Source organism: Paraglaciecola sp. 20A4 (genome assembly GCF_011378905.1).
In the GTDB taxonomy this organism is placed as follows: domain Bacteria; phylum Pseudomonadota; class Gammaproteobacteria; order Enterobacterales; family Alteromonadaceae; genus Paraglaciecola.
The window spans coordinates 1-57,671 of sequence record NZ_WTPY01000024.1 but is presented as its reverse complement, the minus strand read 5'-3'; the positions used below and the strand labels follow the sequence as shown (position 1 = coordinate 57,671).

Here is a 57,671-nt window from a genome sequence, read left to right as displayed (position 1 = left end):
CGTGGGGGCCAGATTCTGCTGGTAGCAATGTTAGATATAGATAATTTTAAACACATTAACGATTCATACGGGCACGAAGTTGGTGACAATGTACTGGTTAAATTGGCAGAGTCTTTTGCTATCTTTTTCAGAAAAGAAGATATTTACGGTCGTTTTGGCGGTGAAGAATTTGTATTTTGCCTACTCCTGCAAGACAACAAACAATCCGCTGATATTTGTGAACGTTTACGTAAGAATATCGCCGAATTGGAGTTTCATTCCAGTCCAACTAAGTGCTTTAGTATTACCGTCAGCATAGGCGCTTCTGTCTCCGCTGTCTGTGCTGAGACAACGCTGGACGCAGAGCTTAATGAAGCGGACGCTGCACTGTATAAAGCCAAACGGCAAGGACGAAATCAAGTCGTTAGTGTATCGAAACCCAATCCCTAAATGGCGAATTAAGTGAATTAGCAGCATCAGAGTCGCTGATGATAATTTAGTCCGCCGAATGCCACACGCTCTACGATGCCCCGTGTATACGTATCCAATTTTAGCTTTATCAGTACCTAAATTTGACCACTTTCTAGTCAAGGTTTATTGCAATATACAATCGTAACTTTCGTTCTGTAAGGCTTGTTTTTGTTAGTTATTACAATAAGTTGGGTCAGAGTAAACTTTTCAGTGTATTTACCTCACAAGGTCTTCGGATGTATCGCTTTTTAATACGGCTGCAATAGTCATTCCGGTAATCAGCAAGATCTTGCTAGGCCCACTGAGTTTACGAGTAAAAAAACCCACCTACACAAAGCAATATTGTATGTTAAAATCGGGCATGTAAAAAGGCAAATATATGCGTGTGCGGGTTGATTTTGATCGATTCTAAATACTCAGATTAGTGATTTTTATAGGATATTATTTAATGGAAGGTATTTTAAGTAGTTTTGGGCTCGCAGGGGTCATGGTGTATGTGGCATTCATTATATTGTGGCTTTTGGTGCCGGTATTTATTTTTGTTATTTCAAGGCGAGTTAAAGAGATGCGGGACTTGGCTCGTGACTCACAAATGGAAATAATGGAACTCAATACGAACATTAAATATTTAAAACAAAAATTTGCTGAGAAAAGCGAGCCGCAGGTTTAATCAACAGACGTGCTTACAACCACGCCGACAAATCCGTCGTTACTTAACCGCTTAAATAGCGGCTAAGTATACAAGCAGATAGATACCCTACATTTCTTTTATTTTCGCTACTATGGCTGCGTCTAGCGCTTTTTCATGTGTTTTATATTCACTTGGGCCAGTTGCTTCGGGGCTATTGCCGTGTTTAGCAATAACAAGACCGAGTTCGGGGTAAACGGCGATTGCTTGGCCGAAGATACCCGATGCACGAAATCTATTGCTGTCACTTTCCAGCCACCACTGATAGCCGTAGTTGGGGTAAGTGTCTGATGGGGTAACTGAGTCTGTTAGCCAGTTTTTTGCGAGTGGGGAATTTTCCGGTGACGGGAGTTGTTCATAGGCGAATTGGCCTACTTTTGCGAAATCACGCAGGCTTGCTAACAAACAACAACCGCCTGTTTCGACGCCATTCGGCCTATCTAATACCCATAATGCATCGTTTTCCATGGCGTAGGGCTGCCATATTTTATCTTGTAAGTAAGTCGCGGCGTTATTGCCTATGGCTGAGCGTAAAAGCTCGCCAATTAGATTTGATTCAGCGGTGTTGTAGTTAAAGACGGTGCCTGGCTTATGTGCTCTTGGCAGCGATTTTACATAGTTAATTAGCGTAATGCCGTTTGATGCACCCGCTTGTGATACATCTGAATTCGGGTCGCTGTAGTCTTCGTTCCACTTGACACCTGAGTTCATGTGCAACACATTTTTGATACTCGCTCCGTCGTAAGCTGAGCCTTTTAATTGCGGTAAGTAATCTACGACTTGATCATCGATGCTTGCGATATAACCATCTTTAACGGCAGCGCCAATCAATAAGGAAGAGACTGATTTAGTGACAGAAAATGATATCCAACGGGTGTTTTTATCATTGCCATCGGTATAGTTCTCGTATACTAGGTCGCCGTCTTTTAGTATCACAATACCGATTGCACTTTTCAGTTTGATGAAATCCTCGATGTGGTATTTTTTACCCTCCACTTCGTATGTGATTTCACTTAACCCGATGTCATTCATTACCATAGGTATGGCAGTGTTAGATTTGGCGACCACTCTTGTAGGCCACATTCTGCCGATGCTTTTAAAACCAATCGCCCGTTCTTCTTGGGTCCAAAATAAAATTTCTGTGCTGCGCTCCACTAACTTATGCTGTTTAATAAAAGCGTCGTCTGCTAACTCGTTTGCGTATGCATTGCCGAGAAAGAGTGTGATGACGACCAATGAAAGTCGCCAAAAACGAATAGTATTAGTCCTTAACTGGGTAACCTTTTTTTTATGCTGCATTTACCATTTTCCTTAACCCTGACTACACGAATAAAAGTGCGGTGTTACTGTAACCATCTAGTTAACGCACTGATAATAGGAACCTAATTTCATGCGGTAAGATATAACATGTTATTAACATGGGCAAATATTGCTAAATCACCCGTGCTATTTAATCAGGAAAGCTTATTTTGCCCATGGTGATATCAGGGATCCCTTGGGCTATATTGCCAAAAGGTTGCTGCCCACCTACCAAACATTCATTGGCTAAAATCGCAAACAACACGGCCTCTTTAGCATCTGGGTTTATACCGAGTTTATTGGTATCTTCAATAGTGGAAATTCTTGGGCATAAGCTAAGAATATGTTTCATTAACAATGGATTATGAATACCGCCACCGCTGGCATAGACACTAAAATCACCTAAGTTGGCTGCGCAGTCGTTGATTGCTTGCGCAATCACGTACGCCGAAAAGAAATTAAGGGTTGCCATCACGTCTTGAGGGGCTAAGTCTTGGGTATTGCTTCGGAGTTGTGCATCCATTAAATAGCGTAAATTAAACACTTCTGGCCCGGTGGTTTTAGGGAAGTTTAACGCAAAAAATTCGTGCTGCTTTAGAGCCTCTAGTAACGCTTGATGTATCTTACCCTGACCTGCGATTGCACTGTCTTTATCATAATGCAGCGGGGCAAAGTGTTTTTGCACGTAAGCGTCCATAATGGTATTACCTGGGCCTATATCAGAACTAAAAACCGTACTTGAGTCAGCGGTGAGGGGTAAATAGGTTAAGTTAGCAATGCCGCCCATATTCAATAAAATACGATTTTCTTGACCACTGGTAAAAAACAAATAATCACCATAGACCGCCAATGGCGCACCCTCGCCTCCCCCAGCGATATGTTTTTGACGAAAGTCAGCTATGGTTAAAATGCCTGTTGTCACCGCTAAGTGGTCAGCATCGCCAATTTGTAAGGTGCCGTTACCAAATTCCTTTTGCCCATGCTGACGCAAAGGACAGTGATATATGGTTTGCCCATGGCTAGCAATGGCATCGATATCCGTTGCTTTTATGCCCCATTTGGCCAAGCATTGATTGACCATTTTACCATGCAATACCCCTATCCAGGGATTCAACAAGGTCACTTGCTGTAAATCTACTTGGCGCTGGGCAAAAACACTTTTTATATGTTGTTTGTAATCGTCGTCGTAATCTACCGTGCAAAACTCTACTAGCTCAATTTGGGTATCAGTGCCGTGACCTTCGATTCGACACAATGCCACGTCTAATCCATCTAAGGACGTGCCGCTCATTAAACCGATAATAACGCGCGAGCGTTTTTTAGCACTGCGGTAAAGTTGCTCTATATGCGTATTCATTATTAGTTTTGACTCGACTTTATAGTTCAATGACATGTTGGTAAGAATAATTTATCAATAATTTTTTTATTTACAAGAAACTTTTATTGCAATTTTTATTTTCCTAGAGTGATAATGACCATGCTGTACAAAATAAAATCAATCATGGCATATTTTTTTTAACGGATATCGACACGGGATAGAAAACACATGAAACATCGAACTTACTCTACCAAGCTGCAACGACTCGCGCTAACGCCTGTCACCCTAGCAGTCACGGCGGCCCTTTTCAGTGCGGCGCCTATGGCGCAAGAAGAAGGTCCAAAGCAAGATAAAACCGAGGTCATTTCTATCACGGGCTCGAGAATTCAACGTACAGAGCTAGTATCGAGCAGCGCTGTGGCCAGTGTCGATGAAGTGCAAATCAAGTTGGACCGCGCCGTCAACGTTGAAGATATTACCAGTAAATTGCCCCAAGCGGCAGCGGGAGCGAACAGCACAGGCTCTACCGTGGGCGATTCATTTGGTTCATCAACAATTGATCTTCGAGGCTTAGGACAAAACCGCACTTTGGTGTTAATTGACGGTACCCGGGCTGTGCCGTTTAGTTTCCGCAACTCAGTAGACGTTAATATGATCCCCACGGGATTAATTAAGCGTGTTGATGTACTGACAGGCGGTGCTGCCGCTATTTATGGCGCCGATGCGGTATCTGGCGTGGTTAACTTTATTTTGAACGATGATTTTAACGGGGCGGAATTTTCTAGCAGCTATGAAACCGCTGACGGTGGCAACGAAAAAATCAATTTCGAAGGTATTTTTGGTGGTGATATTGCCGATGGTTCAGGCCATATCACCGGATATGTAGGTTACTCTGAACGTAAAGAGTTGCTGGCTGGTGAGCGTGATTACGCCATGAAAAATGCTAATTCAATTATTAACACAGGCGGTTATTATACTGACGTTGCCACTGGTAATGCATTTGCTATCAACGCTGGCGGGAGCGTGGTCGATGAGCGCCAAACTACTAGCTCTACCGCTGATCTTTACCTGACACAACCCATGAAGCGTTTGTCTACCGGCTTACTGTTTGATTTTGATTTAACAGACAACGCCACAGCCTATGGCCGCGCCATGTACTCCAAAGTAACGGTTGAAGGCGCTGGCGCAAGTGGCCAAGCACCTATTTCGGTTAATCAACAGGTTACACTGAATGCTGATAATGCCTTTTTAAGCGACGATATTCGAAATAGATTAACATTTGACAGCGATGGCAACGCACAAGTAAATGTTGAACGAAACCTTGGGCTTGGTGTTCAGCACACTGAAGCGGTCCGTGACTCCCTTCAACTGCAATTGGGCGTGAAAGGCGATATCAATGATTATTTGCGTTATGACGTGTATGGTCAGTACGGTCGCACCGATGAAACAGCAACCATTTATAATAATGGCTATAAAGTCGATGGCTCCGGTAACAATCGGTTTGCTGCGCTGGCCAATAGCGTCGATATATTTGACCCTAATCTCGATTTATCCAGCTTCAGTGATCCATTAATTTATACCACCCGAGAACGGACTCAAAGTGTGTTAGCGGCTACGCTATCAGGTGATTCGTCAGCGGTTTTTGAATTACCTGATGGCCCTATCAATTTTGCCATCGGTTATGAATATCGTAAAGAAACGGGCAAACAGACTCCAGGTGATGCTTTTAGAAATGGTACCAGTTTCGCGTCAGTCAGCGCTTTTGATATGGATGCGGGCTTTGATAGTGAAGAATTTTACGCAGAAATACTGGTACCCGTGGTATCAGACGTCGCTTTTGCCAAAGAAATTAGTCTCGAAGGGGCGTACCGTATTTCGGATTATTCTAATACAGAAGCAGAAGACACGTATAAAATCGGTCTTAACTGGGCCATCAACGATGATATTCGCCTGCGTGCAAATAAGTTAACGGCTTTTAGAGCCCCCAATCTTGGCGAGTTTGCCAGCCCAATTAGCGGTTTGTCACTTGCCTTGTTTGACCAAACGAGCGATCAATTTGTGGCGCGATTTGCCGGACGTTATAACGGCGATCCTTGTTTACTAGGCACTGGCGATACAGCACAATGCGAACGCTATGGTGCCCCCGCTGTTGATACTCCATACGATTCGAGCACCGCGCAATATACCTATGGTGGTAACCCTGATATCAAGCCTGAACAAGCTGAATCTGAAACCGTAGGCGTAGTATACACTCCTGAGTACATTGAAGGTTTTGATGTTTCCTTCGATTATTATCACATTGAAATATCTGATGCGGTAAGTCAAATTCAGCCGGGGGCAGCCTTACAAAGCTGTTATATTGATAATCCTGATGCGAACAATCCATTGTGTGGCGCCGTATTGCGTGACCCAACGACAGGCTTTATCACCACTGCCATTGTCAACGACTTTAACCTAGCGTCAATCGAGCAAAGCGGTATTGATATAGCTACCAATTATATGATGGATGCACCCGAGGCTCTGGGCGGTACGCTTAAGTTGAGTTACCAAGGTAATCTGGTTACCAAGCAAACTCGCCAAAGTAATGCCACCGTCGCCGCGATTGATTGTAAAGGCACTTATGGCAGCGCGTGTTCAGGAGATTTCGCCAGTGTGTTACAAGCAGATTATAAACACAGAGCAACCATTGATTGGAACCTAGATGCGATGAATTTTCAACTGGGCTGGCGACGTATTGGCGATGTGGATTACGCGTCTGATCGCTCAACCAGTATATCAGCGCAAGATTATTTTGACTTTGCCGCTTCTTGGCAAGCAACAGAGCAAGTGGTATTGAATTTCGGTATCGACAATCTTTTTGATAAACAACCACCCATTCCACAAGCAGGTGCGAATCACTTCAATACCGTTAGTGATTACGATGTTATCGGCAGAACCGTAGGATTGGCAATACGATACTCCCCGAGCTTTTAATGTTTATTAAACGCTCGAGTTGTTAAACCAGGCCCTGTAAACACAGGGCTTTTTTGTGTATGAGTTAATCGCTATTCAATAAAAAATGAGATTGTATGCAACTAACCGCATTAAAAAAGCGTTGCTGGGTTTTGATTAATAATACCCATATAGTGGCTGCCTAATTGATCGATGCAATGCCAGTAAGGATTGTCGCCCGCTTAAGTGTTTTCATAAACCCCCTTAAGCATGTGAACTTTTTGATTACAAAACGGTTTAATTAACCAGCGACTCAATCGTCGTTACGCATTATCATTCCACGTAAGTAGTCGATAAATTCTTACCTTGATTTAAATAGAGAGCAGTATGACGTCATCAGAAAATGGCCTTAAAGCTATTGCAGTCTTAGAGGGCTTTAAAGGTTTGCTTGCTCTTATGGTTGCCGTCGGTATCCATATTCTAGCCGGACGAAATTTACAGCAGGTGGCGGAGTCAATTGTCAGTCACGCTCACTTGAATCCAGCGAGTCATTTACCCAGCATCTTTATTCATGCCGTCGGCAACGTCTCAGCTAGCAATATGAGTCTAATTGCTATCGGCGCACTGGCTTATACTGTGATCAGGTTTATTGAAGCTTATGGGTTATGGAAAGGACTCGTATGGACGGAGTGGTTTGCCTTAGTCAGCGGCGCTATCTATATCCCTTTTGAAGTGTATGAAATCCTATTCCATACCAGTATCGTAGGTGTTGGTGTGTTTGTAATAAATGTCATCGTCGTGTGGTATATGGCAAACTTACTTCTACGGCAAAGAAAAAACCGAACGCTTGCGGAAGATTTATACAGTTAGATAGCAGGACAGTGACGATTAGGGCAAAGTGCAAAGTGCAAAGTGTCCAAATCATCGTTTGCACTGAGAATTACCCACAACACCCGTTAAACACCAACAACAAATAAGTAAAGTTCATTTTTAGTTACATTGACAAAGTGTTTTTATCGCGTCGTTAACGGCACAATAGCCGTTATTACGCCACTATTTTATGCATGTTCATACAGGTTTTATAACTAAGCCTAGTTTTCTGACAATAGGATATTTCTTTATGCTTCAGGCTGTTGTTTTGGGCGGAGTAGAATTTAGCCCTCTGGTGGTATATTTCCCTATTGCTTTTATCTTAACCGCTGTGACGCGTTTTATTTTGCATCGCTTAGGCTGGCACGACAAAATTTGGAAAGTGTCGTGGTTCGAGGTGTCAATATTTGTATGCTATTTGGCCCTAACCGTATATTTACTTAGTGGAAGATAAGTTCGATGACAAAATATATACGTATTATTCTGACAATACTGGTGGTTATAGCAGCGCTATTCGCTGGGCGTTGGGTGTGGAATGATTATATGCATACCCCATGGACCCGTGACGGTCGCATTCGCTCTGACATCGTCACCATTGCACCAGATGTATCTGGCTGGGTGACGCACTTAAATGTAAAAGATGGGCAAAGTGTAAAAAAAGGCGAACTGCTTTTTAGTGTTGATAATAAACGTTATCAAGCCACGTTAGAAAAAAGCCAAGCAAATACAGAAAATGCATTGTATTCCTGGCAACTGGCGAAGCATAAATATGCCCGTCGTGTTGAATTAAAGAGTCAAAAAGCGATTAGCGAAGAAGATTTAGAAGCAACGCGCATCAGTACCAAAATAGCGGAAGCCAACTACCAATTGGCTAAAGCTGAACAAACGCTGGCGCAGTTAAATTTAGACAGAACGCACATTACTGCGCCGGTCTCTGGTCAAGTCATCAACCTAAATTTGCGCCAAGGAAACTACGTAGGACAAGGTGTATCAGTATTTGCCATTGTGCAAGCTGACTCGTTTTACGTTACCGGTTATTTCGAAGAAACAAAAATTCCGCTAATTTATCCTAATCAAAAAGCGAAAATAGCGTTACTTAGCGCAGGCGAACCGTTAACGGGTCATGTGGTTAGCGTGGGCAAAGCCATTGCTAATACCAATACTCAAAGCAATGGTCAGCTTTTACCCCAGGTACAGCAAACGTTTAACTGGGTTCGTTTATCCCAACGAATACCCGTTGATATTAAGTTAGACCCATTGCCAGACAACACCCAGCTTAGTGCTGGCATGACCGCCACAATACACCTCGCTACGCAATAAGGAGAATACCTTGAATGTCGTGTGGCGAAATCTGTTTTTTCCCAAGAAGCAGGCTGTAATTTTTGCCCTCAAAGGTGTTATTGCCATGGCAATGGCCCTGACTGTCGCTATGTTGCTTAATCTTGACCGGCCTTATTGGGCGTTAGTTTCGGCAATATTTTTACAGTTGCGTCCTGAGAGCGGATTAGTGATTGAAAAAGCAATATGCCAAATAATAGGCACCGTCATAGGGGGGCTATTTGGCATATTACTGTTAACCCAACTGATGCCCTACCCTTATTTAGCGCTAGGTACATTAGCAATTTGGCTAGGATTAAACTCTGCACTATCGGCCATGGTACGCCAAGCAAACTTTGTTTACGCCTTTGCAATGGCAGCAGTTACTGCCGAAATTATTGTACTGTTAGTGATGGCTAACCCATCGGCGGTTAGTAGCTTAGCTGTATTTGATATTGCTCAGGCCCGCGTCAGCGAAATAGTGGTTGGTTCTATTTGTGCCGGTCTTGTGAGTCATTTATTTTGGCCCGTACAAATAAAGGATTCATTACAAAACCAAGCACGCTCGGTCATAAATCAAACCTTAAATTACTTGGTTACCGAACTCGATCACAATGGCTCGCATGACAAACGTCACCAACAAATTGATGGGATCATGACCACGTTAGGCGTTATAAACGAAGATTCTAGCGCAGTGCGCTATGAAGGCCCCAAAGGCCCTGGTCGCTCTAGAGCGGCAAATCAACTGGCACAAAAAGTCCTTTCTTTATTAGCGTTAATTCAAATTTTTGGTCGTTTGCAGCGTAACCATGCACAACTAATAAGCCCTGCACTAGCGCAATTACTGAATAGCTTACAAGTGGTGTTTGCGCGCATCACTGAGTCTAACGATTATGAATATTGTGCCGAGCAAATTAAAGCCCTTCGTAAAGCATTAACAGAAGAGCGAACCAATAATGTGTGTGAAACCCCCTTTGATTCTCATATGTTTAATGTTGGCCTTGATATAGCCGCAGATCTCACCATATTGCTGCGCGCTTATCGGGCACTAGAAGAGCGTGATAAAACCTTACTAAATGCCCCTAGCATGTTGACTTACCGCGATCCTTTGGCGGGCATAATAGTAGGATTTAGAACAACGTTAGTATTTTTAATTGGCGCATTTATTTGGATAAGTACCGGCTCTTCGGCTGCCTTGATGATCATGATTTTACCCGTGATCTTCTCGATTATGTTAGCCCGAATACCTTTGGCTATCTTACGCGTGGTAATAAAACGCCTTTTAATGGGTGTGGTAGCAGCCTGTATTGTCACTATCTTTTATGCATTGAATTTACTGGCACAAAGTGGCGGACAATTAGAAATATTATTATTAGTGTTAGCTGGCCCTTATTTTTTAGGATTACTGCTACTCGCCGATCGTGAAACATTGCCTTATGGTTTAGGCTTTTGCATTCCATTTTCGATATTAGTTAGGCCAAGCACCGATATGAGTTTGGCATTTTCAATCGATTATACGCTTAGCGCTGGTATGGCTATTTTCGCCGGTGTAAGCATTCTATTTTGGATTTTTCACCTCTTTACCGGTCCGAGTGTTCGATTATTGGTGCATCGTGTTTTTAAAGCGACCTATGAAGATTTACGCGAGATTGGTGAACATGAAACCCCAGCTATTTGGTATAACCGTCGAATGTCAGACCGACTATTGCGTTTAGTCAACTACGATCAGGGTTCTCATTCTCGGGCTATTACCGATCTTGCTTTAACGGCCTTGAATCTGGGACATGCCACGGTGCGCTTGCGTTCAATCTGTGAAAACGTTGCAGGTAAGGATTTAAAGTACTTAAAACAATGGCAACTTTCATTGGCCGATGCGTTTCTATTGGCCAGTAAAGGTAAGACCGATGATAAATTAAAGCGCAACTCAGATTTACTCTATCAAGAGCTAGAATCTAAAGTTAACGAGTCAACACAGGTTGAGGCTATACAAGGAATGTTTATACGCATTAACCTTACATTAGAAAGAAGTGCTGATCAGATAAGTAACCAGAGCACAGGTTAAGAGCCCATCCGCCACTCACTACGTTAACCTTGTAAAGACTCAAATTTCAAAATAAATTCTGTTATTCTGCTTAAGGTATACACGGCGCGTCTACCGTTATGTTAATGGTGATAGACCTCATTTAGTCAAGACTATCAGCATTAACAAATGAGCAAGCTACAATGCGCGTAGACCTATAAATTCAAGCTAAAAAATATGCGAGAAAAATGAAACCTAAAGTATCCCCACAAGTTGAAGCACAAGCGATGAAAATGGCTAAAGGAAGGCAAAAAACGGGGCAAACGAAAGAGCAAACCAAGTTGATTGCCCAAGGTATTCAAAAGGGCATTACTGAGTATAAAAAACAGCAAGGCATAAAATTACGTGAAATAGATAAGCTGCGTAAACAGAAGGCCAAACAACCTGAAAATAAAAATACTGAAACTCCGGACGAGATCACGCATTCTACCCCGATGACATCTCTACCGTGGGTATTGCTGACGTCAAGCTGGATAGGCTTTGTCGCTTATATTGTTTGGCAGCACGTTTAGTATTCTTGACAGTTTACGTATTTTGGGACGTGTTTTTTAACGAAAATAAACCGCTAACTCTAGCAAAAAATGTAATGCCGAGCGTCTGTTAAAGCCATATGAGTAGTATCAGCAGCGCTATTGTCCAAAAACAATCTCTTTAGACCTCATTCGATTAGCCACATTCGCTGCTATACGCATCTGCATTTTTGTAGCCTTCGTCTTACATTTATCGTCACATTGCCCATTTTTTTTGCACTTAAGCTTATACGGTTTCTATTTTAGACAGTAGGAGGACGCTGAAAATAGCTTCAAAGAGAAAATCAGTTTACACGCCCAGCCCCTCGACACGCAATCATAAAATAAGCAATGTATTTACCGCCATCCATTGGGCAAATTTGACCGTTGTAGACTATAAATAAAAGAGAAACGTCAGTTTTTGTTGATTACGACTCAAAATTATTAGCTCGATGATTTTCACGGTAAATCGACATTTTCGCCATCACTTAAACATCATAAAAAGGAAAGATTGATGTCTAATATCGCCGGTAAATCCTATGCTATGAATGTGATAACGCCAATCACAGGCTGGGTATATTATGTAAATAGAATTAAATTCGCAGCCGTTCAATTTTCCGTATCAAGAAAACTAGGCACCACTGGTTTTTGGGGAAATTTAGTACCATTGAAACTGACTAACCTAATATACGCGCGGTTAAACGGATTATTAACGTTGTCACTTATTCATTACGCTCGATGGACCATCATCAAAAAATTCCCACATATTGATGCGTCACAACCTAAAGAAGAGCTTAAATATCACTACATGTTATTTTTTAGCAACTTTAATGGAAGTTGGAAGCAGTATGTTGATTCCTTTCATATGGCCATTCCTAGTGGACTAGATTTACTCTGGTATAAGAATATTAATTATCCAAATTCAGTCCCGTTACAACCCTTTCATAACTACATTACATACAATCAAATTTGGACAAACCACTATTACAATGCTTATCCCCTTGCTGCATCAAATGATATTAAAGGTGCACAAGAATTGAAGGAAGCGCTGGGTAAATTTATTAATGAAAGCGACTTAGACAATGATCCTGAATTATTTCAACACCGTTTCGAAATGCTATTGGATAGCCAGCAACGAAATTTAGGGTTAATGGCTCCGACGCCAATCATCAGCTTATCAGCCAAAGCCGTAATGGAAAGGGAGTGTTAAATCATGGGTAACCGATATGGCAATGCTTATGGTCTTACCGTGCTGATCCCCGTCAAACCTGGTATGGAGAACAATAGATCCTACGACAAAATTATTCGCGATCAGATACAACAATGGCCTAAAGATAGTCGCTCCCCATTGGCGCTGGTACCCAACACCTATCTAGCAAGAGTATTTTTATTACAGGATGTCTTTTATGAAGGAGCGCCGGCTGTTGAAGAGCACCTGAAAAATAAATACTTGGTCTTTACGAGCAATTTTCATGGCGAATTAGACGCCTATTTATATGGTATGTGGGAAGAAATTAACGTTGTTCTCAAAGCGTTACTCAAACATTGTTTTGCCTTTGAAAATGTAACGTCCGGCACCGATTTTGTTCGTTATATCAAAAAATGTAAAATTAATAACAGCCTATATTTTAATGGCTCAAATGACAAACCTTTGCCTGAACAACTCAAGGCACTATATGTCAAGCAAGCGTTTATACACTTCGCATATTTAACCCAACATTTTCGTTATCAAGGTGAAACCGGTGCTATTAATTTGCAGCAGTCTTTCAAAAAATTTATTGCCTTAATTGATATTGAAAATCTTAACGGTAACAGTTGGCCGATTGCCGCAAACCAAGTGCCAATAGAAATTGAAAGAGATGTAAAAGCAACTGTCGTTGCTCACCAGGAGGCGAGCAAATGAATATTAATGAAGCAATTTTAGATCTGCATGATATTCAGGGAAATATAGTATATGGCTATGGTCGATGGGGGTATCCGCTGTCACGATATTTGTTTTTCAAAATAAAAGATAAACAACAAGGAATGGAATTTGTTAAAGGTTTGGTTCCGCTAGTCACTAGTTCCGCTCCATTAGACAAACAGAATGATGGCATACCCCCGCTCGCAACAACCAATCTGGCTTTTACCTACGCAGGTTTGCGAGAATTAGGCTTGCCGGATGAATCAATGCGAAGTTTCCCAGAAGACTTTCGAATGGGCATGAAGGCACGCAAAGATATTTTAGGCGATGATGGCCCTAGCGATCCTGAAAATTGGGATCCAATTTGGCAAAATAATTACGACGTACATATGTTTTTAAGTATCAACGCGACCTCAGAAGGCGATTTAATTCAACGGTTTGATCAAGTATTAGCACTCGTTAATAGAACAGAAAATGGCGTAGAGTTACTTGACGGACACAGAGATGGCGACGGTAAAACCTTAAGCAAATATCAATCTGGTAACGCTATAGTAATTGATGGTAAACCTACCGCAAATGAACATTTTCACTACGTTGATGGCATCACCAATCCAGTGTTCAAAGGTCAAGGTAGGAATCAAGCGGATACTGTCGGAGCAGGAAAACCCACTAGAGCATCAGCTAACACCGAAGATGGATGGCAGCCTCTCGAGACAGGCGAATTTGTACTGGGGCACAAGGATGAAAGCGCTGAATATCCTAAGGCTCCGATCCCAAGATTGCTCTCCTACAACGGCAGTTTTATGGTGTATCGCAAACTTCATCAAAATGTCGGTAAATTCACCTCTTATTTGAAAGAAAAAAGTGAGCACTTTGGTGATGACAAATTATCTGATGATGAAAAACAGGAAACCTTAAAGGCTAAGTTTGCAGGACGGTGGTCTAATGGCGCCCCCTTAGCGTCTTACCCCGACTACGCTTCGGCAATTAAATTTGGTGAGCAGTGGCAAAGTGCCACTGATACCCTATTTTACCAATCTGACGCTACCAGCGAACAAAAAAAGCAAGCTCGGCTAATTTATCAAGATTTGAAAAGCAAACGAAGTGGCTTTAACTATGCGAATGACACTCAAGGTGCGAGATGTCCTTTAGGTGCGCATACTCGGCGCACTAATCCCAGAGGATCACTCGAATTCGATACGGATGGCGCATTCGACACCCCTGGCGCAATGGTTAATAGACGACGAATTTTAAGGCGGGGATTACCTTACGGTGACTCGACTGACCGCACTGATAATGAACGTGAACACGGCACTATTTTTATGGTAATCAATGCCAGTATTGAGCGGCAATTTGAATTCGTGCAACAGCAATGGATAAACTACGGAAACGATTTCAAACTCAGCAATGAAAAAGATGTTTTGCTGGGTAATCACGACATCACTCAAGATGGCGCGCCAAATGGCAGAACGCTGATCAATGCAAACAAATCGTTGGGGCAACCAACGTTTATGTGCTCTGGTATACCCCGTTTTGTGGAAACGAGAGGAGGTGATTACTTCTTTATACCAAGCTTAACGGCGCTGCGTATGATTGCAGAGGGGATTATTGACCCAACTTAAGCGAACCATGCTTATAGGCGCAAGCAAGACTATTTCGCAAAGGTCGTTATGGCGCTATCAGTGGCTATTCTGCTTGTTAGTGGACGTCGCAATTTGTGCATTGGTTAATAGCAGTTAAAAAAATTAGTCTCCATGGGGATTTTCACCCCCTCGATAGGCATTATTAAAATTGAAAACTTCTATTATGTTGATGACATAATAGAAGTTTGAATTTGTCTGCTTTGGGCTGCCCACTGACTTTCTTTACTTTACAGTACGGCCATTATCTTCGGCGCTCTTATGCTCTGAGTCCAAGGAATAGTCCCTAAGTTCAGGCGGGTAAGTATCTCTTAATATTTCGAGTACGGGGGAATGAAAATCCCGGATATACAAAATGCACGTTACCCAAATAGTCGCCACAATAAAGGCTGCGGGATGTAAGAACCAAGTTGAGGCTGCAATCCCGTAATAATAGGAGCGGATACCTCGATTAAACTCATTACCTGCACAAGAGTTTACGCGAGCCATTCTTTTGGCTGTTTTGAGTCGATATTCTTCTGAGGGCATGTTCTCTCGATAAGGACTGCCGCCAATCAAAATACACAAAAAATTAAACTGCCTTAAGGACCAAGTAAATTTAAAATAGGCGTTAACAAATATAAATATCAGTAAAATCAGTTTTAATTCAATCAAACCGCTGGAAACCGCTTGAGCAAAAGGTATGTCTTCAGAAAAACTAAGTAAGCGTTCTACCGAGCCAACTAAAGCGAATAAGCCAGCAATAATATAAATAGTCGTTGATGCATAGAATGAGACACTGGCCATGAGGTTACTTGTAAGACCTGCACACGCAACGGGGATCTCCCTTGAAGCTGACTCCATAGCCCACTGTAAACGATATTCATGGGTAATCCCTATCAAGCCTTTTCGGCCCTTCTCTCCTCGCTCTAAAATAAAGCGGTAACCCATCCAACAGCTAAAAAATAATGCTACGCCGAAATAATCTACCCAAGATAAAAGCAAAAATATATTTTTAAGATCGTCCATATTATTTTTATAATCCTTCTATGGCTGTGTTCTTTGTTGGGTTAGTGATAGCGCGTTACACACATTTTATCATTAGATGATAGCAAAACTAACTTATTGAGTTTGCTTTAATTTTTCATATATATAGGGCATGCAGCTTCAGTTCCTTAACCCCCATTCCCATAGCATTTAATTAAACGAATTATTCGCTGTTTAGGTTAGTTAAACGGAAACCCATGGAAATGTAATGCTAGGATTATTATTTTAGTGGTGTAATGAACCTAGATATAAATTTAAGCGCAATGTGACAGTGATAGGAATAAAAATACGCGTTAGTAATGAAATTATTATTACTAGCCATGTTAGTCCATATTCTAACATTTCTTGTTCTGATAGCAGATATAGACAAATACGCATTAAATAAAATGTAAATTGAACTCATTAGTAGCGTCCGAATGAGAAAATTATGGGTATTTTAGGCTTTTATAAACTTTAATTTTAAATTTTATATGCCTGCATCCCATATTTTACGGCAGATGCGCAATTAAATATTAAATAATTGGGATTGAGGTATTGTTATTGACATAATGTGTGTAAGATACACCGCATAAGTTTTTGGGTATGCGGATTGGTGAGTTCGGGTACTAAATAAACAAAATTTCACCTAATTAAATGAGTAAATATAAATGAGTAAAGGTACAGTTAAGTGGTTCAACGCAGATAAAGGTTTTGGCTTTATTACTCCTGAAGATGGCGGAAAAGATCTTTTCGTTCACCATTCTGAAATTCAAGCAGGTGGCCAATTTGCGTCTTTAAATGACGGCCAAGAAGTTGAATTTGAAGTTGGACAAGGTCAAAAAGGTCCTTGCGCTAACAAAGTAGTAGCAATCTAATCTGATTTTCAAGCTGCCGTAATGGCAATTTGGAAACAAATAGTAATGTAAACCTGGTTTGCATTACTAATACGATTGAATATAGAAGGTGCTTGTTTGGTTATACCGCTTACGTAATGTAAAGGTATAGTTGCCACAGCACCTTTTTTGTTGCCAAAAATTAAATAATTATAATATTAGATTTTGCTCAATATAGCAGTCCTAAACTAAGCCCAATATAGCCTTTCAATACTCTTAACGTCCCTGATTCTACTGGTAGACCTTTCCTCCTTAACAATTACAAGTGCTGCAATTAAGAAGGAAGAAATACCTAATTAAGAAATACGATCCCTGCTGTTATAACGATCCCTTGGATACAAGTCGCTTTTGGTTTAGTGCTAATGTTAAGCGTTTTTAAATGCTTTAACACCTGCAAAATGCGATACGCTTCCTAATTCATTTTCAATTCGCATAAGTTGGTTGAATTTTTCAATTCGTTCTCCCCTGCATCCGCTGCCCGTTTTTAAATGCCCAGCGTTAATACCAACGGTTAAATCTGCAATAAAGCTATCTATCGTTTCACCACTTCGATGTGAAACAAAGCAGTTGTAAGAATTACTATTAGCCAGAGCGACAGTTTCAAGCGTTTCAGTTACGGTGCCAATTTGGTTTAACTTAATCAAAATGGAATTAGCGACGCCTTTATTAATCCCTTCTTCTAAAATAGTTTTATTCGTACAGAACAAATCATCACCCACAATTTCGACTTTATTGCCGAGAGTGTCTGTCATATTTTTCCAGCCTTCCCAGTCATTTTCGGCTAGACCATCTTCGAGCAGCACGATAGGATATTGGCTCACCCAACTTTCCCATAATTTAATCATGTCATCACTTGATATTAATTTCTGTGAGCTTTTAAAAAACTTGTATTTACCGTCTTCCCACATTTCACTTGTGGCGGGATCAAGACAGATACTGATATCTTTGCCGGGTTTATAACCTGCTTTGTTAATGGCTTCTAAGATTATTTCAACGGCCTGCTCATTCGACTTTAAATCAGGTGCAAACCCACCTTCATCACCAACCCCAGTGCTGAGTCCTTTAGCTTTTAATACTGCTTTCAAAGTATGGAAAACTTCCGCTCCCATTCTAATGGCCTCTTTGAATGTCGTGGCATTGTGGGGAGCAATCATAAATTCTTGAAAATCTATCGTGTTATCGGCATGTCGTCCGCCATTAATCACATTCATGCAGGGAACTGGCATTATGTGGGCATTACTACCGCCTAAATATTGATATAATGGAATACGTGAGCTTAATGCCTTGGCCCGCGCAAATGCCATAGAAACGCCCAGTATTGCATTCGCGCCCAAGTTCGCTTTATTATTTGTGCCATCCAAGTCTATCAAACCGTAATCGAGTTCTCGTTGACTGGTAAAACATTTGTTCTCGATTTCTTTCGCTATAATCGTATTTACGTTATTAACTGCCTTTAGTACACCTTTGCCGGCATATCGTTTTTTATCACCGTCTCTTAACTCTGTCGCTTCGCGTTCACCGGTTGATGCACCACTGGGTACCATGGCACGGGAAATCGTTCCGTCTTCTAGTTGCAAATTCACTTCGACTGTTGGGTTCCCCCTTGAATCTAGAATTTCGATTGCTTCAACTTTTTGGATTTTCATAGCGTAAGTCCTCTGAATGACGTTTATTAACTAACCTAAGGTTAGCGAAAATGTAAGTGCAGTTTTGTCTTATATGTTTATTATCGGTCGCAAATTATAAACTCCCGCCACGTCCTACGATCACTAAAAAATCGCTATCAAAAAATCGATAAACAGGAAAATTTTTAAAAATCGCGATTATGTATATCATTGTTAATTAGTTAGTTTACTGCTCTTTTTGTCAGAGAGCATCGCTCCTCAACAGACCTAATATCAATAATATAAATCAACCAAAAAGCCCATAAAAAGTCACTCAAGACAACAAACACCACGCATGGGAAATGCACTCATCGAGTATTTTTCCACGTGAAATTCAAATTAATCTTTTTTGACCCAATTCATGTTGTTCTGCACCCCATAACGAGCTGAGAAGATGACTCCGACGAGCGTTTTAATCCACACTATAATATTGATAATTATTGTCAATATGACCTAAATCAGATAAAGCATGATTAATGATACAGAACAAGAAGACACGCGTTTTATGTGCAAAGAAAGGTATTTGTACACATTCAAAGGTAACGAAATATAGAATTTCAAATCTATTTTAGGGCCGTTAGAAAACTGAATAGCCATCAATAAAGAGGGTTTTAATGCAATTCGTTTTACATTACTTAATGCATCAAGCGGTGGCAATAAAATGAATTACTTAATCTAGTTTGAGCTCCGTATTACTCGAAAAGTATCGTTTCTGGTTCGTTATGGGGTCGGTAAATTCTTGCTGCTGAGCCAAGAGCTGTAAAGGTTTACTGTAGTCATCAGGCTTACTGGCTTGCAACACAGGATAGTAGTTATCGTGTAATAGGGGCCAACCAATGCTTTGCATATGTAGCCGCAGTTGATGGGTTTTGCCTGTTACAGGCTTAAGTTCAAATAATGCTTTGTCTGCAGAGCGCTTTACGCAACGAATATGCGAATGCGTGTTGGCCTGTCCTTCAACAGTATGCATCAAAAACCGTGGTTCACTTTTTTCTAACCTATTTTTTATTTCCCATTGCTGATTGGTCAACGGCATTTTGTCACTTGTGCTGGCAATAGCTTGATATGTTTTATCGATTTGATGTGTTTCAAACAGGCGGTGGTACTTGGCGCGTGTATTGGGGTCGACTGAAAATAACACCAAACCTGCTGTGGCTTTATCGATACGATGCACCGCCTGCAAATGTTGGTTACCGGTTTTGGTACGCAATCGATTTTGTAGGCATTCTTCTACATATCCACCGCCTGGCATGACGGGTAAGAAATGAGGTTTGTAAGCCACCAAAATCAATTCGTCCTGAAAAATGATTTTCTCAGCAAAAGGGATAACCGGTTCACTTTTTACTTCACGGTAATAGTAAACGCGTTGTTGTGCCTTAAATGGCGTTTGTACATTGATTAATCGGCCATCATGCCAATGAACCTTGCCATCAGCCATACGTTGCTGCCAAACCTCAGCAGATATGGCTGGAAATTTGATAATAAGAAACTCAAGAACTGTCGTTACGCCGGGATTGTGCTGAGGTAGACTGAGTTTAGATGGGGTAATCGCGATGGCCATAATTATACTCGTTGATGACATGATAAGGGGCTTTCATGTCGATATTAACGCCGCGAGTATATAACGTTTTACTGGTACATGGGGTTATAGATGGTGTCATTGTTTTAAATTTTTTATATAGTAGTTTTAAGGGTAAAAAAACAACCTAAACCAGTTGAATTCATTTGCACGATGGTTCGCTAGCACTCTTCAGTTCTTTTTAGTATTTTTCAGTCCTCTGCGTGAGAATTCAAACAATACGTACACTGGCAATGCGAACCGTCCGTTTCAGGTGCAGCGAGTCTATCTTGAAAAAATAAAATCTGCTTTTTATCGCAGCGACGACGACGCGGTGTTGAATATGGCACAGCATAACTACGTCTTTAAAATAGTAAAAATCCGCTTTGATACATGCTTTCCTGTGCTTACTAAGTAAGTATTAACACGATTTAAAATATTGTTTATAAAACCTTTTTCATTTATATCGAGTAACTGTAGTCTTATTCATCTACTCTTAATCGGAATACCACACTGGAGTACCAATTTTGATTTCAAATGTGATAAAAAAGGGGTTGTCTATTCGTGTGCGATATATTCTGGCCTTATCACTTATTGCGGCGACCGTTTCTGGTTCAGCCTTAACGCTAAAATATATATTCAGTGTACAAGAAAATGACGCTTATATAATTAATATGGCCGGGCAACAACGTATGTTATCCCAACGTATTGCGCTATTTGTAACAAGATTATCTCAGTGCCCAACCGACAAAGAAACGATTGAAAAGTTTGAAAGTTCACTGCAAATCGCCATAAAAAAATTTGATACAAACCGGATTGAATTAAAGAACCTATCTAATCTGCCCGCTTCCGTTAACGACTCTTACTTCGGCAAGAGCGCTTTAGATGCCAGAACCATGGCATATGTCAAAGATGCAAAAGGTTATCTTGATAGCCACAACCGTTGCGATTCGTCACCAGCAAGTTTTAATGCCACCAATTCTGATGTCTTATTATTTGATTTAACACAAGTTGTACAAGCCTTTGAGGCTGCTGCTCATGCTCGCGTTCAGTTAGTGGAAAAAATAGAAATGTTTTTATGGCTCTTCACTTTGATTTTACTGATTAGTGAAGTGATATTTATTTTTCGTCCTATGGAAAACCAGATCAGCAAAAGCCTTACATCGTTGAAGTCCGCTTTGCTCAAAGCGAGAACCGCAGAACAACAGGCGATAGACGCCAGTAAAGCAAAATCTGAGTTTCTGGCTAGTATGAGCCACGAATTACGAACACCGATGAATGGTTTGTTCGGCATGATGGAGCTGGCAATCGATAACCCTCAGAAAAGTGGCGAATATCTGAAAAAAGCTAAAAGAGCTGGTAAGCAATTATTAGTGTTGATAAATGATGTTTTGGACTTATCAAAAATAGAGGCGGGTAAACTGCGTATCGAGCGCACTTCATTAGACTTATTACAACTGCTTGATGATGTTACCTCTGTGCAATCGGCAAATTGTCGTCTAAAAAAGCTGAGATTTAGTTACCAAAAAAATACGACACTACCTGCACACATATTTGGCGATCCTACGCGGATCGGACAAATCATGCATAACCTACTCAGTAACGCGATTAAGTTTACCCACGAAGGTTCGGTAAACTTAGATGTAGGGGTTTACGTAAAAGATAAACGTTTTTGGCTTTCAGCAAAAGTCCGAGATACAGGGGTGGGAATCGCTCCTGAAAAAATAGAAACTATTTTTAATAAATTTGAACAAGCAGATCAAACCACTACACGTTTATTTGGTGGGACCGGCCTTGGATTATCAATAGCAAAAAAATTAACCCATTTAATGGAGGGAACATTAACAGTTCAGAGTACTGTCAACGAAGGAAGTTGCTTTGAACTATCGCTTCCTATCGAAATCGATCACAAGCAAATAGAAGATATCCGCCCTCTGATTCAGCTACGTTGTGCCATAGTCGACGATCTGCAAACCAGTAGAGATTATTTGCAACATATAGTGAAATCTCAAGGCTTTGAATCTACAGTTTTTGAGCATGCGGCAGAATTTTTAGCCAGTGATATCAGTCAATTTGAGGTACTGTTGCTCGACTTGTCGATGCCCGAGATCAACGGTATCGATGTTATCCAAACCTTACGTGAGCGTAATCTTAAAAAGCTCCCTTACATCATTCTAATATCAGCCGTTATCGAGCATCTTGAATGCCACGACGACCTGCGCAACCTTATTTGGCGAACCCACGCCAAACCAGTTATGAGGCAAGAGCTAGAGACTGATTTACGCGAATTACATAACATTCAACGTCAACCCGAGCCGGATATAGCAGCATCGATTAATGAACAGCATATTTTGGTGGTAGAAGATAATGAAATTAATGCAGAAGTCGTCAAAGTTATGCTTGAGGGCGCCGGCTATCAAGTTACAATCGCTACTGATGGTGAAAAAGCTATTCAAGCATGTATTTTTGAGCAATACGATCTGATTTTAATGGATATGCATATGCCCGTTATGGACGGTATTACAGCTACCATAAGGCTTAGACAGAAAATGAATTTCGTTAACCCTATTATTGCCCTTTCAGCGAACGCATTTATCGAAGACCGAGAACGCTGTATTGCAGCTGGAATGAACGATTTTCTCTCTAAACCGGTAGACAAAACAGTCCTATTGGCAACCATTAAAAGACGCTTGAGCTAAAGTTGGCTAGGATAAATACTTTCTCATATGAATATATGTAAAAAATTGTAAGTTATACGATTTCTGTGAAACCATTTTGCTTGAAGATGTTCAAAATTAATCTATTTAACTTTTGATGTCTTTGGAGCTAATATGAAATACGTTTTGATACTGGTATTAACACTACTCACCCTTAGCGGCTGTGCAACCAACCGTTTATCTGATCCAGAAAAGTCAGTCATTATTGAAAAATTTATTACCAATGAGAATCTAGAATCACGTAACACTATCAGCGCATTTGATATGGATAGCTGGACTTCATTAAGCGACCAATATTTGATCTTACGTACTTCCCCTTTTCGATCTTATCTGGTCAAACTTACAACGCGCTGTGATGACTTAGACTTTTCACCTAGTTTATTGGTGTATTCTCGTATTCCCAATACATTGAGCGCGGGTTTCGACAGTGTTTTCACCCCCGACAATCATAGATTTAGATGTAATATCAGCCGCATCTATCCACTAAATAAACAACAAAACAAAGCGCTGATAGCCGTCGTTAATCCTAAGGCAACAGACAAACCAGTAGAAAAATCTGACGATGAAACAGGCAATACACAAGTAGAGGGTGAAGAAGAAAATGCGCAGAGGAATATAGTTGATGAGCCACCAGCACGGACAATCTATGGTGAGTAAACATATAACGCGGTAACCGGCTAAATTTTTAGTATGCCATTGTGCGTACAAAGCCCCTATTAAGCATAAAACGGTAAACCTTTAAATTAAGATTACCGCTTGTTATTTGAAAAGATGTAAACGGTTTGCCAGACAGTCGGGGCTTATTAGCAACGCAAAATATCTCTCGACGTTTTCAGCAACATAATATTAGCCAGTGCACCGCTAAAATGCTGCCAGTCAATCGGATGTGTCAAATAAGAACTTTTAACACAATATATGGCACGAGATTGAAGATGAATATAAGCAACTTAAAGTGTGCCAAATAATTTATATAAAGGATTTTTAATTCATTGGGGTCTACGTCAAATAACCTACCATGAATGGCAGTGATTTTATCTTTCATCCAGATAAACGCTAACGATGCTGCACACAACAGGCCGATATTAATGAGTGACATCCAACCGAAAATCTCACTTAACTGAATAACATTGTTCATATCGCTAACTCCACTTAGTTTAAAATAAAAACTTACCCTCTAAGTGTGCTATTGCTTAACCCAATCCCAAGCATCTTGCAGCTCATCAGAGGTAAAATATTTCTCGTCAATACCCACTAGTTTGGCAAAGGGACTGTCAATCGCCACTAACCATTTAAGAACTCGGCTAGAAGAGACAAATGCCAGCTTATTCATATTACTCATGTGATCCATAGTCCATTTTAAATCTTCATACGCTACGTCGATGCCTATATCGATTTTGCCATTCAGTAAGACTAAAACATTAATCGTTTGATGTTCCTTGATCAGTTTATCAAAAATGACTATCCACTTTTCTTCTTCCGCTTTATCAATTCGACCGTTGACTTGAATACCAATAGTGGCGCCTTCACTTTGAGGTAATAATGTAATCATTGGCTTTTCCTTATTTTCAGCTACTTAAAAGTATATATAGGCTGTAATACCCATTCCAATAAATAATTGCTGGGTGGTTAATTATTTACTGGCGTTGGTAAGAACACACCTTATCAACTTTGTGCTTGCATGATTGATTTGTCCATTGCTGTTTAATACCTGCAACATGAACCTAAGCGAAAGCTAAATACGCTAGGATGCAGTAAGGCCATCAATCTGCGCTGTGACTCAAGGTTATCAATATAGATTGATAATGAACTCGTGCAGAACGTAATGAAGATTGAGCTTATGAAAAATAATGAATAAAAAGGAAGAAATACACTGGGAGTGTGTAACGGGAGGTATATTCCCAATGGCTTAGTATTGAAACTTAGCGGCAATCAAAAAGTCTAAATATAAATTAAGGTCGTAAGCTACTGCCTACGACCTAACAAGGCGGACCTATTTTTTCTTCGGTCTTGCTTTGGCACGCCCCTGATTCACTTTGTGCTTTTGCACAGAGCGGCGCATGCGACTTAGACGCACATGGTCAAGTTTAGTTTGTTTGTCTTCAATCATCGACTCTTGTTCTAGATCCAACTGTACGCTTTTACGCAACGTATTAAGGTCGGTAAGCGGCAGCTCAATCCAGCCACCTTGAGGTAAGCGATTTTGCAAGTCTAGTGTACCGTAACGAACACGGATCAAGCGGCTAACTTGTAACCCTTGAGATTCCCATAGTCGGCGGACTTCGCGATTTTTACCTTCAGATAGCGTCACGTTATACCAGCTATTAAGACTTTCATCGTCACCTGGACGTTTGCGTATCTCGGTAAATTTAGAGACACCGTCTTCAAGTTCAACGCCTTTTTTAAGACGCTTGATAATATCTTGATCGACGTCACCAAATACACGAACCGCGTACTCTCGTTCAATTTCATGTTTAGGGTGCATCAAACGATTCGCTAGCTCACCGTCGTTAGTAAACAATAGTAAACCACTGGTATTGATATCTAAACGGCCGACAGCAATCCAGCGACCATTTAGAATTTTCGGCAAACGATCAAAAACAGTAGGACGCCCCTGAGGATCTTTACGGCTACACAATTCTCCCTCAGGTTTGTTGTACATAAGTACACGGCAAATTGTCGTTTTCGCGGCAGCACTGATTAAGTTGCCGTCTACACGTAATTGATCCAATGGTTCAACACGATCGCCTAACGTGGCGACTTTTCCATTAACCGAAATACGGGCTTGGGCTATCCACTTTTCCATCTCACGACGGGAGCCCACACCAGCATTGGCTAGGACTTTTTGTAATTTTTCACTCATTAGTGTAACTGCTCTCTTTGATTAGGGTTGTCAGTATCATCAAGCTTAGTCTCTGTAGCTTGTTCTGACGGTATTTGTTCAGCCGATGTTTGTGCATTTACAGCATTTTGCTCTGTTACCTCGTGCTCTGAGGATTTTTGCTCGACAGAGACCGGTTCAGCACTTTCATTCGGCGGCGTTAAAATCTTGCGTTCATCCTGACTATTACTCGTATCAAAGGCATCTTGACTAGGAAGGTCCTTCAAGCTTTTAAGCGAAAAATAGTTTAAAAATCCTTTTGTTGTAGCATATAAGGCTGGGCGCCCTGGCACTTCTTTATGCCCGACGACTTTCACCCAATCTCTTTCTATTAAGGTTTTCATGATGTTGCTACTAACCGCTACACCACGTACATCTTCAATTTCACCTCGCGTTATCGGCTGACGATAGGCCACCATCGACAAGGTTTCTAACAAGGCCCGAGAGTATTTAGGCGCTTGCTCTTGCCATAATTTACTTAGCCAAGGCCCTAAGCTATCCATTGATTGAAATCGATAACCACTCGCAACTTCAACCAATTGCACGCCGCGAGACTGATATTCTAATTGCAACTCATCAATCGCTTGATTCAGTGATTTTTTACTTACCTTAAGACCGCTTAATACGGTTTGTTGTAAATGCTCTTGGTCAATCGGTGCGTCAGATACAAACACAGCTGCCTCAACCAATTGCTTCAACTGCATCAAGGATAATTTTGCCATTTATTGTGGCTCTTCTGCTTTAAGCTTAACGTGAATATTAGCCAACGGTTCACTTTGTACCAGCTCTATAAGCTGTTCCTTACACAACTCAAGTATAGCTAAAAAGGTTACAACCACACCTGCTCGGCCTTCACTTGTTTTATATAAGCAGTCAAAACCGCTAAAATTCACACTGTTAAGTTTCTCTAGAATCAATGCCATTCGCTCTCGGGTAGATAACGCCTCGGGAGCAATATGATGATGCTCAAAGGCACTCGCCCGCTGCATCACATTTTGAAAACTCACCACTAATTCCTGCAAATTAATTTTGGGCATAATCTTAATCGGCGCCACAGAATCACTGGTTTGCGCCGCTGCACTAAATACATCTCGCTCCATGCGTGGAATATTATCAAGCTCATGAGCAGCTGTTTTTACCAATTCATATTCCTGCAATCGCCTGATAAGCTCGGCTCTTGGATCATCTTCATCCTCTTCAGCATCCGGCCTTTTGGGGAGCAGTAAACGCGATTTTATCTCAGCCAGTATCGCCGCCATTAATAAATACTCAGCGGCAAGCTCAAGCTTTAAGTCTTTCATCATATCGACGTATAACATGTACTGTTTCGTTACTTCATAAACAGGCAAGTTAACTAAGTCGAATTTTTGTTTGCGGATCAAATACAGTAATAAATCTAATGGTCCTTCAAATGCATCTAAAATCAATTCCAATGCATCCGGCGGAATATACAAATCTTCAGGTTGATCGGTAAATGCTTGACCATTAATAAATGCTAGTGGCAAAGGCTGCTGGACCGGTTGCCCGTGCAGCATTGCCTCCTGCTCAAGGGGCGACTTGATAGGCGCTTTATCAACCGTCATAGCAGAATAGTTTCGATGTTAACTAAATGGACTAGCGTCGCCGCTGCCCTGCCTAATGATGACGGGCTCACCTTCCGATAAATCCACTACGGTGGTCGGTTGTTCACCCAAGAAACCACCATGAATAATCAGCCCAACCTGCTTTTCAAGTTTGTCACGTATTTCGTCAGGATCAGATTCAGCCACTATGGCATTAGGTAAAATCAACGTGGTCGACATCATCGGTTCGCCTAACTCTTCAAGTAAAGCGAGCGCAATAGGATTATTCGGTACGCGAATACCAATAGTTCGGCGCTTAGGATTCTGTAATCGCTTAGGTACTTCTTTGGTCGCCTTTAAGATAAAGGTATACGGCCCAGGTGTATTGTTTTTAATCATACGAAACGCGGTGTTATCCACCCGCGCGTATTCTGACAACTCCGACATATCTCGGCACATCAAGGTGAAGTTGTGGTCTTTACCGATTTGGCGAATACGACAGATTTGCTCTAACGCGTTTTTGTCGTCCATATGGCAACCAATGGAATATCCGGAGTCAGTTGGATAGACCACCACTTCGCCACTGTGAATAAGCTCGCAAGCCTGTTTAATTAAACGAGCTTGCGGGTTATCAGGATGAATATAAAAAAATTGGCTCATAATCGTTACTTCCCAGTAAGTTACACGCTGTTTTACGTGTTAGATGCATCAACTGGCTGGTCGATAAACGGCCAGTCATGCCAAATAGGGGTAAGGTGCTCTGGTAATCCCAGATTTTTACCCAGTTCAGTCCAACGGCTGACAAAATGAAAATCAGAACCCGCTGAAGCCTGTAAATTATGCTCCATAGCTAATTCAACAATCAACTTGCGTTTTTCAGGGTTAATCCGCGCATGAGTCGTTTCTATGCCGTCGCCCCCTGATTGTTTGAATTCCGCTACCAGCTTGCGTAACCATTTAGTTGTCATATCATAATGCGCCGGATGAGCTAGCACGGCTTTACCTCCGGCATCGTGGATCCACTCAATGGCTTCTTCAATAGTGATCCACTGGGGTTTGACATGAGCGCGTTTGCCCTTACCCAAATATTTTTTAAAGGCGCTTTCAAAATCACGTACTTCTTTGCGATCTACCAACACTCGGGCAAAGTGCGCTCGCGTCAATTGCCCTTCCCCAGCTAATAACTTGGCATCTCGCAATACATTTTCAATCCCTGCTTTGGCCAATTTATCTGACATTTTTTGTGCCCGAGCATCTCGCTCATCTTTTTGTGCGACTAAACGTTCACAAAACAAGAGATCATCTTTGTTGACGTTCAAACCTAGAATATGAATATCAAAATTATGCCACGACGTTGACAGCTCAATACCATTGATTATATGCATTGCACGCTTTTGTTTTGCTTGATGAGCAAGCGCTTCATCTAGTCCTTGTACTGTGTCGTGATCGGTAATCGCCAACACATCAACTTGCATATTGTGCGCCCGATCCACCAGCTCTACAGGAGAAAGTTGACCGTCAGAATAGTAAGTATGGCAATGCAAATCGATTTTCATAAAGCGTTAAATATGACCTATTATTAAGTACTCGCAGAATACTTTTTCAAAATTGACTGTTGACAGAGACGCAAAATTGTTTTCTTCTATACGCCTGAAGTGCGTATTATACGCATTTAGTCATGAATAGCAGACAAAACCTGAAAAAAGGACAATGTTTGTTTGCAGGTGATAGTTTTGTCACTGAATACTGAAGAGATTATATACCCATGAATACTGTTTTACGCGTTACAACTAACCTAATTTGGTGGTGGCACATCCCTAACTAGCGGGCTGTGAGCGTATGTATTTGTGCGATTGAACAAGAAAAGCCCGTATAATACGGGCTTTTTTTATGCCCGATTAAAAATTACGACCCTTTTATCATCCTTGCCTAAGACAGGTTACAAACAAGGTTATCGAGAAAAATCATGAGTTTAGCGCAGTTAACAGAACAAGCAGGCAAAGTAGAAACCTTACTACTATCGGCCGATTATGTGGCAGATCCACTCCAAGCTTATCAATACCTTTGTCAGGGTAAACCTCATAATTTGCTACTTGAGTCAGCGGAAATTGACAGTAAAGATGATCTGAAAAGCTTATTGCTGGTCGACGCAGCAATAAAATTGCAATGCGATGGGCCAATTGTCACGTGCCAAGCATTAACTGACAACGGCGCTGCAGTCTTGCCCCTGTTTGTCGAATATTGTCCCGCTGGTGTTGAACATGTATTTAACCAGCAAACGCGCACCGTCACCCTAACATTTACCTTCGCACACCAAGAGCTAGATGAAGATAGTCGTTTAAAAGCGCCTGCGGTTTTTGATGCTCTGCGCCTACTAATTAACCGCGTGGTGGCCATTCGGTCGCACCCTGAAGCGTTATTTCTAGGTGGGGCTTTTGCGTACGACTTACTGGCTACCTTTGAACAACTACCACAGGTTAATGATAGTGATAACACCTGCCCTGACTTTGTTTTTTATCTTGCTGAAACCCTGTTGTTGATTGATCACCAAGCGAAAAAAACCGAAGTAATTGGCAGTGTTTTCAGTGGTAAAAACGTCGGTAACAACTATTTCTCAATCAGTCAGCGCCTTGAACAAATTAAACATAAGTTGCGAAACGTAAAACCTGTCCCTGAAATTGAATCGCGCCACGTAAATCCTGACGAATTAAAAATTAGTAAGTCGGATCAAGAATTTATTCAAGACGTCGAAAACCTTAAACAGCATATTTTGGCCGGTGATATTTTTCAGGTCGTTCCATCACGGACCTTTAGCTTACCCTGCCCTGACCCACACAAAGCTTATAAAGCATTGAAAGTGCAAAATCCCAGTCCGTATATGTTTTTTATGCAAGACATTGATTTTTGCATGTTTGGCGCGTCACCTGAATCAGCGCTTAAATATCTTAAAGATACTAATCAGGTTGAGATTTATCCTATTGCTGGCACACGACCAAGGGGTAAACACGCAGATGGATCGATTAACTTAGATTTAGATAGTCGTATTGAATTGAATTTACGCGAAGATGAAAAAGAAAAATCAGAGCACTTAATGCTAGTTGATTTAGCGCGAAATGATGTGGCTAAAGTGTCTAAACCCGGCACTCGCCATTTAAAAGAATTACTAAAAGTAGACCGCTATTCACATGTCATGCACTTAGTATCTAAGGTAGTGGGGCAATTACGGGATGATTTGGATGCGCTACATGCGTACCAAGCCTGTATGAACATGGGCACCTTAGTAGGTGCCCCAAAAGTCAGCGCAGCAGGTCTTATCCGCGAAGTAGAAAAGCAGCGTAGAGGCAGTTACGGTGGTGCCGTTGGCTACATAAACGGCCATGGTGATATGGATACTTGTATCGTTATTCGCTCGGCATTTATTAAAAATCAAACCGCCCATATTCAAGCCGGTGCCGGTGTGGTCTTCGATTCGGATCCTCAGTCAGAAGCAGACGAAACCCGCGGCAAAGCACAAGCTGTTATTCGCGCCATTCTTACGTCCCATCAAGCACCGGAGGCAAAATAATGCGCTTAGCTAATACTGTAACCAACCCACAGCCCCATGTCTTTTTAGTGGATAATTTCGATTCATTTACCTACAACCTAGTGGATGAATTACGTACCATGGGGTTAGCACTAACGGTCTACCGTAATTCAGTTTCACCCGAAGCCATTTTTGATAAAATGCAACAACAAGCTAAAGACAGCCAAGTGATTTTACTGCTATCCCCAGGGCCTGGTACGCCGGCCGATGCCGGCTGCATGCCAGCACTTATCAATTTAGTAAAAGGGGTATTTCCAGTACTCGGTATTTGTTTGGGCCACCAAGCGATTGTTGAGTCTTATGGTGGTGACATTATACGCGCCAACGTGGTTATGCACGGTAAATCATCTTTGATCACGCATCAGGGAGATAAAATGTTTGCCAATCTGCCTCAGCCCTTACCAGTGGCTCGCTACCATTCTTTAATGGCTAGCAATATGCCTGCTGAATTAACCGTTTTAGCCAATTTTGATGACGTACCCATGGCAGTTTGTCATGAGAAAGATAGAATGCTGGGCTTTCAGTTTCACCCGGAATCAATTTTAACCGCCTTTGGTAGTCAATTATTAATGCAAAGCATTGATTATTTAACCCAAAACCAAGCCAACAATTAAAGGACCGTCATGCTATTTCCATTACTTGAAAAGCTCTACCAGGGTCAGGCCCTTAGTCAAAACGAAGCCACTGATGCATTCAATCAGATCGTGACCGGCCAGGTAGATAACATTGTGTTGTCTTCGCTGTTGACCGCCCTAAAAATTAAAGGTGAAACACCAGAAGAAATTGCTGGAGCTGCGCAGGCTATGATCCAAAACGCAAGCCCCATCGAACGACCCGTATATGACTTTGCAGATATTGTTGGTACAGGTGGAGACGGCCATAACACTATCAATATTTCATCCGCGGCGGCGATTGTTGCAGCCAGTTGTGGTGTAAAAGTAGCTAAGCATGGTAATCGCAGCGTCTCAAGTAAATCTGGCTCAGCTGATTTATTCAATGCCTTTGGCATGAAACTAGATATGTCGGCAGAAATAGCACGGGATTGTTTAGACCAGTCGAATCTATGTTTCTTGTTTGCACCTGTTTATCATGCTGGTATAAAACACGCCATGCCCGTGCGCACGACGCTTAAAACTCGCACTATTTTTAACTTACTTGGTCCCCTTGTTAATCCCGCTCAACCGAGTCATATGATGATAGGTGTATATGCACCTGAACTAGTTATGCCATTTGCACGTACATTGCAGTTACTCGGTTACAAAAAAGCACTTGTCGTGCACGGTAGCGGATTAGATGAGCTTGCTGTTCATGGTCCATCTATTGTTGTAGAAATAAACGATGATACGTTAACCCAGTACACGTTATCTCCAAGCGACTTTGGCCTTGAAGAATATCCATTAAGCGCCATTGAAGGTGGGGTGCCTGATGAAAACAAACAATTGATTCAAGATGTACTCACCGGCTGTGGTCAAGCAGCACACCAAGCCGCTGTTGCGATGAATGCCGGCGCGCTGATAAAGCTGTGTGGCAAGGCTGACACTTATAAGCAAGGCGCACAAATGGCGCTAGACGCTATGCATGAAAAACGTCCCATGCAGGTAATCGAAAACGCGTCGGCAATTAGTCGCAGCCACGACATAATTTAAAGGAAGCATTAATGGCAAATGTATTAGAGAAAATCGTAGCGGATAAACGTCAAGAAATTGCCCAGCGCAAAATTGACTTGCCACTTGCACAGTTTATGGATGGTCTAACACCATCATCTCGCAGCTTCTACGATGCTCTGAACCGACCAAATGCGGGGTATATTCTAGAATGTAAGAAAGCATCACCCTCAAAAGGTTTAATCAGACAAGATTTCAATTTGGACGAAATTATCGCTGCATACTTGCCTTACGCAGCGTGTATTTCTGTTTTGACCGATGAAAAGTATTTTCAGGGTAAATTTGAATATCTTGAATATGTGCGTCAGCGCGTCACCCAGCCAGTCATCAACAAGGACTTTTTTGTAGAGCCCTATCAAGTTTATTTAGCTCGTTACCATAATGCTGACGCAATATTGTTGATGTTATCGGTGTTGTCAGATGAGGAATATAACGAATTAGCCACAATCGCAAAAACGTTAAGCCTTGATGTCCTTACCGAAGTCAGCAATGAAGAGGAAGCACATCGCGCTCTAGCTCTAAAGGCAAATATTATCGGTATAAATAACCGTAACTTGCGTGATTTGAGTACCGATTTGGCAACGACTGAAAAACTGGTACCTATCATAGCTAAAGCGCAGCACGAGCATGTCATTATCTCTGAGTCAGGCATTTATACTCATCAAGATGTAAGACGCTTATCGCCCATCGTTGACGGTTTCTTAGTGGGCAGTGCGCTTATGTCGCAAGACAATGTAGCCCAAGCAGTGAAAAACTTGGTGTACGGAACTGTCAAGGTTTGCGGCATTACTCGCGCCCAAGACGCCGCAGATGTGGCCTCCTCTGGAGCTTGTTATGCTGGTTTAATCTTCGCTGAAAAATCAAAACGTTGCCTCACATTTCAACAGGCAAAGCAGATTGTGGATGACGTGCCTTTTCAGTATGTGGGGGTATTTGTTGATGCTTCCGTTTCACTCGTCGTTGAATATGCTACTGCGCTGAATTTAGTTGCAGTACAACTTCACGGAAATGAATCACAACGTTATATCAGCGAATTGCGCACAGTGCTCGCTGATAAATGTCAGATTTGGTTAGCCAAAGGTATCACTGATACCCTGCCCTTGCTTGATGAAAAATACGTTGATCGGTTCGTGCTTGACTGCAAAGTGGGTGAGAAAAGTGGTGGGACCGGCCAAGCATTTGATTGGCAATTGTTCGCGCATACGTCTTTAAGCGCCCAACTTCGCAGTAAAATAATTTTAGCTGGCGGGATCAACCCAGACAATGTGCAACAAGCTGCAAAGCTCGGCCTCGGTGGCATTGATTTGAATTCAGGGGTTGAAGACGCCCCAGGCATAAAATCTGTTAAAAAGCTGCAACTCGCATTTGAAAAATTACGCGCTTACTAACGATTAAGTTAACCATACAGACCAAATTTTAACGTGTTAAAGACGAGAAATATTATGAATCATTTAGAAAGTAAATTCGGACAGTTTGGTGGCATGTATGTGCCTGAACTGCTGATACCTGCGCTTGATCAATTAGAGCAAGCATTTATCGATGCCCAAAACGATCCCGAGTTTCAGAAAGAATTTATGGATTTATTGACTGACTACGCTGGTCGTCCAACGGCAATGACTCTCACCCGTAACTTGGTATCTAACCCTACCGTTAAGCTTTACTTAAAGCGTGAAGATTTGCTGCACGGTGGTGCTCATAAGACCAATCAGGTTTTGGGTCAAGCGTTATTAACCAAGCGCATGGGTAAGACCGAAGTGATAGCCGAAACAGGCGCTGGGCAACACGGTGTTGCCACCGCATTAGCCTGTGCACTGCTCGGTTTAAAAGCACGTATCTATATGGGTGCTAAGGACATTGAACGTCAAGCACCTAATGTATTCAGAATGCGCTTAATGGGTGCCGAAGTAATACCCGTCAATGCGGGTTCTGGCACCCTAAAAGATGCTGTGAACGAAGCCATGCGAGATTGGTCAGCAACCTATGACAAAGCCCACTATTTGTTAGGTACCGCCGCGGGTCCACATCCTTTCCCTACCATCGTACGTGAATTTCACCGCATGATTGGCGAAGAAACACGAGCTCAAATCATGGCCAAAGAAGGGCGTTTGCCAGATGCCGTAGTGGCATGTGTTGGTGGGGGCTCAAATGCGATAGGTATGTTCGCTGACTTTATCGACGAACCAAGCGTAAAACTAATCGGTGTTGAGCCTGCAGGTAAAGGCTTACACACAGCTGAGCATGGTGCAGCTATTAATAAAGGCACCAAAGGTATTTTACACGGTGCTTATAGTTATATTATGCAAGATGATGACGGCCAAATTGAAGAATCTTATTCAGTATCAGCAGGGCTAGATTACCCAGCTGTAGGGCCTCAGCATGCGTATTTACATGATATTGGCCGAGCGACGTATGCTGCAGTAAGCGATGATGAGGCACTTTATGCGTTTCAGTTACTGTCGCGCAAAGAAGGCATTATCCCCGCGCTTGAGTCATCTCACGCACTCGCCCATGCCTTAAATATGGCAGATGAGGCCGAAGACGGTACAATAATCGTAGTGAATTTATCCGGTCGTGGCGACAAAGATTTAGCCCACGTACACAGCATTCTGGGAGACCAAATCAATGAGTAATAAAAACGATCGCTACGGTGATATGTTCACCCGCTTAACGGCAAAAAACGAAGGCGCATTCGTGCCATTCGTAATGTTGGGTGACCCTGATATTGCTACCTCGTTAGAGATATTAAAAGCCTTAGCTGAAGGTGGAGCTGACGCCCTTGAATTGGGCATTCCTTTTTCCGATCCGATCGCAGATGGCCCAACGATTCAACAAGCTAGCATACGCGCGCTTAGTCATCATATACACCCACGTGATTGCTTAAAGGTTATCCAACAATTCCGTGAAATATACCCAGATATGCCAATTGGTTTATTGTTATATAGCAACTTAGTGATGAAGCCTGGTTTGGAAAAGTTCTATAACGACGCAGCTAACGCAGGTGTTGATTCGATTTTAATTGCTGATGTACCACTTAGAGAAGCCGATCGGTTTATTGAGATGGCAGCCCAAACTGGGATCAAGCAAATTCTCATTGCACCGCCCAATGCAAGCGATGAGACCTTAGCGGAAATAGGCCAAAAATCACAAGGTTATACTTACCTACTTGGTCGAGCTGGGGTGACAGGCGCAGAAACGGCGGCAACTATTCCCGCCCACGAGTTAATCGCAAAGTTAACCCAGTATAAGGTGGCCCCACCATTATTAGGCTTTGGTATATCTAAACCAGAACAGGTTAAAGAGGCAATTTCCGCCGGAGCTGCAGGGGCAATCTCAGGCTCGGCCACGGTCAATATTATTGAGACTAATTTGTCGCAACCGGAAGTTATGCTAAGCAAACTTCGCGAATTCGTCAGTGTTATGAAGCAAGCGACTAAAAAATAAGGAACAAAATCATGTGGTATGTAGTGTATTCACAAGATGTAGAAAACAGTTTACCTTTGCGTAAGAGCGCACGCAGTGCTCACTTAGCGCGTTTGCAACAGCTCAGTGACGAAGGCCGTTTATTGGTTGCTGGGCCCTGCCCCGCTATCGATAGTAGCGACCCCGGTGAAGCGGGCTTTACTGGTTCAGTGGTGATCGCTGATTTTCCGAGCCTAGAAGAAGCACAAACTTGGGCTGCGGCCGATCCCTATATGGATGCCGGTGTGTATGAACAAGTAACCGTTAAACCTTATCTTAAGGTACTGCCTTAATTATCAGCCTTAGCACGCTAGGCTGTTGTTCAGCATTGGCGCGAGATAAATCAGCTGTTTGTCTCGCGCTTTATTGACCATAGTGTAGTAGGCAGTGTAGTAAGCACAGTGGTGAAAGGATGAAAAAATTCGCAAAAGGACAACAAGATGATTTTTATTAAAAGCTATATTTCGCTTCAAGATCATGAGGTTGAACTCACTGCTATTCGCGCTCAGGGCGCTGGCGGGCAAAACGTTAATAAGGTGTCCAGTGCCATCCATCTACGTTTTGATATCAAAGCCTCATCATTGCCAGAGTTCTATAAAGAGCAATTATTAAAAAGTAACGATAATCGTATCACCCAAGACGGCGTATTGATCCTGAAAGCGCAAGCTCATCGTACCCAAGAAATGAATCGCCAAGATGCATTAGAACGTTTGGCTGCAATCGTGTGTGAAGCAGCGGTAGTACAAAAAACCCGTAAAGCGACAAAACCCACAAAAGGTTCTCAGCTTCGAAGAATTGATACCAAGAAAAAATCTGGTCAAAGAAAACAACTTAGGAAGAAAGTCGAATACTAACCCCGCCATACTGTATGCTATTATCAACACATCAAGCACTATAACTGTCAATAAAATTTACAACTTATAGCTCAATCATATTCAAATTAAAATAATTTGTTGTTTTACAAATATTTGAATTTGGGTATGAAGGCGGCTTAAACGACATTGAATTAATTAAGGGCGATGTAAATGAAGTACCCTGCTTTAAAAATTGCAGCGTTAATATTCGCTGGTACATGTGCAATGAGCACGCATGCCTCCTCAGGTTCTATCGGTACTTATAACCTTATTTTGTTAGAAGATTATAATTTTCAAGGCGGTGATGTTGAGGGCAAGGCCCTAATCGGCGGTAATCTAAATGGTTCAGGTCAAGCTGTAGAATTCGGCAGTCGGCTACCCGATACAAATGCCGCCATTGATGCTGTAACCATTGTGGGTGATATCAAAGCAAATCACGTCACAATTCAAAATGGTAACAATCTTGTATATGGTAGCAACTCAAGTAACGCCAACTTTAACCTCAATGGTAGCGGTGGGTCTGCAACGCAAGCTTCTCAAACGGTTCTTAATGCCGAGATAGATGCCGTATTCGCAGATATCTACAACGATAGCCTTTACTATAATGGCTTGGCAACTACCGGTGCTTTTTCAGGCCCAGGCAATCAAGCCGAATTGTTTTATACGGGGACCGAAAGCGTCGCTGTGTTCAATGTCAATGCGTCGGATATATTCGCCCAGAATAACTCATTAAGCTTACAGCAAGCATCAGCATCAACAGTTGTTATTAATGTTGCTGGTATTGATATTACAGCAGGTGGTGGAGTTAACCTCAACAATGGCTTTAGCCAACAAACAGCGACCAATATCGTTTGGAATTTCTTTGAAGCTACTGATATCGATTTCAAAAATCTCGCGCTGAAAGGTTCAGTACTTGCACCCTATGCAAATACAACGGGGGGAGCGTCATTTGATGGTGCATTTGCAGCTGTCTCTTATACTGGAGCCCGTGAATTCCATAATTTCTTATTCGATTATGAGGCCCCTGCGCCAAAGCCCCCTACTATTTTAGTCAGTGCGCCGACTTCAGCCACATTGTTCGGGCTAGCTTTTGGTTGGCTAATATTGTCTCGTCGAAAGAAACATCGAATTTAACAGGCGTGATATTGCCCGTATAGTTAGTTATCAACATGGTAACTTGCTATTAATATGAATTAGGCGGCTTTGGCCGTCTTTTTTTATTCATTTAGATCCGCTTTCAGGTGTCTACAATATGTTGTTTACAGTTTCCTCTTTTTTTTCTCAGTACATTAGGGTTGGCATCTTGTGCTTATCAATGCTGATACTTATATTACTAAGCAACCACGCTGCTATGGCGCAAACGGTTGATTATGAAAGAGCCCTAGGCGCCTATAACGATGAACGTTTCGACGAAGCCTATATCTATTTAAAAACGAGTTTACATAGCGCACCCAATTATTTGCCCGCACATATTCTGATGGGTAAGGTACTATTTATACGTGAGCAATATGCCGCGGCAGAGCAAGAATTTTCCAAAGCCTATTTTGATGGTGCAGATGCAAATGAATACCTCGATTATTGGGGCTACAGCCTTATTTCATTGCAGCGTTTTGAAGAGATCATCGCCTTTACATTACCCCGCTCTTTATCTAAAAAGCAGCAAGTCAACTGGCTAGGCATTGCAGCCAATGCCTGTAGTTTATTAGAACAACTAGAATGTGCTGAAAAAAAATATCAACAACTCCTCGATATCTCACCTTCAAACTCAATCGGCGTCAATGGGTTAGCCAGCATTGCTTTGACCAGCAAAAAATATGAGATAGCCGAGCACTACATTAATCTTGCCCTAGAACACGACAACAACAATGCCAACAGCTGGCAACTCAAAGGGCAATTAGCAAAAGCACAAGGCAACCTAGCGCATGCTAAAACAGATTTAATACACGCTTTTGAATTGGATCCACACAATCCATTCATATCGCGTAATTTAGCTGATATTTATCTCGCTATGGGAGACAATCTCGCCGCCACTAATATTGTAAAAAATATATTAAGCGCCAGTCCTCATGACCCTTTTGCGCTTTTGATTAATAGTTGGTTGTTACAACAAGGCCAAGCTGAGACCGTTGTAGATGAAGAACTCGCAACGCTCGCGGGGAAAATCAACAGTCTGCCAAGTGAGATCGTTAATGAGCGAAAACCTTTGTTGTACCTGCGTGCACTGGTGTCATATCTACAGGGTAATTTAGAGCAAGCAGCGCGTGATTTTACTCGATTGCAAGCCATCAGCGAACCTGATGTACAAATCAGTACCTTACTCGCAAAGACTTTATTAGCACTGGGTAAAGACAAAGCCGCACTTGCCGTCTTGGAGTTACACGAGCCTAAATTACTTAGCAATATTGATGGTGCTTTGTTGCTCGGTGAGTTGTACTTGAGTCGCGGGAAAATATTTAAAGGGGTTGAGTTACTCACCCAATTACAACCGCTGTACCCTGACAGCACTGATGTTCAACTTTACGCGGTAAAGTTATTTTTAGCGCGGCAAAAACCCACCGAAGGTTTACGGATACTTGAAACGCTTTTGACCAAAGAACCAAATAACGAGCGAATTCTTATTACTCACAGTGTGATGAATATTTTAGCGAATAACATTGAAATGGCAGCTAAAAGTAGCGAAAAACTGCTTAGTATGCAGCCAAAAAATGTCAGTTATTTAAATCTCAACGCATCAGTATTAACCCTGCAAAACAAATTAGATAATGCATTGCTTACCATTGAATACGCATTACGATTACAACCTAATATGGTCGCCGCACAATTCAATCTCGCTAATATCTGGTACTTAAAAGGTGATAATGGGGAAGCCCTGCGTACGCTCAGACTTATTCTGCAGGATCACAGGTTACATTTACCTTCTTTATTATTAGTAGCGAAAATCAACACGAAGGATAACGAATTTGAACTGGCGAAAGAGCGATATAATACGGTGCTTAATCTCAGTGCTAATAATATAGAAGCTAGGGAGGGCTTGATGTATATAGCCCTAGATCAACACGATGGTAAAGATGCACTCTATCAGGTTAACAAGTTACTTGCGCTGCGTCCGGATGCTGTAAAATATATTGTTAAGAAAGCCCAATTACATCAAATACGCCACGAGATGATTGAGGCTGAACAAATGCTTCACAAACTCAGTTATTTAGGTCGAGACAATCCCCAAGCACTATTTGCACTCGCTAAACTGTATATCAACCAGGGCGATAATCGCCGTGCTATGGACGCGCTGTCTCAAGCCCAAGCGCTTCGTCCAGAAAATCCAGCGCTGGCTTTGCAAGTGATTGAATTTATGTTGAATAATCGACTAACGGACCAAGTCGCTGGGCGCATTGATGAATTAGCTAAAAAATACCCATTGCTAGCTAATGTACCCTTTATACAAGGTCGTTTAGCGGAACAACAACAAGATCTTAAATTGGCGCAGTCTCTATATGAAAAAGCCTTAACGCAGGATCCACAGTTCGATTTAGCCCTCAGTAAACTGTTTAGCTTTGCTAGCAACGGTATTGCAGTTTCGTCATTTGTGGCAATAGCTAATCAATTAGTGATTGATCAGCCATCACGCTACTTTCCGCGTAGTTTGCTCGCGCAATATTATTATTACAACCATCAACCTGACCAAGCGTTACGCCATTATGAAGCACTACTGACGTTATCAGAAGTGCCTGACAAAGCCGCCCTACTAAACCGCCTAGCATGGCTTTATTTGCCAAAATATTTGCCTAAAAGTGCTGATTTTGCAGCTCAAGCTTACGAACTAGATCGCGAAAACCCTAATGTACTCGATACTTATGGTTGGACCCTTGCTCAACAAGGAAAATACACTGAAGCATTAACTGTGCTGCGAGAAGCGTCTCTGCGTGAAGCCACATCACCTTTGATTCAATACCACCTTGGGTACACACTTCACGGATTAAGTCGTTTAACGGAAAGTAAACGCTTGCTGCAAAGTGCGCTTGATTCCGCGCATGACTTTTACGGTCGAGAAGATGCCCAAGCATTGCATAACGAAATACAAGGCTAATTCAGGCCAAATTCAGTTTAGCCAGAGTATGCTAATTATCGTCGCTAACATCTTCACTGGTAGGCATTACCTGCTTGGAATTGTTTCCACCGGAGGATCGATTGCGCTAAACTAGTACGTAACCGTTTGTGAATGGGGTCAATCGTTGAAACATATCGCTAAAAATACATTATTTGTGCTACTTATTAGCTTGTCTACTGGCTTATTTGGGTATGCTTATGCCCAAGACGATAGTGCCAAAATAGATAAAAGTCAGGCTGCTCAAAAAGCTCAGCAGCAAGTACAAGGCCGTGTGTTAAAAGTTGATCAAAGTAAAAATAAATATCGTGTAAAGGTTCTACAAAAGTCTGGGCGAGTCGTTAATGTTGACGTTGATAAACGCTCTGGACGAGTATTGAAAACCAGTAAAAAGGACGACTAATGCGCATTTTAATTGTCGAGGATGACAGCCGTTTATTAACCCAGTTAGACGCTCTTTTACGGACCAATGGTTACAGCGTAGATTTAGCCGATGACGGTGCAAAGGCGCTTTTCCTGTTAAATGAACACCCTTACGATTTAGCCATTATCGATATCGGTTTGCCGGTAATGGATGGTTTTGAAGTCATTCAAAAAGCACGAAAAAGTAATGTTGCCTGCCCTATTCTGATTTTAACGGCGCGTGATCGCTGGCAAGAAAAAGTTGAAGGACTCGACGCAGGTGCCGATGATTATTTGACTAAGCCCTTTCAAAATGAAGAGTTATTAGCGCGGGTAAAAGCGCTAATTCGTCGCTCAGCCGGTCAAGCGAGCCCTACCATTGAACTTGGTCCTGTCAGTCTAAATACCTTAAGTGAGCAAGTCAGCGTCAATGGCGCAGATATTGAGTTAACAGCTTACGAATATAAAGTATTGGAATATCTACTGCTTAATCCTAAAAAAGTGGTGTCTAAAACCGAGTTGACCGAACATATTTACGATCAAGACTTTGATTTAGACAGTAACGTAATTGAAGTATTCGTTGGGCGTTTGCGCAAAAAGCTTGACCCTGAAGGCCTCATTAATCCGATAGAAACCATGCGCGGACGCGGCTATCGCATCAGCCGAGAATTCCAAGTCTAACTGGTGCATAATTTATCTCTACGGTTGCGTAGCTTTGCCGCTGCGCTGCTCGTTTTAGTCGTATTTATACCTCTGACGGCGCTTACCCTTGAGGGCGCATTTACCAATAGTTTAAGTCAATCAATGTTGCAGCAACTTCGCGTGCAAAGCTTAACACTAATCTCTGAATTCGAAATGTCTGACGATCAGCCATTAATGCCCGAGCAACTCTTCAATGACCAACTAAACATTCCTGGCTCAGGTTTATATGCGTTTATTAAAATTGATGGTCACCTAGTATGGCGCTCTTTGTCTTCGCTTAACTGGCAAGTTATGCCTGAGTTTATAGCGCCAGATATAGGTAACGAACGCTTCAACGAAGATTTTCAATTACTCACGCCGTACTTTCTATTTGCCTACACTGCTGAATTTGACGCAGGGGGACATTTTGTGCCGGTCAGCTTCTATATACTGCAAGACAAAAGTGCTTATAACACCGAAGAACAAAACTTTATTAGTACACTTTGGCGCTGGTTAAGTTTGATTGCATTGGTACTACTTGCCCTACTTATTATTAGCTTAAACGCTGCGTTATGGCCGATTAATCACTTAATAAAGCAAATAAAACAAGCAGAGTCAGGGCATATTCAACACATAAGCCAGACTTACCCTCCTGAGCTTGAAAAGCTCAAGCGCAGCATTAATAATTTATTGGCTACTGAGCAGCAACAGCGAAGCCGCTATAAAAATAGCTTGAGTGATCTTGCTCACAGTTTAAAAACCCCTTTAGCCGTGTTGTCAGGTAATACCGCCTTGCCGGAAGATGCTAAAGAGCCCATTAATCAAATTGATGTGCAAATACAACGGCAACTTAAGCGCGCAGTTGCCGGCAGTGCAGCGGCATGGGAACAAGCCGTTGACATAGCCCCTGTCTTAGCAAAGCTGATTAATGCTATGAATAAAGTTCACGCGCAAAAAAATCTCGATATAACGCAAAAAATAAGCGAGGCCAAAGGATATTTTTATGGCGACAGCACGGATCTGATGGAGTTGCTCGGCAACCTACTAGACAACGCGTGTAAAGCTGCCAACCTCACTGTGCGGGCAAGCGTAGAGAGCTACCCTAATTTTGTCCAAATTGACGTGGAAGATGACGGCCCAGGTATTCCTAAAGAGAAACGTCAGTTATTGCTCACTAGAGGCACTCGCTTAGACAGTTACAAAGAAGGCCAAGGCATAGGCATGGCCGTGGTAGCAGATTTAGTAGACGCCTACCAAGGCACCTTGATTATCGAAGATAGTGAATTGGGCGGGGCTAAAATTAGCTTAAGATTTCCCACCCCGCATTTACATGAATAACGCTGAACTTAAAAGGTCTTTGCTTCAGTATCCATCACTTAATCAGGAAAATTACTAAGCCATTTATGCACTTGCTCACGTTCATCGAGTACAAATAGCAAAATAACATCTCCGGGTGATGCATGCTCCAATGCTAATTTAGTGCCCTCTAGTGCACTTCCAGCAAGTTGAATATGTTGTGCTGGGATTTGTCTGTGCAACATATGTTGCTTGACCAATCCAGAGACTTCATTCAATTCTCGACCACGTAAATATTTTTCGACCTCAACAGGAATATATAGAGCGGCGTCAAGTTCAAGCACAGCGTCAGTGAGCGCATATAATTCTTGGTCACTGCGGTCTCCTGCGTGGCCAAACATGGCAATATACTTCTTAGCGGGCATTTGGCGAGCCATATTGACCACCGCCTTCATACCATGCTCATTATGGGCGAAGTCCACTATGACTTGACAGCCTTTAAGCTGATAAACATTACCTCGCCCAGGATTATCTTGGGCATTACTACCAAAGCTCATCAACCCAGAAACAATAGCGTTATTTGATAAATCCAATGCTTTGCTTAATCCCACAACGCCCAGTGCATTTTGTATATTGTGCTCGGCGGCTCCCTGTAACGTCATCGGAATATCACTCACCTTACAGATGGCTTCAAAAGTACCTCGGTGATGATAGACCAACTCATTTGAGCGAACAAAAACCGCACGTTCACCTTTGCCGATTTGTTGTTGAATAAGTGGATTAAATTCATCAAGGCTAAACCAACACAGAGTGTTGTCGAGCTTCTTTGACTGCTCAATAACTAATGCATTATCAGCATTGAGTACCAATACCCCATTTTCGTCTAAGGCCTTGGCCACCACAAACTTAGCCTCGGCTAACTCTTCTACAGTATTGATACCATATTGGCCAAGATGATCGCTGGCTACGTTCGTAATCAGCGCTGCATCTACTTTAGTTACCGGCAAACCACGACGTAGGATCCCGCCACGAGCGACTTCAAGAAAAGCGAGTTCGGTGCGTTTATCGCGCAATAACATGCGAGCTCCACCCGGTCCTGAATAATCTCCATGATCGATGATCTCATCGCCCACTCGAATAAAGTCGGTGGAGGTGACCCCAGCACACATCCCTTGTGCTTTGGCGATCTGTGAAGCTAGTCGCACACAGGTAGATTTACCATTGGTTCCGGTAATAAGCGCACAGGGAATATCCTTATATTCGCGCCAATCGATTTGATGCAAATCGGGTAACTCTCGTACTGGCCAACGATCCTGGTTGACCCCCATCCCTAAACTCAATTCATCATCATCAAATAAACAGCTCACATGATGATGTTCAGCCGCACTGATAATAGCCAACAGCTGCGGATTTCGTTCTTGAGCAAGTTCAACCTTAAGTTCGTTTAGCCGCTGCTGCCACTGTGGTAAGGCAATATTTTGTAGTTCATTGGCGCAACAATGCCATGCGAGTTCAGCTAGCTCACAAGCGGTGTATAGCGCGTCCACAGGGGCGCTAATGGCAAAATTAAAACCGTATTCGTGTTCTCGATAAATATGTGTCTCGTTTTCCCAGCCAAAATGAGCTAACAGCCGCTCAATCCACGTTTGCCAGTGCTTCAACACCGCCTGTTTATCAACACCTGTCAATAAAACATCCACGATAGCGCCAGGCCTATCCCATAAAAGATTAGGCCCGGTCAGGCGCCTGACTTCATCAAGCTCTATCACGCTACTTGCACTTGCGCTCAATTAGTCTGACTCCTCATCATGTTCCACAATTAAACGTACACCCCGTTCGTCATGCACCAATCTTTGACCTTCCGCTAATTCGAACTTGTGCTCAATGGACTCAAATAATTTTTCCGGGTAGTCACGAGAAGGCTCTTCTTGACTCGGCTTCACGTCTTCACCGCCATTGAAGTGCACTATTTGTTTCCAGCAGCGCGTAATATCATCTCCCAATATAATCAACAAATCTCCCTGTTGGCATTGGCTTAAAGCAATTTCAATTGCTTCCTCTTCACTGGGGATAACTTGAATATCGGAATCGCTAACCCCCGCTTCGAGCAACGTATTTTTCAACAACTGAGGTACTTCATCATGACCACGACGACGTCTGTCATCATCAGCTTTACAGATAAAGGTATCAAAGCCTTTGGCTGTTATATTGGCCGCTTCGATAATATCTTCGTCACGCCTATCACCAGGCATGGCTATCACTAAACGTCGCTTACCTGTTACATCCAGTCGCCCAGCTAAATCAGTTATCGTTTGAATAGCTGCGGGGTTATGAGCGTAATCAAGTATGACTTTAAACGGATGTTCATCATAAATATTCAATCTGCCAGGCGCTTGATAGAAGGACGTGTTGAAAATACGCAAACCTTGACGAATATCTTCAAGGGAAATTTTAAAGCTGTAGGCCATCGCCGCAGCAAACATGGCATTTTGCACATTGTGCATTGCCTTGCCTTCTATTGTGGCAGGGATAAGGTGCGTCCATAACAATGGAATATGTGCGCCTTTGTCGTATATGGTGATCATGTCTCCATTAATGCCCTTTTCAAGTACAGCTGCCAAACCGCCCCGGCGAATATGTTCTCTGACCAAGCCGTGTCCTGGATCCATGGTCACGTAACAGATATGCTCAGCTTCGCAATAATCAGCCATTTGCAGACATAAGATATCGTCTGCGTTGAGCACCACGCAATCTTTGGCGACTTCAACTACAACACGTTTTATTTGCGCCAATTGTTCGACTGTGTTTATGCCACGTTGGCCTAAATGATCAGCCGTCACATTAAGACATGCACTCACATTTGCTTCAGTGTAACCCAAGCCACGCTTAACTATGCCACCACGAGCAGTTTCTAGTATGGCAAAATCGACACTGGGGTCACGCAACACTATTTGTGCAGATGTGGGCCCAGTCATATCGCCTTTTACGGTTAAATGACCATCTATGTAAACCCCGTCGGTAGAGGTCATACCCGTGGTATAGCCGGCGGCTTTAACAATACTGGCGAGCATTCTACTGGTGGTTGTTTTACCATTGGTTCCGGTAATGGCAGCCACTGGAATTCGCGCTTCGCTTCCCAGCGGGAACAGCATGTCCATTACTTTTCCTGATACGTCGCGTGGCTTGCCTTCACTGGGCGCGACATGCATTCTAAAACCAGGAGCCGCGTTACATTCGCAGATCCCGCCACCAATTTCTTTATAAGATTTGCTGATGTCTTCGGTCAGAAAGTCGACTCCGCCAATATCCAAACCAATGGCTTTGATGGCACGCACCGCCATATCACGGTTGTCAGGATGGACGATATCCGTCACGTCGATAGATGTGCCGCCAGTCGAAAGGTTAGCAGTAGAGCGAAGATAAAATAATTGCCCATCATCCAGCACGGTATTTTCGTCATAACCCGCGTCTTCAAGCAAGCGCATAGCCTGATTGTCTAACTCGAGTCGGGTCAATACTTTTTCGTGACCGATACCCCGGCGTGGATCCAAGTTGACGGTATCGACTAATTCGCTGATTGTCGCTTTACCGTCGCCGACTACGTTGCCAGGCACACGTTTAGCCACGGCCACTAATTCATTGTTCACCACCAGCATTCTGTGGTCAAAACCGCTTAGATAGCTTTCAACCAATACCGCCTTGCCCGTACCAAATTGTTGCGCTTCTTCAAATGCAACACTGACCTGTTCATCACTGAGTAGATTAATGGTTACACCGCGTCCATGATTCGCATTAAGCGGTTTAACAACAACGGGGTACCCGATCTTTTTTGCAGCGCGAATTGCTTGCGCGATACCATAGACCATAACTTGTTGAGGGACAGGCAAACCTAAATCATTCAATAGGTTATGGGTATCTTCTTTGTCGCACGATATTTCAACTGCGATGTGCTTTGTTTCGCTAGTAATAGTAGCTTGAATGCGTTTTTGAAACTTGCCATGACCGAACTGCACCAACGAATAGTTATTGAGTCGTAACCATGGAATATCACGCGCTTCAGCGGCACTGACCAATGAACCGGTACTGGGGCCAAACTCTTTACGTTGGGCCATGCGAATAAAATCGTGTAGCTCTTCTGAAAAATCAAAATCGTCGCTGACTTTCGTCACGAGTGCTTCTTGCACTTCGCGAGGCATCAAATGTGTCAATAAGCGCAAGCCCAATTGTCCCGCTTCAAGCCCTACATCACGTTGCTTATATTGATAAACCACATCGTAACAGCCAGGAGCTCCAGTACTACGGGTTTTACCATAAGTAACATCTGAACCAGCTAAGTGTTGTAATTCTAATGCAACGTGCTCCCAGATATGACCAATCCAGGTACCCTCATCTTCCTTAAGCCGACGCAGAAATCCGCCATCTTCGCGATAGGAACAACCATGACTTTGCAACGTAGGCAGAGCAGAAACTAAACCATTAATGAAATTTTCACCCAGCTTTACTGAAGGCCAGTTTTCTAACTCGCCAATATCGATTTGATGTCGAATAACAGGAAAATTTGCGTACACATTGGGGCCAACATACACATTTGTGCTAATTATCTTCATAGCGTTCTTCCTTTTAGTTTGTTTTTGTAGGACGTCGAGCAGACAATTTAGCGTGAAGACTATTGTTACTGATTTTTTCACCGACTTGGATGCATCTAAGGTATAAAAAAACAGCAGCCTAAGCTACTGTTTTTTATATGGGCACAACATAAAAATATCGAGTGCAGATGTTATTTAATATAGGCCTGTTTGTTCGTTATATCATAGCGACTACCTGGCGCTAGGATATGCATTTTCAAGTTCAATAATGTCAGCGCATCATCGCCACCCGCATCGGCCATAGAGGAATGCTCAATGTCAGTTGGATCGATGATTGTAATCGCACCGCTACCGACTACGGTCAACACGTTATCACCGTCGATAAATGCGGCAGTGTCTTCATCTAAGCCCATTCCAATTAAAAATGGATTATAGGACACAGCGCTGAGCAACCTAGACAGACGATTGCGTTGATTAAAGTGCTGATCAATGACAACCGTATTGATTAACCCCATGCCTGGAGCAAGGCTTACGCCATCTGCTGTAGGCACGATACCGGTATTTCCACCCGTTATCATATGCTGAGAGACAATAGCAGCGCCCGCTGAGGTTCCAGCATAATGCACACCTTTGGCGTTTAGCTGGCGAATAGCAGTCACGATAGGGGTTCCCCCTAAAATAGTCGATAATCTTAGCTGATTACCACCGGTAATAAATATAGCGGTACTTTTCTCAAGCTTATCCACATATTCTTGTTTCTGCGCGTCAGCGCGTTCAGTTATGGGCAGTGAGAAAGTGTTACCCGCACCCAATTCCTGAAATATTTTTTCATAACGCTCACCCGTATCATCAAGCTGAGAGGCAGTCGGGATAACACAGATAACGGCATCTTTTCCACCTGCAAGATCTACAAAGCGTTGTAGAATCATTGGTTTGTCTATTTTTTCTTCAGCACCACCAATAGGGATAATATAACCTCGTTGGGTACCATTTACGTCGGGAGACGGCATATTCATTCCTCAAACGACCCTTTTTTAATTATTTGCTGATCAAATACATGCCATTGGCCTTGTGCCATAACATGTTTGATACGCATTTTAGGGTCTAGTATTAACAAATCAGCGTCACACCCTAGGGTTAATCGGCCTTTATTTTTAAAATTCATCAAGTCTGCAACATTACTGGTAAAAAATGGCAAACAGGCTTCCATTTTGACACCTTCATCTAACAATTGATAAAACACATCCGTCATTGACGAAGAACTGGCAAAATCCATCTTAGTCATATGACCATGTTGATCAAAGCAGGGTAAACAGCCTCCGCCATCAGAGCTAATGGTCAGTTTATCTTGGGGCAGGTCTTGCCCCATATAACGCATTAACGCTTCAGCAGGTTCATAGCCAACATCACCTGTTTCAAATGCCGTGACGTCAACCCAACAACCCTGCTTTGCTAAATCGCATGCCTCATCGAATAACGCCTTACGGCGATTGATATGCGTAGGATTATACGTTCTGGCAGGAATTTCAGCAGTGCTTAGTGCCTCACGAATAAGCGATAAACCCCGTTCGCCATCCCCCAAATGCAGATGTAAAATCCCAGCTTTGCCGGTCATTAAACGCGCCACGTGAGCTTCTGATGCTATTTTTAATAACTCATTTAACGTGGGCTGGCTAGAACGATGGTCGCTAATCGCGAGTTCACCAACACCTATAATGGGTTCGATAAACACGATGTCAGATTTAACAGAGCCTGTCAGCGTAGTTGGCGGCAAGTGATAACCCCCAGTGTAACAGTATGCTGATATCCCTTCTTCACGCAAAGCGTATACCTGAGCAATAATTGATTCGGTATTACGCGTTAAGTCATCTGTGCCTAACAACCCAACCACAGTAGTCACCCCAGCACGGGTAAACTGACTTAAGGGAACAGGGGGAACGCGTGTTGAAAAACCCGCTTCCCCGCCACCGCCAGTAATATGCGTATGGCCGTCAATAAACCCTGGGATCACAGCCTGACCTTGGGCATCTATCGTTTGAACGGCCAATTCGTCGCCTAAGGAAGGACATTTTTTGCCAATATAAACGACTTTACCACCGGCGATCACCAGATGAACCAAACCAAGGTTCTTAGGTGAGTACACTGTGGCATTTTTTATTAATATGATGGGACTGGATTGATTCACATTTGTTCTATTTTAAACTTTTCTATGGGGCATTTTACCCTAAAGCACCTGATGCTGATAGCGAAAGCGCACCGACACTGATAGGTAAAATCGGCCACGCCCCTTTCAACTGAGCACAAACTTTACTTATTAGTAGTAAATCTGGCACGCCAAGCAGTGTCTGTTAGACATTTATTTACCTTGTCAGTCTATTTCACTCAGAAAACGTTCTACCGAGGAATAATCAATCAATGTGTTTACGACTTAGCCTAGTCTAAATTGGCCTATTACTTTCATCGTGAATGACCTTTGGCTCGCGATTGGGCATCTCTTTTATATACAGGTCATGTTTCGAATAAGGTATTTCAATTTTGTGCTGGTTGAATTGCTTGAAAATTTGGCTATTCAAAATATCGATAACTCGTCCTTTGAGTGCAGGCTTGGTTATCCAAACTAATAATTCGAACTCAAGAGCTGAAGCACCGTAGCGACGAAAACGTACTCGTGGTTCTGGATCGTCACAGACATATTCTTTTTCTGCGTGAGCAATCTGCATCAGCACTTCGCGTACTTCGTCAATATCAGCATTATAGGCAACACCAATTGGTATCCGGCAACGGGATTTTTCATGGGGGCCGCCTGACTCATTGATAATTTTCGAGTTTCCCATAACCGAGTTAGGAATGGTCACTTCTACATCTTCTCGGGTCAGCATACGGGTACTGCGCATTCCTATATGTGTCACTTCACCTCGTTCCCCCGAATCAAGTACGATGTAATCGCCGATTTTGTAAGGTGCATCAGCCATAATAAACACGCCGGAAAACAAATTAGCCAAGGTATCTTTTGCGGCGAAACCCACAGCAATACCCACTATGCCCGCTGATGCCAGCCACGCGGTCATGTCAACGCCCCAAACTGAGAAAACAAAGTACACGGCAAGCACCAAAATAATGATATTCACCAAATTTAAGAATAAGGGTAAGGTTTTATTATTCACCGCATGAAAACGATTAGGGTTACCGGCTATTTTGCTTAACAACGCATGATTGGCGCGCAGGAAAAACGCTGACCAAATCAATATTGCCACCGACTGCAGCGAGGAAAAAATAATATGGGCGTAAAGATCAGCTGGCGCAATTATCAGTGCCGCGCTAGAAAATCCCATCAGTAATAAACTGTAATAAATAGGGGTATGCAGTAACGTTAAAAAGCTGCTGTCTAAGGTAATATGAATACGTGCAATCACAGCTTGCAAACCCACTATCAGCACATATTTAAAAAGGGATGCAACCACAAACGAAAGCACAATTACCAGCCCCGCCTGTGTATAGGGATTGTCGCCAAAAAACGTTAAAAACGGTGCTATCGCTGCGTGAAATTGCTCAAACATGTTGCGTTCCAAAAATAATTCTAAATGAAAGTATAACCGAAGTGCTTATTTAAAGGAGTTTCAGTGTAATCGCAAGGCGTTATTTAATGAACGAGTCACCGACAAGCCACTCGTCCATAGCCTTTTATTTCTCAGGGTAAATGGTTGTGACTTTTATAGGAATAACTGCGTCTACTGCCTATTGTTTGCAAAGAATGCTTATTTGCAGCTACGACTCAAATAACCAGTATCAGATATTATTTTCGTTAAGGAATACCTATGCCACAACCGCACAGCAAATCAATGTCGCTAGAAGAAAAAGCCCATTCTTTGGACTTTGGTAAAGTACAAGGTACTACCGCTGACGGTGTGGTCAGTTACTCGTCGGACTACGACACAGTCGACGACGCTATATACCCGAATCGCAAGGCATTTCGCAGTTATTACGACGGCATTTACATGGGCTACAAATGGCAATGTGTAGAGTTTGCAAGGCGCTGGTTGTATATCAATTTGGGACATATATTTAATGACGTGTCCATGGCCTATGAAATATTCAAATTGCGCTCTATTCGCGATGTGGTGAACAATGTAGAGCTGCCCCTCAATGCTTTTGCCAATGGTTCACTTCGACGACCTGAAGTGGGCAGTATGCTAATTTGGGATGAAGGCGGCGAATTTGAGCACACCGGTCACATCGCCATAGTAACAGAGGTTTTCGACGATAAGATCCGCGTGGCTGAGCAAAACATGAATTTTACCCGCTGGCCCAATGCGCAACCTTATTCCCGGGAAATTGAAGCGAAAATAGGCGCTAAAGGCGACTATTGGCTTAAATGCGCGTTTACTGGCTCGAGTATTTTAGGCTGGGTGACGCAAACTGCAGATACCTTACACAGTGTTCAGCTGCCCGAACCCTCCCCTGCATTATTTCAAATAAAATTGGCCCAGCAAAATCAGTCTGATTGCATTGAAAGCCCTTGGTTAAATATTGCTAACGAAGACGAAGCGGCCTACGTAGATATGATGAAAGGGCATTGGTTAACGTCGGTAAAAGAAGATTATTTCAAATATTTTGCGGTATCGCAAAGCGCGGTAGACGCACTGGAATCAGCTACTGATGAACTGCATGGTTTATTTATGCATGCAACTGATTATGTATTGCAGCATCCGGAGCTATTGCATTCGTTCGAATTACCTAGCGCAATATTGCCAAAAGTAACACGCTCATGGGATAACCGTCACAATCAACTGATCACCAGCCGATTTGATTTTGCTATGACCGCCCAAGGGCTCAAAGTCTATGAATACAACTGTGATTCAGCCTCTTGCTATATGGAAGCAGGTAAAATTCAAGGCAAGTGGGCTCGGCATGTGGGGATCAAAAATGGCCTTGATAACGGTGCCGATTTATTTAAGGAATTAGTCGGTGCGTGGCAAGAGTGTGATGTATTTGATGCACCGGATAGAACAATACATGTTCTGCAAGATGTTGACCCGGAAGAAGACTACCACGCGCTATTTATGAAAAAAGCCATAGAAGCCGCTGGTTTTAATTGTGTCAGAGTGATTGGCTTAAAGACGTTAACCATTAGTGAGCAGGGTAAAATTCTCGACCAGCACGGTAACCCTATTCGTTGGGTATGGAAAACATGGGCCTGGGAAACGGCATTAAATCAACTTCGCCAAGAAGAAAATGCCCTCGCGTCGCACAAGACAGATACCACGCAAGCCGTACAGCTGTCCGATGTATTACTGAATGATGACATTATGGTGTACGAGCCACTGTGGACATTGATCCCCAGTAACAAAGCGATACTACCCGTGCTGTGGTCGTTGTTTCCCAATCATCCTTTATTACTTAACACCAGTTTCGAGCTAAGTGATGAGCTTAAAGCAACAGGTTATGTAACCAAGCCTATCGTCGGACGTTGCGGTGAAAACATTCAACTTATCGATGCTGACAGTACCGTACTTGAAGATAAAGGTGGTGCATTTGGCGAGCGGGAACAGATATACCAACAACTGTTTGCCTTACCCAAAATTGGTAATTATTACGTACAAATATGCACATTTACCGCAGCTGGCCACTATGCTGGAAGTAATGTACGTGTCGATAAATCGATGATCATTGGCAAAGACAGCGACTGTATGGCACTTCGTACTTTAGATGATGAGACATTTTTAACGTTGTGAGCATAACGCCAAAATGAACAATCATTACTGAGCTTTGCACATTACGACCAAGCCCACTTCGCTAACACCACTTCGACTTACTTTAACAACCTGAAGTGGTAGTAGTGAACGTAGGAGCTCTACTCGATCTTGCTGAAACATAATGAATTTGGCAGTTATTTGGTTCAGGGGCATTACTAATACGCACGTCTATCGCTCCTAGTTGTCCGCTACAATTCCCCCCTACCCAAACAAAAGGGTCTTCAGCCTCAACCGCTTTAGCTATGCCATTTGGGTGGGGACAAGGGTAACCACAGCGCAAGGTAATGTTTTCTCCATCCACTTCAATTGTAGGGTCAGTGGAGCAGTCGGTCTTGCTTTCTAAAACAGCCTTATAATGAACTAAATTAGATGCTGTGCGCATACTCCCTGCTAATGATTCAAGCGTCGCGATCCGCGCATCAGAATTAAGATCGATAAATTTAGGTGCAGCTACGACCGCAAGAATACCTAAAATAACGATAACAATAATAAGTTCAATTAACGTAAAACCCTGTGAATTAGATTTCAAATTTTGCTCTTCCATAAAAATAAGCACTGAGTTGATGCTAGCAAATTTAATTTAACCATAAAATATTAATATCGCTACGATGTCTATAAAAACAGAGGTAAATAAATAACCCTACATCAAGCGATGTGAGTCATTCTTAATTTTGATGAAATTTGATCGCTGCCGAGTACAAAGTGATATTTTTAGATTCACCGGCAGTAAAAGGAAGCGCTCGCTGTCAAAATTATTGAAATAATTTTTCTCGTTAATTATTCATTTCCTTTTCATCGGTGTTATCTAACAACAAGTAGGGATCCAGACAAAAATAATTTCAAACCAATAGGCAACACGCCATCCAGGGCAGGCTGCACGGAAAGAAACATAAAAGCAGCTACCTGTTTGTTAAAAAAATGTATATTAGTGGACTTATATTTAGTTATGTAAAAAAGGAAAAGCATCAGTATGCATAAAAAGGTACAGCAGGGTTTTACGCTAATTGAGCTCATTATCGTCATTGTTATCTTAGGCATTCTGGCTGTAATCGCCGCCCCTAAGTTTATAGACTTAAAGGGTGATGCCATTGCGGCCGAATTAAATGCAGTAGAGGGGGCGTTAAAATCAGCCAACTCTCTTATTTATGCTAAGGCAATTATAGCAGGGCAACAAAATCTTGAACCGGGTTCTATTACTGCCAACGGAGTGACAATCAGCACCACTATTGGCAATATTTCCCCTTTAAGTGCGAATGTTATCTTAGCTTTAGATGGGAATTACCAAATAATGGCGAGCGCGAACGAGTCCATTACTGCAGATTGGGGGGTATATGATGTACCGGGTGGCAAATCCTTATATATAGTCCCCAAAGGGTACGCACCTTTGATAGCTGCAATTTGCTTTATAATGTTGATACTTCCTTTACGGCTGAGCCTATTTATTATGCCGTAACCACCAGCGGCTGTTAGTCTACAATGTTGTTGGGCAATTGCATGCCGATAAATCAACAAGGTTAGTCATCACATATGTGGTGATGCGCTAATCGAGTATGGCAAGATCTTAACCTCTCTAAGTAGAGCAAATTGGACTAACTCTCGATAATCTAGCCATCATACGGTCTTTGAATTATGTGAGGCTTAACTGCAACCACATAGACCAGCGCCAAGCTTATTAAATTTACCTGTTTTGAAGGGATCGCAGGATGAGGCTCCCAAAGATTAAAACCCAATAAATGACGTTCAATTGACTCCTTAAGACTTGTTGATTACCCTTCTGAGAAGTTTTTTCAATTGGGAAATTGAGCTTATCTCCCTGTAATCCCCCACCCTAGTCTTGTTATTCTTGAAAAATTGATACCCTGTCAAAGAGCAATCAGGTCTTTAGTGTGCATCAAAGATGACAAGCTTGTTTCTGTAAACAGTGTCATGGCTGGTCAACGGTCTGACGTCCAGAAAAACGCGGTGTCTAAAACAATTATAATTAGGCTTTTATCATTAAAAGAGGCACTGAATTAATGCTGATGTAATAGTTCATAAAAAAAGCTTTGGCCTCTTTTACTGTGCTTGCAGTGCTGGCTGTGACATCTAATCTTGCTGTATCAAAACGCCTGCAATTTGCAGCAAAAGTCTTCGACCGAACGACAAGGCTGAGCGAAAAACGGTCATTAAGAATATTGGAGTTTTTTCGAGATATAGCCGTATAGTGGCAATTGACGACCAAATAACACGCTAAGTAATGGTTGGCTAAAATTGTGTCGCGAAGCGAAGCCAACTATTATTTGTTTTTGTTGATTTTATTTGTTAGTTGTACTTTACGACATTAATGAAAAAGCTTTATTGCCATTTTTCTGGCTTTAACAATTTCACTTTCAGTTAATTGGATCGTATTAAATTGTTTATTACGAAGCATATTATTTCCGCTTCCCCTCATGAGGAAAATATCCTTTTCCGTATTGTGAGGTAACCCTAAAAAGTGCCCGAATTCATGTGCTAACGTGGCAGGATTTAATGGCTTTTTGCCGTTCCGAAGAGCTATTGGCCATACAACTTTGGGTTTTGTACTTTTAAAAGACACGCCTCCACTATTATTTGACATTTGACCTACAACACATAGATTTAAGACACCTTTACTTTGTTTAGGAATATCGCAGACATCCCTCATAACCTTCATTTTTCGATCCTTTCTTTTTCTAGCTGCGATATATTGGTCCTCATTGGACGCTTGCAAATTGACTATAGATTCAATTTCAAAGTGTATACCTGCTTGCCTCCAGATGATATTAACTATATTAAAAACATTTACCGCTTCATTATGAGATATTTCAGCATTCAGGTTGTGTGACTTATCTGCTTTTACTATATAAACACGCACAGGTATTGTTTTGAAATCATCATTCGCAAAAATTTTCAGATTAGTAGTTTCTATTGACTGCGCATTATTTGCTGATAATAGAATCGTTAATAAAAATATTAATATTCTCAAGTGATTGATACTCCATGTACAACTAACGCTTGGCATAAACAGCGGAGCAAGTTGGTCGTTTTATTGCGCCGTGTATTTTGCAAATACGATTCTAAAGATGGCTGTCTATGTAAGTATTTCCATTAATAAATTTTCCATGAGATAACTCCATTTTCACTTGGCGCTTAACGCCGCCAGCGCGCGCGGCTTTGTAGTGGAGGCGAAGCAGCAACGAAAACGCCGTCGCCGTGCCTGGCCTTGTTATGAAGATTAATTAAACTTTTCAATAACTTCCTTGGCCAGCTTCCCTTGCCACGAAATACTTTCTTCAGTATGTTGAATCTCAGCAGTTTCGTCTCCTTGGTGCCACTGTCCCCAACTCTCCTTGGCACCATCATATCCATTTTGGCTGTCAGCTAAATATTGCTCAAACATCCGTGCATCCGATTTTTTAAGGTATAATCGAATTTTGTGCCCTTCAGCATGCAGTTCTTTAATTAATTTAAGAATTTCATTGTCTGCTTCAGCCATACCAAGGCTCGACATGGAAAAATGATCATCACGCTCACCTTTTAGGTAATGTTCCGAAATAAAATTGACCCGAGCAACTGTTTCAAAGAATCGCTCTTTCGCCCATAACTCCTTTTCCCACCGCCATTCCCTACGTTTTAATCTAAATGGAAAGAAAGAATTAGTTAGCCAGGCGCCAACAATAACACCAAGAAGCGGAAGCCCAATAAATGGAATTACATATTGAAGACTAAATTTTAAAAAATCATCTAAGTTCATAACTATCCAATTTCTTGAGTGCCCGAGGTATCTTCAATCGTGGTAGAGCGGCCCATCACTGAGCCGACCCCACACAGATCCGGACGTGCGGAATTACCGCATCCGGCTCTTCAGTTATATATTCACCCGTGTAAATCACACTCACTTTAATACCAGTCAACATGGATAACTCTTTTGCTAACTTGTAGCTTCTGTATTTGGAAATACTCTAGCATCTTCTTGAAATTACTCCAGTTGTAACTTCGACGGCCACTGCGT

49 protein-coding genes (1 of these 49 running past the window's edge) are annotated in these 57,671 nt (G+C 42.3%); 29 read left to right on the top strand and 20 right to left on the bottom strand.

Going from position 1 to position 57,671, the window contains the following annotated elements:
- Both GQS54_RS17880 and GQS54_RS17875 read left to right on the top strand, forming a co-directional pair.
- On the top strand, positions 1 to 429 hold the 3' portion of the coding sequence (locus tag GQS54_RS17880; RefSeq protein WP_166425311.1) for a diguanylate cyclase. The gene continues 969 nt to the left of window position 1, outside the view; only the last 429 of its 1,398 coding nucleotides appear in the window; the start codon falls outside the window, past its left edge; its stop codon occupies positions 427 to 429.
- Positions 430 to 898: 469 nt separating this feature from the next.
- Entirely contained in the window at positions 899 to 1,120 is a 222-nt protein-coding gene (locus tag GQS54_RS17875; protein WP_166425295.1) for a hypothetical protein, read from the top strand.
- A gap of 87 nt (positions 1,121 to 1,207) precedes the next feature.
- On the opposite strand, the gene GQS54_RS17870 is transcribed toward GQS54_RS17875, so the two are convergent.
- Positions 1,208 to 2,437, bottom strand: a complete 1,230-nt coding sequence (locus GQS54_RS17870) for a serine hydrolase (RefSeq protein ID WP_166425294.1) — start codon at positions 2,435 to 2,437, stop codon at positions 1,208 to 1,210.
- Positions 2,438 to 2,588: 151 nt separating this feature from the next.
- On the bottom strand, positions 2,589 to 3,794 hold the full coding sequence (locus GQS54_RS17865) for an anhydro-N-acetylmuramic acid kinase (RefSeq protein ID WP_166425293.1): 1,206 nt from the start codon (positions 3,792 to 3,794) through the stop codon (positions 2,589 to 2,591).
- 189 nt (positions 3,795 to 3,983) lie between these two features.
- Between GQS54_RS17865 and GQS54_RS17860 the strand changes: the two genes are divergently transcribed.
- The 9 genes from GQS54_RS17860 to GQS54_RS17820 all read left to right on the top strand — a co-directional run bounded on the left by GQS54_RS17860 (position 3,984) and on the right by GQS54_RS17820 (position 14,987).
- Positions 3,984 to 6,728: a TonB-dependent receptor gene (locus GQS54_RS17860; RefSeq protein WP_166425292.1), complete on the top strand. Its 2,745-nt coding sequence runs from the start codon at positions 3,984 to 3,986 to the stop codon at positions 6,726 to 6,728.
- Between the two features lie 345 nt (positions 6,729 to 7,073).
- A complete protein-coding gene (locus GQS54_RS17855) occupies positions 7,074 to 7,556 on the top strand; it encodes a DUF2127 domain-containing protein (RefSeq protein ID WP_166425291.1) in 483 nt (160 codons plus the stop codon).
- Positions 7,557 to 7,746: 190 nt separating this feature from the next.
- On the top strand, positions 7,747 to 8,010 hold the full coding sequence (locus GQS54_RS17850; protein WP_346766590.1) for a DUF1656 domain-containing protein: 264 nt from the start codon (positions 7,747 to 7,749) through the stop codon (positions 8,008 to 8,010).
- Positions 8,011 to 8,015: 5 nt separating this feature from the next.
- Positions 8,016 to 8,876: an HlyD family secretion protein gene (locus GQS54_RS17845; RefSeq protein WP_166425289.1), complete on the top strand. Its 861-nt coding sequence runs from the start codon at positions 8,016 to 8,018 to the stop codon at positions 8,874 to 8,876.
- Positions 8,877 to 8,886: 10 nt separating this feature from the next.
- Positions 8,887 to 10,935, top strand: coding sequence for an FUSC family protein (locus GQS54_RS17840; RefSeq protein WP_166425288.1), 2,049 nt, complete (start codon positions 8,887 to 8,889; stop codon positions 10,933 to 10,935).
- Between the two features lie 206 nt (positions 10,936 to 11,141).
- A complete protein-coding gene (locus GQS54_RS17835; protein WP_166425287.1) occupies positions 11,142 to 11,465 on the top strand; it encodes a DUF2956 domain-containing protein in 324 nt (107 codons plus the stop codon).
- 511 nt (positions 11,466 to 11,976) lie between these two features.
- Complete coding sequence (locus GQS54_RS17830; protein WP_166425286.1) at positions 11,977 to 12,672, top strand: hypothetical protein; 696 nt, start codon at positions 11,977 to 11,979, stop codon at positions 12,670 to 12,672.
- A 3-nt stretch (positions 12,673 to 12,675) separates the two neighbouring features.
- A complete protein-coding gene (locus GQS54_RS17825) occupies positions 12,676 to 13,365 on the top strand; it encodes a hypothetical protein (protein WP_166425285.1) in 690 nt (229 codons plus the stop codon).
- On the top strand, positions 13,362 to 14,987 hold the full coding sequence (locus GQS54_RS17820; protein WP_166425284.1) for a peroxidase: 1,626 nt from the start codon (positions 13,362 to 13,364) through the stop codon (positions 14,985 to 14,987). The genes GQS54_RS17825 and GQS54_RS17820 overlap by 4 nt, the downstream gene beginning before the upstream one ends.
- A gap of 243 nt (positions 14,988 to 15,230) precedes the next feature.
- Here the strand turns inward: GQS54_RS17820 and GQS54_RS17815 are convergent, their stop codons facing one another.
- Complete coding sequence (locus GQS54_RS17815; RefSeq protein WP_166425283.1) at positions 15,231 to 16,013, bottom strand: DUF599 domain-containing protein; 783 nt, start codon at positions 16,011 to 16,013, stop codon at positions 15,231 to 15,233.
- A 665-nt stretch (positions 16,014 to 16,678) separates the two neighbouring features.
- On the opposite strand from GQS54_RS17815, the gene GQS54_RS17810 reads away from it, so the two are divergent.
- Positions 16,679 to 16,885, top strand: a complete 207-nt coding sequence (locus GQS54_RS17810; protein ID WP_158770526.1) for a cold-shock protein — start codon at positions 16,679 to 16,681, stop codon at positions 16,883 to 16,885.
- Between the two features lie 383 nt (positions 16,886 to 17,268).
- Here the strand turns inward: GQS54_RS17810 and eno are convergent, their stop codons facing one another.
- Both eno and GQS54_RS17800 read right to left on the bottom strand, forming a co-directional pair.
- Positions 17,269 to 18,549, bottom strand: coding sequence for a phosphopyruvate hydratase (gene eno / locus GQS54_RS17805; RefSeq protein WP_166425282.1), 1,281 nt, complete (start codon positions 18,547 to 18,549; stop codon positions 17,269 to 17,271).
- A gap of 688 nt (positions 18,550 to 19,237) precedes the next feature.
- Positions 19,238 to 20,128 carry a pseudouridine synthase gene (locus tag GQS54_RS17800; protein WP_166425281.1) on the bottom strand — a complete coding sequence of 297 codons (891 nt, stop codon included), beginning with the start codon at positions 20,126 to 20,128 and terminating at the stop codon, positions 19,238 to 19,240.
- Positions 20,129 to 20,652: 524 nt separating this feature from the next.
- Between GQS54_RS17800 and GQS54_RS17795 the strand changes: the two genes are divergently transcribed.
- Entirely contained in the window at positions 20,653 to 22,824 is a 2,172-nt protein-coding gene (locus tag GQS54_RS17795; RefSeq protein ID WP_277344144.1) for a response regulator, read from the top strand.
- A gap of 132 nt (positions 22,825 to 22,956) precedes the next feature.
- Positions 22,957 to 23,499 carry a DUF6491 family protein gene (locus GQS54_RS17790; protein WP_240919998.1) on the top strand — a complete coding sequence of 181 codons (543 nt, stop codon included), beginning with the start codon at positions 22,957 to 22,959 and terminating at the stop codon, positions 23,497 to 23,499.
- Between the two features lie 232 nt (positions 23,500 to 23,731).
- Here GQS54_RS17790 and GQS54_RS17785 read toward each other — a convergent pair whose 3' ends face one another.
- The 7 genes from GQS54_RS17785 to GQS54_RS17755 form a co-directional block, all read right to left on the bottom strand.
- Positions 23,732 to 23,977: a DUF6868 family protein gene (locus GQS54_RS17785; protein WP_166425280.1), complete on the bottom strand. Its 246-nt coding sequence runs from the start codon at positions 23,975 to 23,977 to the stop codon at positions 23,732 to 23,734.
- Between the two features lie 48 nt (positions 23,978 to 24,025).
- On the bottom strand, positions 24,026 to 24,391 hold the full coding sequence (locus tag GQS54_RS17780) for an STAS/SEC14 domain-containing protein (protein WP_166425279.1): 366 nt from the start codon (positions 24,389 to 24,391) through the stop codon (positions 24,026 to 24,028).
- 441 nt (positions 24,392 to 24,832) lie between these two features.
- Positions 24,833 to 25,702, bottom strand: coding sequence for a 23S rRNA pseudouridine(2605) synthase RluB (rluB, locus tag GQS54_RS17775; RefSeq protein ID WP_158770531.1), 870 nt, complete (start codon positions 25,700 to 25,702; stop codon positions 24,833 to 24,835).
- Positions 25,702 to 26,442, bottom strand: a complete 741-nt coding sequence (gene scpB / locus GQS54_RS17770) for an SMC-Scp complex subunit ScpB (RefSeq protein ID WP_166425278.1) — start codon at positions 26,440 to 26,442, stop codon at positions 25,702 to 25,704. Before scpB ends, rluB begins: the two co-directional genes overlap by 1 nt.
- Positions 26,443 to 27,303 (bottom strand): ScpA family protein, encoded by an 861-nt coding sequence (locus GQS54_RS17765; protein ID WP_166425277.1) that lies wholly within the window; start codon positions 27,301 to 27,303, stop codon positions 26,443 to 26,445. It lies immediately after the preceding gene.
- 18 nt (positions 27,304 to 27,321) lie between these two features.
- Positions 27,322 to 27,942 carry an L-threonylcarbamoyladenylate synthase gene (locus GQS54_RS17760; protein WP_166425276.1) on the bottom strand — a complete coding sequence of 207 codons (621 nt, stop codon included), beginning with the start codon at positions 27,940 to 27,942 and terminating at the stop codon, positions 27,322 to 27,324.
- 32 nt (positions 27,943 to 27,974) lie between these two features.
- On the bottom strand, positions 27,975 to 28,838 hold the full coding sequence (locus GQS54_RS17755) for a PHP domain-containing protein (protein ID WP_166425275.1): 864 nt from the start codon (positions 28,836 to 28,838) through the stop codon (positions 27,975 to 27,977).
- Between the two features lie 410 nt (positions 28,839 to 29,248).
- Here GQS54_RS17755 and GQS54_RS17750 point away from each other — a divergent pair, with 410 nt between their 5' ends.
- From GQS54_RS17750 to GQS54_RS17690, 13 genes are all read left to right on the top strand, one after another.
- The gene (locus tag GQS54_RS17750) at positions 29,249 to 30,847 is read left to right on the top strand and encodes an anthranilate synthase component 1 (protein ID WP_166425274.1); all 1,599 of its coding nucleotides are present in this window, start codon (positions 29,249 to 29,251) and stop codon (positions 30,845 to 30,847) included.
- Positions 30,847 to 31,479 carry an aminodeoxychorismate/anthranilate synthase component II gene (locus GQS54_RS17745; protein WP_166425273.1) on the top strand — a complete coding sequence of 211 codons (633 nt, stop codon included), beginning with the start codon at positions 30,847 to 30,849 and terminating at the stop codon, positions 31,477 to 31,479. The genes GQS54_RS17750 and GQS54_RS17745 overlap by 1 nt, the downstream gene beginning before the upstream one ends.
- A 9-nt stretch (positions 31,480 to 31,488) precedes the next feature.
- The gene (trpD, locus tag GQS54_RS17740) at positions 31,489 to 32,511 is read left to right on the top strand and encodes an anthranilate phosphoribosyltransferase (RefSeq protein ID WP_166425272.1); all 1,023 of its coding nucleotides are present in this window, start codon (positions 31,489 to 31,491) and stop codon (positions 32,509 to 32,511) included.
- 11 nt (positions 32,512 to 32,522) lie between these two features.
- Entirely contained in the window at positions 32,523 to 33,917 is a 1,395-nt protein-coding gene (trpCF, locus tag GQS54_RS17735; protein ID WP_166425271.1) for a bifunctional indole-3-glycerol-phosphate synthase TrpC/phosphoribosylanthranilate isomerase TrpF, read from the top strand.
- A gap of 54 nt (positions 33,918 to 33,971) precedes the next feature.
- Positions 33,972 to 35,159: a tryptophan synthase subunit beta gene (trpB, locus tag GQS54_RS17730; protein WP_166425270.1), complete on the top strand. Its 1,188-nt coding sequence runs from the start codon at positions 33,972 to 33,974 to the stop codon at positions 35,157 to 35,159.
- Positions 35,152 to 35,970, top strand: a complete 819-nt coding sequence (trpA, locus tag GQS54_RS17725; RefSeq protein ID WP_166425269.1) for a tryptophan synthase subunit alpha — start codon at positions 35,152 to 35,154, stop codon at positions 35,968 to 35,970. Before trpB ends, trpA begins: the two co-directional genes overlap by 8 nt.
- Positions 35,971 to 35,981: 11 nt before the next feature.
- Positions 35,982 to 36,281 carry a YciI family protein gene (locus GQS54_RS17720; protein ID WP_166425268.1) on the top strand — a complete coding sequence of 100 codons (300 nt, stop codon included), beginning with the start codon at positions 35,982 to 35,984 and terminating at the stop codon, positions 36,279 to 36,281.
- Positions 36,282 to 36,428: 147 nt separating this feature from the next.
- Positions 36,429 to 36,842, top strand: a complete 414-nt coding sequence (gene arfB / locus GQS54_RS17715) for an alternative ribosome rescue aminoacyl-tRNA hydrolase ArfB (RefSeq protein ID WP_166425267.1) — start codon at positions 36,429 to 36,431, stop codon at positions 36,840 to 36,842.
- Between the two features lie 171 nt (positions 36,843 to 37,013).
- The gene (locus GQS54_RS17710) at positions 37,014 to 37,976 is read left to right on the top strand and encodes a choice-of-anchor A family protein (RefSeq protein ID WP_166425266.1); all 963 of its coding nucleotides are present in this window, start codon (positions 37,014 to 37,016) and stop codon (positions 37,974 to 37,976) included.
- 181 nt (positions 37,977 to 38,157) lie between these two features.
- Complete coding sequence (gene prsT / locus GQS54_RS17705) at positions 38,158 to 40,926, top strand: XrtA/PEP-CTERM system TPR-repeat protein PrsT (protein ID WP_166425265.1); 2,769 nt, start codon at positions 38,158 to 38,160, stop codon at positions 40,924 to 40,926.
- A gap of 145 nt (positions 40,927 to 41,071) precedes the next feature.
- Complete coding sequence (locus tag GQS54_RS17700; RefSeq protein ID WP_166425264.1) at positions 41,072 to 41,347, top strand: PepSY domain-containing protein; 276 nt, start codon at positions 41,072 to 41,074, stop codon at positions 41,345 to 41,347.
- Entirely contained in the window at positions 41,347 to 42,027 is a 681-nt protein-coding gene (locus GQS54_RS17695) for a response regulator transcription factor (protein WP_166425263.1), read from the top strand. The genes GQS54_RS17700 and GQS54_RS17695 overlap by 1 nt, the downstream gene beginning before the upstream one ends.
- 3 nt (positions 42,028 to 42,030) lie before the next feature.
- Positions 42,031 to 43,365: an ATP-binding protein gene (locus GQS54_RS17690; protein WP_166425262.1), complete on the top strand. Its 1,335-nt coding sequence runs from the start codon at positions 42,031 to 42,033 to the stop codon at positions 43,363 to 43,365.
- Positions 43,366 to 43,403: 38 nt separating this feature from the next.
- On the opposite strand, the gene GQS54_RS17685 is transcribed toward GQS54_RS17690, so the two are convergent.
- The 5 genes from GQS54_RS17685 to GQS54_RS17665 form a co-directional block, all read right to left on the bottom strand.
- Positions 43,404 to 45,113 (bottom strand): Mur ligase family protein, encoded by a 1,710-nt coding sequence (locus GQS54_RS17685; RefSeq protein WP_205967822.1) that lies wholly within the window; start codon positions 45,111 to 45,113, stop codon positions 43,404 to 43,406.
- A complete protein-coding gene (gene cphA, locus GQS54_RS17680; RefSeq protein ID WP_166425261.1) occupies positions 45,114 to 47,930 on the bottom strand; it encodes a cyanophycin synthetase in 2,817 nt (938 codons plus the stop codon).
- Positions 47,931 to 48,100: 170 nt separating this feature from the next.
- The gene (locus tag GQS54_RS17675; RefSeq protein WP_166425260.1) at positions 48,101 to 48,919 is read right to left on the bottom strand and encodes a cyanophycinase; all 819 of its coding nucleotides are present in this window, start codon (positions 48,917 to 48,919) and stop codon (positions 48,101 to 48,103) included.
- A gap of 2 nt (positions 48,920 to 48,921) precedes the next feature.
- Positions 48,922 to 50,094 carry a beta-aspartyl-peptidase gene (gene iadA / locus GQS54_RS17670; RefSeq protein ID WP_166425259.1) on the bottom strand — a complete coding sequence of 391 codons (1,173 nt, stop codon included), beginning with the start codon at positions 50,092 to 50,094 and terminating at the stop codon, positions 48,922 to 48,924.
- Positions 50,095 to 50,347: 253 nt separating this feature from the next.
- Positions 50,348 to 51,466 carry a mechanosensitive ion channel family protein gene (locus GQS54_RS17665; RefSeq protein WP_166425258.1) on the bottom strand — a complete coding sequence of 373 codons (1,119 nt, stop codon included), beginning with the start codon at positions 51,464 to 51,466 and terminating at the stop codon, positions 50,348 to 50,350.
- A 258-nt stretch (positions 51,467 to 51,724) separates the two neighbouring features.
- Here GQS54_RS17665 and GQS54_RS17660 point away from each other — a divergent pair, with 258 nt between their 5' ends.
- Positions 51,725 to 53,641, top strand: a complete 1,917-nt coding sequence (locus GQS54_RS17660) for a glutathionylspermidine synthase family protein (protein ID WP_166425257.1) — start codon at positions 51,725 to 51,727, stop codon at positions 53,639 to 53,641.
- Positions 53,642 to 53,723: 82 nt separating this feature from the next.
- Here GQS54_RS17660 and GQS54_RS17655 read toward each other — a convergent pair whose 3' ends face one another.
- Positions 53,724 to 54,191, bottom strand: a complete 468-nt coding sequence (locus GQS54_RS17655; RefSeq protein ID WP_240919997.1) for a prepilin-type N-terminal cleavage/methylation domain-containing protein — start codon at positions 54,189 to 54,191, stop codon at positions 53,724 to 53,726.
- A gap of 441 nt (positions 54,192 to 54,632) precedes the next feature.
- Between GQS54_RS17655 and GQS54_RS23450 the strand changes: the two genes are divergently transcribed.
- Positions 54,633 to 55,115 carry a prepilin-type N-terminal cleavage/methylation domain-containing protein gene (locus GQS54_RS23450; protein ID WP_205967821.1) on the top strand — a complete coding sequence of 161 codons (483 nt, stop codon included), beginning with the start codon at positions 54,633 to 54,635 and terminating at the stop codon, positions 55,113 to 55,115.
- An 867-nt stretch (positions 55,116 to 55,982) separates the two neighbouring features.
- Here GQS54_RS23450 and GQS54_RS17645 read toward each other — a convergent pair.
- Complete coding sequence (locus tag GQS54_RS17645) at positions 55,983 to 56,645, bottom strand: zinc-dependent metalloprotease family protein (RefSeq protein ID WP_166425255.1); 663 nt, start codon at positions 56,643 to 56,645, stop codon at positions 55,983 to 55,985.
- 249 nt (positions 56,646 to 56,894) lie between these two features.
- Complete coding sequence (locus tag GQS54_RS17640) at positions 56,895 to 57,413, bottom strand: hypothetical protein (RefSeq protein WP_166425254.1); 519 nt, start codon at positions 57,411 to 57,413, stop codon at positions 56,895 to 56,897.
- Positions 57,414 to 57,671 lie beyond the last annotated feature (258 nt).

Bases quoted from the DNA above. Each gene is read 5' to 3' on its own strand.
- GQS54_RS17765 (WP_166425277.1), bottom strand. From the start codon at position 27,303: ATGACGGTTGATAAAGCGCCTATCAAGTCGCCCCTTGAGCAGGAGGCA.
- rluB (WP_158770531.1), bottom strand. From the start codon at position 25,702: ATGAGTGAAAAATTACAAAAAGTCCTAGCCAATGCTGGTGTGGGCTCC.
- GQS54_RS17790 (WP_240919998.1), top strand. From the start codon at position 22,957: ATGAAATACGTTTTGATACTGGTATTAACACTACTCACCCTTAGCGGC.
- GQS54_RS17875 (WP_166425295.1), top strand. From the start codon at position 899: ATGGAAGGTATTTTAAGTAGTTTTGGGCTCGCAGGGGTCATGGTGTAT.
- GQS54_RS17675 (WP_166425260.1), bottom strand. From the start codon at position 48,919: ATGCCGTCTCCCGACGTAAATGGTACCCAACGAGGTTATATTATCCCT.
- GQS54_RS17850 (WP_346766590.1), top strand. From the start codon at position 7,747: ATGCATGTTCATACAGGTTTTATAACTAAGCCTAGTTTTCTGACAATA.
- GQS54_RS17860 (WP_166425292.1), top strand. From the start codon at position 3,984: ATGAAACATCGAACTTACTCTACCAAGCTGCAACGACTCGCGCTAACG.
- GQS54_RS17830 (WP_166425286.1), top strand. From the start codon at position 11,977: ATGTCTAATATCGCCGGTAAATCCTATGCTATGAATGTGATAACGCCA.
- trpCF (WP_166425271.1), top strand. From the start codon at position 32,523: ATGGCAAATGTATTAGAGAAAATCGTAGCGGATAAACGTCAAGAAATT.
- GQS54_RS17745 (WP_166425273.1), top strand. From the start codon at position 30,847: ATGCGCTTAGCTAATACTGTAACCAACCCACAGCCCCATGTCTTTTTA.
- arfB (WP_166425267.1), top strand. From the start codon at position 36,429: ATGATTTTTATTAAAAGCTATATTTCGCTTCAAGATCATGAGGTTGAA.
- GQS54_RS17750 (WP_166425274.1), top strand. From the start codon at position 29,249: ATGAGTTTAGCGCAGTTAACAGAACAAGCAGGCAAAGTAGAAACCTTA.
- GQS54_RS17845 (WP_166425289.1), top strand. From the start codon at position 8,016: ATGACAAAATATATACGTATTATTCTGACAATACTGGTGGTTATAGCA.
- cphA (WP_166425261.1), bottom strand. From the start codon at position 47,930: ATGAAGATAATTAGCACAAATGTGTATGTTGGCCCCAATGTGTACGCA.
- GQS54_RS17835 (WP_166425287.1), top strand. From the start codon at position 11,142: ATGAAACCTAAAGTATCCCCACAAGTTGAAGCACAAGCGATGAAAATG.
- GQS54_RS17820 (WP_166425284.1), top strand. From the start codon at position 13,362: ATGAATATTAATGAAGCAATTTTAGATCTGCATGATATTCAGGGAAAT.
- trpD (WP_166425272.1), top strand. From the start codon at position 31,489: ATGCTATTTCCATTACTTGAAAAGCTCTACCAGGGTCAGGCCCTTAGT.
- GQS54_RS17800 (WP_166425281.1), bottom strand. From the start codon at position 20,128: ATGGCCATCGCGATTACCCCATCTAAACTCAGTCTACCTCAGCACAAT.
- GQS54_RS17870 (WP_166425294.1), bottom strand. From the start codon at position 2,437: ATGCAGCATAAAAAAAAGGTTACCCAGTTAAGGACTAATACTATTCGT.
- trpB (WP_166425270.1), top strand. From the start codon at position 33,972: ATGAATCATTTAGAAAGTAAATTCGGACAGTTTGGTGGCATGTATGTG.
- GQS54_RS17780 (WP_166425279.1), bottom strand. From the start codon at position 24,391: ATGATTACATTATTACCTCAAAGTGAAGGCGCCACTATTGGTATTCAA.
- GQS54_RS23450 (WP_205967821.1), top strand. From the start codon at position 54,633: ATGCATAAAAAGGTACAGCAGGGTTTTACGCTAATTGAGCTCATTATC.
- prsT (WP_166425265.1), top strand. From the start codon at position 38,158: ATGCTGATACTTATATTACTAAGCAACCACGCTGCTATGGCGCAAACG.
- GQS54_RS17665 (WP_166425258.1), bottom strand. From the start codon at position 51,466: ATGTTTGAGCAATTTCACGCAGCGATAGCACCGTTTTTAACGTTTTTT.
- GQS54_RS17825 (WP_166425285.1), top strand. From the start codon at position 12,676: ATGGGTAACCGATATGGCAATGCTTATGGTCTTACCGTGCTGATCCCC.
- trpA (WP_166425269.1), top strand. From the start codon at position 35,152: ATGAGTAATAAAAACGATCGCTACGGTGATATGTTCACCCGCTTAACG.
- GQS54_RS17720 (WP_166425268.1), top strand. From the start codon at position 35,982: ATGTGGTATGTAGTGTATTCACAAGATGTAGAAAACAGTTTACCTTTG.
- GQS54_RS17660 (WP_166425257.1), top strand. From the start codon at position 51,725: ATGCCACAACCGCACAGCAAATCAATGTCGCTAGAAGAAAAAGCCCAT.
- GQS54_RS17760 (WP_166425276.1), bottom strand. From the start codon at position 27,942: ATGAGCCAATTTTTTTATATTCATCCTGATAACCCGCAAGCTCGTTTA.
- eno (WP_166425282.1), bottom strand. From the start codon at position 18,549: ATGAAAATCCAAAAAGTTGAAGCAATCGAAATTCTAGATTCAAGGGGG.
- GQS54_RS17785 (WP_166425280.1), bottom strand. From the start codon at position 23,977: ATGAACAATGTTATTCAGTTAAGTGAGATTTTCGGTTGGATGTCACTC.
- GQS54_RS17865 (WP_166425293.1), bottom strand. From the start codon at position 3,794: ATGAATACGCATATAGAGCAACTTTACCGCAGTGCTAAAAAACGCTCG.
- scpB (WP_166425278.1), bottom strand. From the start codon at position 26,442: ATGGCAAAATTATCCTTGATGCAGTTGAAGCAATTGGTTGAGGCAGCT.
- GQS54_RS17640 (WP_166425254.1), bottom strand. From the start codon at position 57,413: ATGAACTTAGATGATTTTTTAAAATTTAGTCTTCAATATGTAATTCCA.
- GQS54_RS17855 (WP_166425291.1), top strand. From the start codon at position 7,074: ATGACGTCATCAGAAAATGGCCTTAAAGCTATTGCAGTCTTAGAGGGC.
- GQS54_RS17810 (WP_158770526.1), top strand. From the start codon at position 16,679: ATGAGTAAAGGTACAGTTAAGTGGTTCAACGCAGATAAAGGTTTTGGC.
- GQS54_RS17695 (WP_166425263.1), top strand. From the start codon at position 41,347: ATGCGCATTTTAATTGTCGAGGATGACAGCCGTTTATTAACCCAGTTA.
- GQS54_RS17710 (WP_166425266.1), top strand. From the start codon at position 37,014: ATGAAGTACCCTGCTTTAAAAATTGCAGCGTTAATATTCGCTGGTACA.
- GQS54_RS17815 (WP_166425283.1), bottom strand. From the start codon at position 16,013: ATGGACGATCTTAAAAATATATTTTTGCTTTTATCTTGGGTAGATTAT.
- GQS54_RS17755 (WP_166425275.1), bottom strand. From the start codon at position 28,838: ATGAAAATCGATTTGCATTGCCATACTTACTATTCTGACGGTCAACTT.